Below are 54,422 nucleotides of genomic sequence, written 5' to 3'. Positions count from 1 at the left end.
CCAATCCCGTCTGGCACGCGGACGGCAGTGTTCCGGCCGCCTTCGAAGAGCACCTGCGCACGGCAGGCGCCTAGCCGTCTGCTCGACCCACCGCGTTGTAGCGATCCCGCAGGTCGCGGATTGGCGGGCACGGTCGGCTCTCGCCGCATGAGCGACATACCTGCGGCTCTGTGCCGCCGCGCACGCCGACCGACCCCTTCCGATGCTCGTTGAGGACGTCCTTGTCGTGAGCCAGGCTGACGAGCAACTCGCGCTCGTCGGGGGGCCATGTGTCTAGGTCGTCCCGGTCGCCTTCGCTAGGCAGCCCAACCGCCGCGCTCGCGATAGCTCGCTCAATTTCGTCGTACAGACTCGGGTCGCCCGCCATGGGCGCACCCTAACCCGGGCGCGACGTGTGTCCTCGGTAGGTACTGGACCGCGTTCCCTCTCGCGCACAGGTTGAGCCGCCTGACGCAGCCTCAAACGGCGCTCCTGACCACCACGAGAGAGCTGCCGGCCGGGGCTCCTGAGGCCCGTGAAACGCGGGTCGGCGCGTGGTCGGCCGTGGGTGGTCTCGGACCCGTTCGGCGAGCAGTACCGCGACACGCCGGGCGGGGCTGGCTCATCTCCTCCACCAGTCAGCCCTGCCAGACACCTTCCAGTCACCCATTCAGCGGCTGCGGCAGACACGTCCAGTCGTGGCCGTTTCTGAGTCTCCAGACAACCCGCCAGACACGTCAGCCGCTGTGCCAGACAGTGTGTGCCCCTCTTATAGGGGCACGTGTCTGGCTGCCGTCCCGAGCAACGGAGAGCTACGTGTTTCGCCACAGTGAGCACGCATCTCTCAGGTAGAGTTCTGCTCGTCACAACGACGGGCCCCCGGGCCGCTCGCAAGGTGAGCGGCAACGTATCGGGATAGGCAGTACCCGAGGGTCTAGAGCCTCCGAAGAGCCGCGTCGCGGGATCGCGTTCCCGCCGCATGAGGGCCTTGCCAGCGCCTCACGGAACCGACCGTGAGGTGTCGCCGTGGCTGTCCTTTCCTCCGACGCTGGCCCCATAGAGGAGCCGCTGAAGGAGCACGCCGAGCGCATCGTCAGCGCCTGGCCCGAGCTGTCCCCTCGACAGCTCGACTCGCTCCGATCGCTGCTCGTTGGTGGCTCGTCGTGACCGCCCACCGCTACAACCCGAGCAGCGCCCGCCAGGCGGTGCGGAAGGGCAACGCGGGCATGACTGCCGAGCAGCGAACCGAGCGTGCTCGCAAGGCTGCCGCGGCGCGCTGGCGGGCGGAGAAGGCCGCGAAGGGAGAGGAGTGGACGCCGCCGGCCGAGGACGAGGCGCTGGCCGCGTTCTACCGCGAGGTCGACGAGAAGTACCCCGGCCTCCCGCCCGTGGCTCGGACGGCGGCTGCGCGCGCCCTGCGGACCCGTTACGGGCGTGCCGGATGAGCGGCTACAGCGAGGAGGCGTGGTCCCTCCATCACTCGGGCGTCGGCTCTCCGTTGCCACTCCCGCACGCCGGGAAGACGCCCCCGCCGCGGGGGTTCACCGGGCGCGACGGCGTCGACCCGTCGAGCGCCGAGGTGCAGGCGTGGGTCGACGCGAAGTCGCAGGCGAACATCGCCTGCCGGCTCGCCGAGGGGGTGCTCGGCCTCGACGTGGACGCCTACGAGCCGAAGAACGGCGCCGCGTCGCTTGCGTCCCTGAGCGAGCGTCTCGGCGAGCTTCCGCCGACCGTCGTCGTCACCTCGCGCGACGGCGATTCCGGCATCCGGCTCTACCGCGTCCCGGCAGGGCGGTCGTGGGCCGAGAACGCCGACCACCTCGTCGGCCGCGACTCGCACGTCGACGTGATCCAGCGCGCCCACCGTTACGTGGTCTGGAAGGGCAGCACCCACCCGTCGGGCGCGCTCTACCGACTCGACGACCAGCGAACGGGGGAGGCAGGCATCGAGGGCGTGAAGGCCGAGGAGTTGCCCGACCTCCCCGAGCCGTGGGTCGTAGCCTTGCAGCATCGCGAGGTCGACGAGCTGCACGACCCCGCGCCTGCATCGCCGAACCCCCACGAGGGGCTGATCCCGGTGGGCAGCCGCGACACGGCCCTACGCGACTACGCAGCGTTGCTGCGTCGCAAGGGCCTCACCGAACGCGAGGCCGAGGCTCTCGTGCGGCTGAGATGGGAAGACTGCGAGCAGCCGCCTGGCGACGAGTTCTCGCTCGCGGCGGCGCTCGCGAAGGTCGCCTCGGCCTACCGCAACCTCGACCCCGAGGTCGTCGACGAGGCCGTCCAGTCGGAGCGGCCGACCCGGCTGACCGACGGCGCCTCGTTCCTCCTCGACGAGGCCGAAGCGGTGCCTGTGCTGTGGGGTGACGGCGAGGAGGCCCTGTGGGCGAAGGGCGAGTGCCTGATGATCGTCGGCCCTCCCGGGGCCGGGAAGACGACCATCGCGCAGCAGCTCGTCTTCGCGCGCATGGGTCTGCGCGAGGAGGTCGTCGCTTGGCCGGTCGGGCCCGATCCCGGCCGCGTGCTCTACCTCGCGATGGACCGGCCCTCACAGATCCGCCGGTCGATGGGTCGCCTCGTCGCACCTGAGCACCGCGCCACGCTGGGCGACCGGCTCCGCGTCCACAAGGGTCCGCTACCCGTCGACCTGACCGACCCACGGAACCGCGACTGGCTGGCGGACTACGCCGAGTCCGTCGGCGCGACCACCGTCGTCGTCGACTCGCTGAAGGACGTCGTCGTGCGCCTCTCCGATGACTCCTCGGCCGGCGCCTACAACGCCGCCCGGATGGAGGTGCTCGCACGAGGCATCGAGGTCGTCGAACTCCACCACCAGCGGAAGGCGAACGGCGAGAACCGCAAGCCCCGCGCCCTCGACGACGTGTTCGGCTCCCGCATGCTGACCGCGGGCGCCGGGTCGGTCCTGATGCTGTGGGGCCAGGCAGGCGACCCCGTGGTGGAGGCCTTCCACGTGAAACCGGTCCTCGAACCACTGGCGCCGTTCAAGGTGCACCACGACCACCGCACGGGCGAGTCCCGCATCTACGGGCAGGAAGACCTCGCGGAGCTTCTGACCGGGTCCGGCGAGTTCGGACTGACCCCGGCACAGATCGCCATGCAGCGGCACTCCACGACGACGCCGAGCAAGTCGCAGGTGGAGACCGCCCGCAAGCAGCTCAAGCGGCTCGTCGACCGCGGCGTCGCCGAGGTCGTACCCGCCGTGCCTGACCGCGCCGTCCGCTACCGGATGCCAGACCTCGTCCTCGACCTTCCGAAGGAGCCCGACCTGTGAACACCGAACCCATCGACGTCACGATCATCGCCGCGCGACCCGACGAGGAGCTCTTCGTGCACGTCGTCGCCCTCGACGACTTCGAGCGCGGCCTGTGCGACTACCTCGACCTCGGCCGGCTCGTCGCCTGGCGCTACGAGACCTTCTACGCGCCCGGCCGGACGTTCACGGACCGACACCCCATCGGGGAGCACGGCGACCCCTCTGGGGATTGGGAGCCCGCCGAGGCCCTCCCCGAAGACCTCCACCGACAGCAGCTCGCAGCGTGCGCCCGACAGGTCGCCGACAACACCGAGGAGACAGACCAGTGACCGACTATCCCGTGACCCTGCACCACCGCGACTCCTACGGGTCGGTGCGCATCGTGATCCCCGCCAAGATCGGGGTGCCTGACGTCGACGCGCAGGTCGACCTCCTCGTCGCGGTGCAGCAGAAGCACCGCCTCGCCGTCGAGCGCGCCAACAACGCCCGCGCCTCACTCAACGAGCTGCGCCACACCGCGCAGCGCCGGCTCGTCGAGTCGATGACCGACGACGGCGACCCTGACCTCTCCGGCGACGCGGAGGTGACGCAGGCCGAGATGACCGTCGAAGCCGCCGAGCGGATCACTGCCGCCGCACTCTCGGCCCTGTCGAGCGAGATTCGGCGGCTCCACACCGTCGTGGTGGCGAACCGGGCCGAGGTGCGGTCGGTGCTGTGGAAGCGCGCCGAGAAGGCCCGCGACACCCTCACCGGGGCCGCGTTCGCCGCCGAGCAGGCACACCGCCAGCTTCAGGCCTCGGCCGGGATGGTCGCCGGTCTCGACGCCTACATCAACGGCGACAACATGGCTTCCCGGTTCACCCCGACGAGCCACCGCGGCGCCGTCGAGACAGGCCAGGCGGTGGAGACTGCACGCGAGGCCCTCACGGCGGTGAACGCCTTCCTCGACGAGTCATGGGAGCCCGCGACGAAGGCCGACGACGTCGTCGACGAGGTCGTCGGCTGATGCCCGGCGAGACGGTCGACGCGGCGGCGAAGCGGGTCGACGAGACCCGCACCGCCCTCGTGCTCCGGGCCGAGGGCCTCTCCGTCGTCGAGATTGCGCAGCGCCTCGGGATGCGTCCCTCGACGGTCGAGCGACGCATCGCGGCGGGCCTCGAAGGAGACGGCGAGTACGAGGTCGAGCACCTGCGGATCATGACCGAGTTGCGCCTCCAGTGGCTTCAGCGGCAGTACGCCGAGGTCGAGGCGAACCCCACGCAGAAGGGCGCCTCGGCGCGGGTCGCCGCCCTCAACGGCATGCGTTCCGTTGAGGCCGACCGTCGCAAGATGTGGGGCCTCGACTACGACCCGAGGAACGGTCGTGCCTAGGCCGAAGCGGCACACCCGCGACGAGGTCCGCGTGTGTGTCCTGCACAGTCGCCGCTGTCGGTGGGCCGGGGGAGACCTCAACGAGAGCACCCGTGAGTGCCGGGAGGCGACCCCGACCGACCGGGAGAAGGGCGTCGGCATCTTCGCCCTCCCGGCGCCACCCTTCGCCCTCGATGACGCGGTCGTACGACTCATCGCCGAGGTTGACGGCAACGACCCCGACGACGAGGTCGAGGCCTACCACCGCGAGCTCACGCAGCAGGTCGAGCACGACCTCGCCGAGTGGCGCCGCCGCGACCGGCAGACGTGGGAGGAGTGGCTCGTCGAGGAGCACCAGATGGTGGTGCTCACGGCCGAGCAGATGCAGCAGCTCGTCGCGCGGCTTGCCGGCGAGGTCGAGGAGAGGAGCACCGATGAGTAGCACCACCGAGCGCCAGGCGGCGCAGATGCGAAGCGGCACCCGCACGGTCGCCGAGGCCGAGGCTGGCGTCGAGAAGGCAATCGCCGAGATGGAGCGTCGCCGGCCGCAGGTGGAGACCGGCGACCGCCGCGGCCAGGCGAAGCGGAAGCCCACGACGACGGAGGTGCAGGCCGCTTCGATGCTGGGGCGCACCGCCCCCTGAGACTCTCCCCGCCCGCCGTGGGCCGTTGGTTGCGCGAGACGGCGGGCGGGGAGCTGCAAAACCAGAGGCGAGATATCGGTGGCGACACCTATCCTTGGGGCGTGAGCGCGGGGGAGCTGACCACTTCACAGGTCAAGAAGGCCGGCCGCACCGTGCGCCGCTACATCCGCAACGAGAACATCTCGGAAGCGCAGTTGCAGGCCGCCATCCATACCATCGACCGCTTCCGCGCCGCGCACCAGAAGCCGCTCGTGACGGCGAACAACGGCCTTCGCTCGATGGTCCGGTCCGAGGGCTGCGTCGTCGAGGTCTCGCAACGGCTGAAGCGGTTCCCCACGATCATCGACAAGCTCGTGCGGGAGCCCACCCTGCCGTTGTCGAGCATGCAGGACATCGGGGGATGCCGGGCGATCCTCGCGGATGTCGACGAGGTTCGTCGTGTGGAGGCGCGCCTGAAGAAGCGGCGCCCACCCGTGGGTTACGCGGACTACATCAACACCCCGCGGAGCTCGGGCTACCGAGGCATCCACGTCGTCGTGGACTACGGCGGTCGGCACATCGAGGTGCAGTTGCGGACCAAGGTCATGCACGAGTGGGCCATCGCCGTGGAGCGCCTCTCGGCGCGCGTGGGGGACAACCTGAAGCAGGACGGAGAGCACGCGCTACAGCTCCTGATGAGTGTGATTTCCGACGCGATGGCCATCGAGGAGGCTGGTGGCGTTGTTCCCGAACAAGTACATTCTGAAATAGCCCGGCGTAGACTTGATGCTGCGCCGTATCTGGGAAGGAACACGTGATGGCCGCGTCGAATATCCAGCACTTCCTCCTGGTGTTTGATCACGAGAAGGGCCGACTGGTTGATGAGAAGCACTTCGGGTCTGACAGCCACGCCGCCGTGGAGTGCTACGCGAAGCTCGAAGAGGTCCACCGAGGCAACCGCCTGATGGACATCGTCTTGGTCGGGTCGGACTCGATCGAGACTGTCAAGCTCACCCACGCGAACTACTACGACGGGACCGCCTCAGTAGTGTCGAAGTACCTCATCGGCATCTGAGCCCGACGGCTTGAACGCCGCCCGCTGCCTTTCGGCACGGGCGGCGTTTTGCGTCTCAACCTGTGACCTCTCGACGTGAAACGGCTGAGGTTCCCGCACCCCGACTGGGTGCCGATGCAGACGCGTCAGTCCGGGCTCGAGGGCACGGGCGAGATCACGCTGCGCGACCTCGTGAAGGAGAGCCTGCGGATGCGGCCGAGCCGGCTGATCGTGGGGGAGGTGCGGGCCGAGGAGTGCATGGACCTGCTGCTCGCCCTCAACGCCGGGCTGCCGGGCATGTGCACGATCCACGCCAACTCGGCCCGTGAGGCGCTGGTGAAGATGTGCACGCTGCCGCTGCTCGCGGGCGAGAACATCTCGGCGCGGTTCGTCGTGCCGACGGTCGCCTCGAGCGTCGACCTCGTCGTCCATCTCGGCCTCGACCACCGGGGCGTACGCCGCGTGCAGGAGGTGGTCTCCGTGCCGGGCCGGACCGAGGGCGACGTGATCGAGACCGAGACCGTCTTCGAGCTCGTCGGCGGAGAGCTCAAGCGGGGCAGCGGGATGCCGCCGCGCCGCGACCGCTACGACCGGCTGGGCCTCGACCTCGCTGCACTGCTGGGTGATCGCTGATGGGCGCGCTCGTCGGGCTGGGGGTCGGGGTGGGGCTGCTCCTGGTGTGGTCCGCGTTCACGCTGCCCCGCACGCCGCGCCCGCCCCGCACCGGTGCGCTCACGCTCTCCCTGACCCAGGCGGGCCTGGGACACGTCCGCTCCTCGAGCCTGGTCGCGATGTCCGTGGTGCTCGCTCTCGCCGCGGGCCTCGTCGTCCAGCTGGTCTCGGGCACCCTGCCGGTCGCGGCCTGCTTCGCCGTCATGGCCGGCTGGGCGCCGATCGCGCTCGTCCGCGCCCGCGCCCGGCGGCGGACCCGTGAGCTGGCGCAGGTGTGGCCCGAGGCCGTCGACAACCTCGCGAGCGCCGTCCGCGCCGGCATGTCCCTCCCCGACGCGTTGACCAACCTCGGCGACCGCGGCCCCGAGGCGCTCCGGCCGGCGTTCGCCGCGTTCGGGGCCGACTACCAGCTCTCCGGACGGTTCGGGGAGTCGCTCGACCGGCTCAAGGACCGCCTCGCCGATCCGGTCGGCGACCGGGTCGTCGAGGGGCTGCGTGTCGCCCGTGAGGTCGGCGGCGGCGAGCTGGGGCGGCTGCTGCGCAACCTGTCGGGCTACCTCCGTGACGACGCCCGCACCCGCTCCGAGATGGAGGCGCGCCAGGCCTGGAGCGTCAACGGTGCGCGCCTGGCGGTCGCCGCACCCTGGGTGGTGCTGCTGTTCATGAGCTTCCAGACCGAGGTGATCTCGCGCTACTCCTCGGCCGGTGGCGTGGTGGTGCTGGCCTCGGGCGCCGCCGCCTGCGTCGTCGCCTACCGGCTGATGATGTGGATCGGCCGGCTCCCCACCGAGCGGCGGATCCTGTCTTGACGCTCGCGTGGTGGGGTGCGGTGCTCGGCCTGGTGGCCGGGCTCGGCGTGCTGCTCGTCCGGGCGCGGGTGCTGGCGATCCGCCGACCCCAGCTGTCCGCGCGGGTCCTGCCCTACCTGCGCGACCTGCCCCAGTTCGCCGACGCCCGCGGTGCTGGCGCCACGCCGGTGACCGGGGGCCTGCTCGGACCCCTCCTCGGCACCGGTGCCGGCTGGGTCGAACGGCTGCTCGGCGGTGCCGTGTCCGTGCGCCGTCGGCTCGAGCGCGCCGGGCTCGACCTGACCCTCCACGAGTTCCGCGTCCAGCAGGTGGTGTGGGGACTCGTCGGCTTCGGGGCCACGGCCGCCTACGGCGTCCTCGGCTTCCTCGACGGCGACGGCGACACCGCGTCGTCGCTGGTGCTCTGCGTCGTGGGGCTCGGCCTCGGGGTGATCGCCCGCGACCACCACCTCTCGAGCCAGGTGCGCGACCGCGAACGGCGGATCCTGCTCGAGTTCCCGACGGTTGCCGAGCTGCTCGCCCTCGCCGTCGCTGCGGGGGAGTCGCCCGTCGCTGCGCTCGACCGCGTCGTACGCCGCAGCGGGGGCGACCTGTCGCGAGACCTCTCGCTGGTGCTGGCCGACGTCCGTACCGGCGTCCCCGTCGGTGAGGCCTTCGACCAGTGGGCCGCTCGCTCCGGGCAGCCGATCGTCGCCCGCTTCGCCCAGGGCATCGCGGTCGCCGTCGAGCGCGGCACCCCGGTCGCCGACGTCCTCCACGCCCAGGCCGCCGACGTCCGCGAGGCCGGTCGCCGTGAGCTGATCGAGACGGCCGCCCGCAAGGAAGTCGTGATGATGGTGCCCGTCGTCTTCCTGGTGCTCCCCGTGACCGTCTTCTTCGCCTTCTGGCCCGGCGTCGTCGGGCTCTCCTTCACCACCCCCTGAAAACCTCGACCCACCACCAAGGAGAACGACATGACCGCACTTAACGTGCTGATGATCCGGGCGTGGGTGGCCCTCACGGTCACCCCGCGCCACGACGACCGCGGTGACGTGCCCGGCTGGGTGCTGATCACCGTGATGACGGCCGGCCTGGTCGCGATCATCTACGGCGTCGCCAAGGACGAGCTGCGCGAGATGCTCCGCTCGGCCCTCAACAAGGTCAGCTGAGTGCTCCGGCGACGGAACCATCGCGGGTCGGCGGTCGTCGACTTCGTGCTGGTGCTCGTCGTCCTCGTCCCGCTGTTCCTCGGGATCCTGCAGGTCGGGCTGGTGCTCTTCGTGCGCAACACCCTCGCCAATGCCGCGGCCGAGGGCGCCCGCCACGGCGCGGCCCTCGACCGCGACCTCGCAGCCGGTGAGCAGCGCACCCGCAGCGAGGCGGCCGGCGTCGTCTCCGGTCGGTTCACCCGCGACGTCGACGCCCGTCTGGTCAGCCTCGACGGCCGGCCGACCGTCGAGGTCGTCGTGCGCGCCCGGGTGCCCGCGCTCGGCCTGGGTGGGCCGGGCATCGACGTGGTCGTGGTCGGCCACGCCGTGGAGGAGTCACCGTGAGGCGCCCGCCACACGGGGACGAGGGCAGTGCGCTCGTCGAGCTGGTCTGGCTCGGGGTCCTGCTGCTGGTGCCGGTCCTCTGGATCGTGCTGTCGCTGTTCGAGGTCCAGCGCGGTGCCTTCGCGGTCACCAGCGCCGCGCGGTCGGCGGCCCGCGCCTACGCCCTCGCGGACTCCGACGCCGTCGGGCGCGAGCAGGCGCGCGCGGCGATCCGGCAGGCGCTCGACGACCAGGGCGGGGAGACGCAGTCCTTCACCTTCGACGTCAGCTGTGGCAGGGGTGACTGCCACCAGCCGGGGGCGGTCATCACGGTCGACGTGCGCTCCGGCGTACGGCTGCCGCTGCTGCCCGAGGTCCTCGGCGGCGGCGCACCCACCTTTCGGCTCGACTCGACCCACACCGTGCCCGTCGGCCAGTTCCGGGACGTCGCGTGAGGCGCGACGACTCCGGCCAGACGACCGTGCTCATCGTGGGCCTCGCCGTGGTGCTGCTGATGGCGGTCGGGGTCGTCGTCGACGCCACCGCGGCCTACCTCCACCGCCAGGGCCTGACCAACGTCGCCGACGGCGCCGCGCTCGCCGGCGCCGACGCGGGGTCCCGCAACGAGGCCGTGCTCTACGGCGAGGGGATCGGGGAGGCCGAGCGGCTGGCCCAGGCACGGGCCGTGGCGCAGGCCGCCGTCGCGGAGCACCTGCGCTCCACCGGTGCCCATGCTGACTACCCCGGGCTGCGAGTGTCCGTCGGCTTCGACCCGGCCCGCGACAGCGTCGTCGTCACCGTCCGCGCCCCGCTCGAGCTGCCGCTCACGGTGCCGGGCTCGCCCGAGCGCGCCAGCGTCTCGGCCCGCTCCTCCGCCACCGTCCAGCTCGACTGAGCGTCGTACCCGACCTGAGCGTCGTGAATCCGCCGGATCACGACGCTCAGGTCGGGTGGGACGGACGTCAGGAGACGGAGTTGTAGAGCGCCTGGATGGTGCTGCCGAAGATCGGGCCGTACATCGCGTTCTTCTCGCCCCGGTAGCCGAACGAGTTCACCGAGATCTGCACGTTGCTGACGTCGGAGTTGTCGATCGGGTTGGCCGGGTCGACGGCGGTGGCGTCGAGAAGCCAGGGGCCGCCGGAGGAGCCGCCGGTCATGTTGCACGGCAGCCGGTAGTCGGTCGTGCCGCCCCGGGTGTCGGGACCGGTCGTGCCCCAGCAGGAGATCAGCTTCGTGCCGTCGTACGGCGTGGCCTGCGGGTAGCCGAACGAGTGGGTGTTGACCGCGTAGCTCGGGCTGCTGCCGACGAAGGCGATGTCCGACGGGGTGCCCACGGCCTGGCTCAGGGTCTGACCGGCTGAGTTGGTGCCGACCTTGGCGATGCCGACGTCGAAGTTGTACATGTCCGCGCCCTGGGCGGCCCACTGTGACGTCGTGTGCAGGCTCGCGGCCACGAAGGTGCCCAGCGGCTGGCTCGCGTCGCGCGGCTTGCTGGGGTCGTACTTCGGGATGAACATGAAGTTCGTGGCGTACGCCGAGCCGCCGTCGTTGACGCAGTGGCCCGCCGTGACCACGAGGTTGGGCGTGGCCTTGCCGTCCTGCACGTCGTCGACCGCGTTTCCGGAGCAGACGTAGGTGGAGCTGCCCATCTGGAAGAAGACCTTGCCGACCGTCACCCGGCCGGCGGTCCACTCGCTGCCGAGGGACGACGTGGTGCTGCCGCCGCCCTTGGGGCCGCCGCCACCGCCGGGCCGTGCGTTGGGTCGGATGACGTCGCGCGGCTGGGCGGCCTTCATCCGGGCCTTGGTCCAGAACGCGCGGACGGCGTCCTGCTCCGCGTGGGTGTCGGCGCCGGTGCTGTGGTGGACGCCGGGGCGGTCCGCGGCCGGGCGGGGAGCCGCCTGCGCGGGACCGGTGACGGCCGCGAGGGTGGCGGCGCTGGCCAGCAGGCCGACCAGGCTCAGGGTGGTGGTGCGCTTCACGGGTGCTCCTCCGAGATCAGGGGGTGGACCTCGGCATCAAAGCACCGGCTCGCGGCCACGTCCATGACCCGGACGGGGGAGGGGCCACGGGGTCAGAACGCGAAGCGGGCGTAGCCCCGACGGGGCAACGTGGCCACGCGGCTGAAGTCACCGCCGATGGAGAGGGCCGGGGTGGCGTCCGGGCTGACCGGCGTGCGCGTCAGGCCGATCGCCCACACTCCGAAGGGGCCGTTGGCGCCGGGGTTCCACGCGGTGGGGGTGCCGCTGGCGGGGTCGAAGGAGGCCAGCGCCACCCGGTTGAGCTTGAACTCCGGCATCGTGTTGAAGTGGCCGCCGATGTAGACCTCGGTGTCGGTGGCCAGGATCGCCTGCACGTCGCCGCCGGTCCGGACGCGATACTCCGGTGTGCCGCCGTCGGCCACGTCGTAGGCCCAGGTGCGGTTCGAGGTGGTGCCGAAGAAGAGTCGGCCGCCGCTGGTGACGTCCATCGAGATGACCACGCCGCCGTCGGTGGGCGCGAACGAGGTGGCTGCGCCCGTGGCGGAGGCCAGCTCGGCGGCACCCGGGCGGGGCTTCCCGGCGATGGCCGAGAAGCCGCCACCGACGTAGAGCGAGGTGGCGTCGTCGGAGAGGGCGAGGGTCCGGACGGCACCGTTGGGCTGGGGCACGAAGCCGCTGTCGGCGACGCCCGTCGCCTGGCTGACGACGCCGAGCTTGGGGATCGCCTTGCCGCTGAGCCGGCCGAACGTGCCGCCGACGTAGAGCCGGTCGGCCCCGTCGGTGGCCAGCGCCCGCACGAAGTTGTTGTTGGCGGTGCCCTTCCACGTCGTGATCAGGGCGCCCGTGTCCGGGGTGACGGCGGCGAGCCTGCTCCACGGCGTACCGCCGACGCTGGAGAAGCCGCCGCCGATGAAGACCTTGCTGCCGTCGGAGGCGGCGGCCATGGCGTAGACGACGCCATCGGTGGAGGGGTCCCAGGTCGGGTCGAGGGAGCCGTCTGCCCGGATCGCGGCCACGTTGGAGCGCGGCACCCCGGAGACCGAGGTGAAGCTGCCGCCGATGTAGGTGAGGCTCCCGATCTGGGTCATCGCGTAGACGACACCGAGGACCTCGCACTTCGTGCCGGTCGCGTCGTAGGCCACGCAGTCGACCTTGTCGGTGGGCAGCGGGGTGGCCGAGGGCGACGCGTGGGCCGCCTGTCCGCTCCCGAGCAGCAGGGCCGCGGTCGCGACCACGGTGACCCAGGTACGAGCAAGACGTGACCTCATGACCCAACCTCCGACGTACGACGCGGCGCCGTACATTGCGAACGTAGGAGTCGGCGGACGGCCGGGCATCACCAATCCGAGGGAGGTCTGCCGCGCCTCAGGGACGTCGCTGGACCACCACCACCGTGTCGAGCAGCTCGCCGTGGTGGTGGCCGTCGGGGTTGCTGGCGACCCGGGTGCGGCCCTCGACCACGAGCACCTCGTACGCCGCCTCGAGGCTGTCGAGGTCGAGCGAGGCGACGACCTCGGCCGGAGTGGGGAACTCGACGTGCTGGTGCTCCGACCAGCCGGGCGCGGCCCCGTGCTCCACGAGCACCAGCCGTCCCCCCGGCGCCAGGGCGGCGAGCGACCGGCGCAGCACGCCGGCCTTGTCGAGCTCGAGCGGGCTCTGGAAGAAGGCCGACGTCACCAGGTCGAACGACCCGGTGGGGAAGGTGTGGCCGAGGTCGTGCCGCTCGAAGGTGATCCGGTCGGCCACGCCCGCGTCGGCGGCGGCCAGCGCGGCCCGGGCGAGCGCGGTGGGGGAGACGTCGACGGCGACGACCTCCCACCCGGCGCGCGCGAGGTGGATCGCGTCGCCGCCCTCGCCGCAGCCCAGGTCGAGGGCACGGCCGGGGGCCAGGTCGTCGACCTCGCGGGCGAGCTCGGGGTTGACCCGTCCCGACCAGATCGGGGCGCCCTCGGCGCGCGTGGTGTAGAGGTCTTCCCAGAAGGCTTCCGTCTCGCTCATGGGACCAGTCTTCCGCCGAGCCGCCGGCGGAGCAAAGAATGTTGCCGGATCAGCAAACTCGGTGGAGCGCAGGAATGTCCGCGTGGTCCGATGAGTTCTGACCCCGTGCCCGGTCGAACAGGGCATGACCACCACCACCCACGAGGGAGCCCCCGTGCCCGAGCAGTCGCCCACGCCCGCCGTCGAGCGTGAGCTGCCCACGTCGCCCTACGCCGTGCTCCGCTGGCTCGTCCTGGCGACCTTCGTGGTGATCCTCAACGAGACGATCATGGTCAACGCGATCCCGCGGCTGATGGTCGAGCTCGACGTGACCGCCCGCAGCGCGCAGTGGCTGTCGACCGCCTTCATGCTGACGATGGCCGTGGTCATCCCGGTGACCGGCTGGTTCCTCCAGCGGGTCACCACGCGGCAGGCATTCACCACCGCGATGACCGTCTTCCTCGCCGGCACGCTGCTCTCCGCACTCGCTCCGACCTTCTGGGTGCTGGTCGTGGGCCGCGTCGTCCAGGCCTCCGGCACCGCCGTGATGCTGCCGCTGCTGATGACGACGCTGATGACGATCGTCCCGGTTCACGACCGCGGCCGCGTCATGGGCAACGTCAGCCTCGCGATCTCGGTCGCGCCGGCGCTCGGCCCGGCCGTCTCCGGCGTGGTGCTCCAGTTCGCCAGCTGGCGCTGGCTGTTCGGCCTCGTGCTGCCGATCGCGGCGGTCGTCACCTGGCTCGCCCTGCGCCGCCTCACCGACGTCGGCGAGACCCGCGAGGCGCGCCTCGACGTCCCCAGCGTCATCCTGGCCGCGCTGGGCTTCGGCACCCTCGTCTTCGGCCTCAGCCGGATCGGCTCCGAGGCCTCGTCGGGCCTGCCCGCGCCGGCCCTCGTCGTCGCCGGCCTGGCCGTGGTCGGGCTCTTCGTGTGGCGCCAGCGTGCCCTCCAGCGCCGCGACATGCCCCTCCTCGACCTGCGCGTCCTGGCCCACCGCACCTACGCCGTCGGCGTGGTCGTCCAGTCGGTCTCCTTCCTCGCGATGATGGGCGCGATGATCCTGCTGCCGCTCTACCTGCAGGAGCTGCGTGGCCTCAGCCCGCTCCAGACGGGCCTGCTCGTCGCGCCGGGCGGCATCGCGATGGGCCTCCTCGGCCCCCGCGTGGGCAAGGCGTTCGACCGGATCGGCGCACGGCCGCTCGTGGTCCCCGGCGCGGTCGGCGTCGTCGCCGGCCTCGCCCTGCTCAGCCGGGTCGGCCTCGAGACGCCGTACGCCTACGTGCTCGGCGCCCACGTCCTGCTCATGGTCAGCCTGGCCGCGCTCTTCACGCCCGTCTTCACGCTCAGCCTGGGTGCGCTCCCGGGCCACCTCTACTCCCACGGCTCCTCGCTGCTCGGCACCAGCCAGCAGGTGTCGGCGGCGATCGGCACGGCCGTCTCGGTGACGGTCCTGTCGTGGCGCTCGACGAGCCTGGCCGAGGCCGGTGCCGGTCCGGCGGAGGCGTTCGTCGGGGGCGTCGAGTGGGCGTTCGGCGCGGCCGCGATCATCGGCGTCGCCGTGGTCGGCCTGGTGCTGCTGCTGCCTCCGCGGCTCGAGGGTGAGGGTCCGGAATCCGACCATGACGCCCTCCCCGAGGGCGCCGCAGCGGTCTAGAGCGGTCGGAAAAATCGGGCGGGACCCCTGACGGGGGTTGTTACTTTCGTTACCGTCGGGCCACACTTCTTTACCCGAAGAAGGAGCCCACTCCGTGAACACCCCCCGGTCACGGACCGCCCTCGCGGCCGTCCTCCTCGCCGTCCTCGCCACGCTGCTGCCCGCGCCCGTCCAGGCCCAGGCCGTCGCCCGCTACGAGGACCAGGCGCGCTCGATCACCAACAACAAGCGTGACAACCACGACCTGCGCCAGCTCAAGCGCGGCGCCTGCGTCCAGAAGTGGGCGCGCCGCCAGGCCCAGAAGATGGCCGACAAGAACGAGATGTTCCACCAGGACCTCGGCCGCGTGATGAACCGCTGCCACCTCGACAGCGTCGGCGAGAACGTCGCCGCCGGCTACCCGACGGGTCGCGCGGCGGTGAAGGCGTGGATGAAGTCGCCGGGCCACCGCGCCAACATCCTCCGGCCGGGCTACCGGCTGCTCGGGATGGCCGTGCGCACCTCCGGCAGCGGCACGAAGTACGCCTGCCAGGTCTTCGGCAGCAAGTAGCCCGCGGCCGGCCGGGGTCGCGAGGTCCCGGTCAGAAGGTCCAGGTGAAGGTGCCGAGCACCGCGTCGTGGTCAGAGGCCAGCTCGATCTTCCACTGCGAGTCCGAGGTGACGCCGGCGCCCGGCTGGTAGAGCAGGTAGTCGATCGTCGCGCCACCGTGGTCACCGGTGCCGCCCGGCGGCATCCCCCAGACGTCGTACGTCGGCGCGAGACCGGCGCTGCCCAGGCCCGGGCGCGGGAAGCGGCCCGAGGTGTAGTGGGCGTTGAGGTCGCCGCCGACGAAGACCGGCCCCTGGGCCGACAGCTCCCGGACCAGCGTGGACAGCCCGCCGATGTAGACCGGCAGCAGACCGCGGCTGCTCGGCCCGTCGGGGGAGGGGTGGGCCGAGACCAGCGACAGCGTCTTGTCGGTGCGCCGGTCCTGGAGCACGACCCAGTTGACCGCCCGGGTGCCCCACGTGCCGGGACGGCGGTGGAGGTAGCGGGTGCCGGTCGACACGACGTCGAACCGGTCCTCGCGCCACATCACGGTGGTCTCCATGGTCCAGCGGCTGTCGTAGCCCCGGTAGTGGTCGTAGCCCTCGCGCGCGAGCATCTCGTCGGGGCGGACCGCCTCGTTGAGCGTCACCAGGTCCGGCTGGGTCGCGAGCACCCGCGTCAGGTCGGACGCGAAGGCCGTCGCGCTCTGCTGGCTGGTGATGTTGGCGTGGGCGATGGTGAGCTCGAGCGACGTCGGCAACCGGAGGTTCCGCTTGATCCGCGCGACGGCGTCCCGGTCGATGGCGGGGGTGCGCGGCTCCGGGGCGCGCTTCAGGAACAGCCCCTCGACGACCTCCTGTGGTGCGGGTGGGTCGCCCCAGGGCTCCGCCGCGGCCGGCGAGGCGACCGCGACCATCGTCAGACCCAGCACCAGGCTCGCCCTGGCACCTGCCGGCCACCGACCACCCACCACGAACACGACCTCACTGCACATATCCCGTGCGTCGACCGCACGACCCGATGACGTGTGACACATTCTCACCCATGTCCGGACGGGGGAACAGCGGTTCACCGAAGTCGCCGCTGGCGCCCCTGCTCTTCCTCCTCGCGCTCCTGCTCGGCGGCTGCGGGACCGCGCGCGACCAGCGGCCGCACGAGGGCCCGCAGACGTCGGGCACCACGGTGGTCCTCGACGTCGACCACCGGCCCTTCCGGCTCCAGGTCCCCGCGTCGTACGACGGCGGACGGCCCGTCCCGCTGGTCGTCGGGCTCCACGGCTGGGGCGGCGACGGCGCGCGCATCGGCGGCCAGCTCGGGCTGACGACGTCGACCGACAGCCGCGGCTGGCTGCTGGCGCTGCCCGACGGCACCGTCGACTCCCGCGGCCGCCGCTTCTGGAACGCCAGCGCCGCCTGCTGCAACCTCGACGGCGCCGCCGTCGACGACGTCGCCTACCTCTCGCACGTCGTCGAGGCGGTGGCGGCCGACTACGCCGTCGATCCGGCACGCGTCTACGTCGCCGGCCTGTCCAACGGCGGCTTCATGGCCCACCGGCTCGCGTGCGAGCGTTCCGACCTGGTCAGCGCGGTCGTCGCGGTCGCGGGGACGACGGCGGCCGACCCACCCGCGTGCACGCCGACGGAGGGAGTCAGCGTGCTCCAGGTCCACGGCACCGCCGACGCCGTGATCCGCTACGAGGGCGGGGCGCTGCTGCCCGGCCATCCCTACGCATCGGCCCCCGACACGGTCGCGGCGTGGCGCGAGCGCGAGCACTGCTCGACGGCCGCCCGGCCGGGTCCGCCGCTGGACTCCGACGCGTCCCTGCCCGGTGCGGAGACCAGCCGTACGACGTGGCCCGGCTGCGACGACCGGTCGGCCGTGTCGCTGTGGACGGTCGCCGGTGGCGCCCACTCCCCGCAGGTCACCGCGGCCTTCGCCGACGCTCTGGTCGGCTGGCTCGCCCACCACGATGCCGTGCGCCGCCCGCCCCGGCGGTAACGTTGCCTCTCGTGGCAGGACGCGACTTCGACACCGAGATCAAGCAGCTCCGGGCGACGATGAAGACCGTCGGCCAGGTGCTCGACCTCGACGCCATGCGCGTCGAGATCGCCGACCTCGGCGAGCAGGTGGCCGCCCCCGACCTGTGGGACGACCAGGAGAACGCCACGCGCGTCACCGGTCGGCTCTCGATGCTCCAGGGTGAGTGGGACCGCTACACCGCCCTCGAGGCTCGCGTCGACGACCTCGAGGTGATGGTCGAGCTCGGCACCGAGGAGGGCGACGCCGAGACGATGGCCGACGCCGAGCGCGAGCTGGGCCGGATCAAGAAGTCGGTCGAGTCCCTCGAGATCCGCACGCTGCTGTCCGGTGAGTACGACGAGCGCGAGGCGATCGTGACGATCCGCTCCGGCGCCGGCGGCGTCGACGCCGCCGACTTCGCCGAGATGCTGATGCGGATGTACACGCGCTGGGCCGAGCAGCACAAGTACGGCGTCGAGGTCTACGACGTCTCCTACGCCGAGGAGGCCGGCATCAAGTCGGCCGAGTTCGCGATCCACGCGCCCTACGCCTACGGCACGCTCTCGGTCGAGGCCGGCACCCACCGGCTGGTGCGGATCAGCCCCTTCGACAACCAGGGCCGCCGCCAGACCAGCTTCGCCGCGGTCGAGGTCGTGCCGGTGCTCGAGCAGACCGACGAGATCGAGATCGACGAGAACGAGATCCGCGTCGACGTCTACCGCTCCGGCGGTCCCGGCGGCCAGTCGGTCAACACCACCGACTCCGCGGTGCGGCTGACCCACCTCCCGACCGGCACGGTCGTCTCCTGCCAGAACGAGAAGTCGCAGCTGCAGAACAAGGCCAGCGCGATGGTGGTCCTCAAGGCCAAGCTGCTCGCTCTCAAGAAGGCCGAGGAGGCGGCGCTGAAGAAGGACCTCAAGGGCGACGTCGCCGCGAGCTGGGGTGACCAGATGCGCAACTACGTCCTGAACCCCTACCAGATCGTCAAGGACCTGCGGACCGGCTTCGAGTCCGGCAACCCCAGCGCGGTCTTCGACGGCGACCTCGACGACTTCATGGAGGCCGGCATCCGCTGGCGCCGGGGCGCGGAGAAGGCGACCGTCGAGGCCTGAGCGCCGATCCCAGGAACCGGCCCCGCGACTCCGCGTCCACGCTAGGGTCGTCCCCGACATCGGAGCGATGACGGGGGCGTCACGTGGGATCGGATCTGTACATCGACGGGGAGATGCTGTCGCGGGTGCGCGACAACTTCTCGCGCATCGAGGACCTGCTGGGCGGGCCGGCGAGCCAGATGCGCTCGGTCGACGGACGTGACGCGGGGCCGAGCGCCCTCGTGTCCCGGTTGAACGAGTTCGGCCACGAGTGGCAGTACGGCATCGAGCAGCTCGGCGAGTTCTCCTCCTCGGTCGTCGACGCGCTCGACCAGATCGCGCGGGCCTTCGAGTCCGCGGACGCCGACCTCGCGGCCGCGCTCGAGCAGGCGTCCGACCCGGAGCCCGGGGGTGGGCAGTGAGCGCGACCTCGGCGGCCGACTACCCGACCCTCGGCTTCGACCCCACGCCGGGCGACCACGCCCAGGTGACCTCGCTCGGCAGCACGCTCGGGACGGTCTCGCGGGCCATGAACGAGATCTGCAACGTGCTGCAGGGTGCCGACGACGGCGAGTGGCGGGGCGACGCGGCGCGCGGGTTCCGCAACCTCCTCGACGACGACGTCCGCCCCAAGGTGTCCCAGGCCGCCGACGCGTTCGAGATCGCCCACCGGGCCGTCAGCGACTGGGCGGTGGCCCTCGGCGGCTTCCAGTCGCGTGCCCGGGGTCTGGAGCTCCAGGCCGCGGCGGCCGCTCGCGATGCCGCGGCGGCCCGCACTGCCCTCGACGGACTCCCGGGCCCGGACAGTCCGCCGCCGGCGGCTGACGACACCGCGGCCCAGGCCCAGGCCCGCCAGGACGCCGCCGACCGGGCCCGCCACCAGGGCGAGCTCTCGGCTGCGTCGGGCCTGCTCGCCGACCTGCGTGCCGCTGCCGACCGGCTCCACGGCGAGTACGACGAGCGGGGAGGCGACGCCGCGTCGTCGCTGCGCGACGCCATCTCGATCGCCCCGGAGGAGCCGGGCTGGTTCGAGAGCGCCATCGACGCGGTGGCCCACCTGTTCCACGAGCTGGGCGAGCTGCTCGCCGACGTCGGCGACTGGCTGATGTCGCGCCTGGAGGAGCTCGCCCCCTACCTGGAGATCCTCGGCGACATCTGCGGCATCGTCGCGACCGTCCTGGGCTTCCTGGCGATGATCCCGGGCCTGCAGTTCCTCGCGCCCTTCGCGCTCGGCTTCGCGATCGCGGCGCTCGCCCTCGGCTACCTCGCCGGCGTCGGCGAGTCCGGCAGCCTGCTCGAGCCGCTGACCACCAAGGACTTCTGGATGGACGCCGTCGGCGTGGCCACTGCCGGCTTCGGCGCCTTCGCGGCGCGGGGGCTCACGACCGCCGCCTCGGCCGCCGGCAACACCCGGCTGGTGCCCCAGCTGATCGGCCGGCCGATCGAGGTGCCCTACTCGATGTTCCACATGGCCGGCCGTGGCATGGGCATGAGCAACACGGAGGGCCTGTGGCGGCTGGCCAACCTGCGCGGTGTCTACGCGGGCCTCGGCGCGACCGGTGCCGGCGTCAACGACAGCCTGGCCGACGTCCGCGACATCTTCACCCTCAACTACGACTTCGGAGCGCGCCCGCGCGTGACCCCCGGCGACCTGGCGTGGACCTGATGACGACGACCAGCGACCTGCCGGCCGACTTCCCGGGCAGCATCCGGCTCGCGCTCCCGGGCGAGATCCTCGACCTGCTCGAGAGCCCCGACGACGCCTCGGCGCGCGACCACTTCGCGTCGACCGTGGCCGAGCTCTTCTCCTCCCTCGACACCGACCGCCGCCGGCTCATGGTCGAGGGGCTGATGGGCTGGCGCGCCAACGCCCTGGGCCGCGGCCAGCTGATGCAGGGCTTCGTCGCGCTGCCGGCCGGTGCGAGCCAGGGCGGCGTGACCTTCGACGGCCAGGTGGTCTGGCAGGTGATCGCGGGCGTCGTGCCGGTCCCCGTCACCGGCGAGATCGACGCGGGAGAGATCGTCAGCCGCTACCTCGGCCAGCAGGTCGATCCCGCGACGGCGTACGTCGAGTCGTTCCCGACCCGCATGGGGTGGGGCGCCGGCCTGCTCACCACGGTGCCGTTGCTCTCCGACCCCGACCAGACCCCCGGCCTCGCCGAGCGGGGCTTCCCCGGACGCCTCGGCATCGCGCTGGCGGTGGCGGCACCGGTGGACGCGCCCTATGGTCTGCTCGTCATCGGCCTGTGCCTCGACGGCGAGACGACCGTCGACCTGGGCAGCATGGTGGCCTACATCGCCGGCCAGTCGGAGCTGGCCGACGCACCCGTGGCGGAGGAGACGCAGTGGCGGCACCGTCAGCAGAGCTGACCGCCCACGACTGGAGCACCCGCGCCGACCTGCTCGAGGAGCAGTGCCGGCGGGTCGAGGCGATCGAGGACGAGGCCGTGTCGCTGCGACGTACGGCGGCGTGGGCCGGCTGGGTCGTGCTGCTCGTCCTGTCCGTGCCCGTCGGCCTGACGCTGCGGGAGGAGTCGGCGGGTCTCGACCTCCTGGGGCCGGCCGTGGCCGGCGTGCTGGTGGCGGCGGCCGCGATCGGGCTGCTGCGCCACCACGTCCGCTCCCGACGGGTCCTGGCCGACCTGCGCACCTGGTCGGTCGTCGACCGGGTCCCGCGCTGGCGCGGCCTGCCGCCCGGGCAGATCGACCCCGCCCTGCTCACCGCCCACGACGCGCGCGACGACTCCCGGCTGCCCGAGGTGGCGCGCGACGCCAGGCGCCGCGCACAGGAGCGGATCTACCAGGGCCGGGTCTTCGCGGTCGCCGCCGTCCTCGGCCTGGTGTCGCCGCTGGGGCTGCTCCCGCTGGGCAGCTTCGGCGCTGCGGACGGGGACCCCGTGGTGATCGGCCTGGCCGTGGCGTCCTCGGCCGTCGGGCTCGGCGCGGTGGCCAGCGGCTGGAGCACGCTGTGGCAGGTGATGCGCGCCCGGCAACGTGAGCTCAACCGGGCCTCTCTCGAGGAGGAGGTCTACCTCGCCCGCTTCCGCGTGCTCCACGGTGGCGAGCGCCCCGACGACCTGGGGTCGGTGCCCCTGGCGGCCAGGGTCGTCGCCCCGACTGCCGTGGTCGCGTTGCTGGGAGTGCTGGCATGGCGCGTGGGCGACGCCTCGTCCCTCGCGCTCGCGGTGTCAGGCGTGGTCGTGGCGCTCGTCGTCCTGGTGCTCGTCCTCGCGGTGCTGCGTCAGCGCCGCCCCCACGTCGTCTCGCTGCTCGCCCCCGGTGGCGGCCTGCTGGAGCGGCCCGACAAGCCGGTCACCGTCGGCCGGGAGGAGGGCGACGTCGTCCTCCGTGGCGGCGGCGAGACGGTGCGCCTGGCGGGCCACGAGGTGGTCTCGGTCGAGCGGGTCCGCCTCGCCTTCGCCCTGGCACCGCCGGCGGTGCTGGTCGTCACCTCCGGCGACCCGGTGGTCGTGGCCGGACGGGGCGTGGACGGGCTCCTCGAGGCCCGAGCACGGACGACGTAGGGTCGCGAGGGTCCCGATCGCTCTCGGAAGGACCCGCATGGAACCCATCGACCCGGTCTACGGGACCGCGACCCTCCTGCTGATCGCTGCGGGTGCCGTGGCGCTGCTCCTCGGGCTGATCATCGGCCTCAAGCTCCATGCCTTCGTCTCGCTCGTCCTGGTGAGCGTGGTGACCGCGCTCGCCGTCGGGTTCGACCCCGCGGAGATCCCTGACGTCCTGCTCTACGGCTTCGCCGACACGCTGGGCGGCGTGGCCCTGCTCGTCGCCTTCGGCGTGATGCTCGGGCGTCTGCTCGAGGCGACCGGCGGCGCCCAGGTCCTGGCCGACACGCTCATCGCCCGGTTCGGCGAGCAACGGGCACCGCTGGCGCTCGGGGTCGCCGCGCTGATCTTCGGCTTCCCGATCTTCTTCGACGCAGGCCTGGTGGTCTTCCTTCCGATCATCCTCACGGTCGCGCGCAGGTTCGGGGGTTCCCTGCTGTTCTACGCGCTGCCGGCTGCGGGCGCCTTCGCCGCGATGCACGCGATCGTCCCGCCCCACCCCGGTCCGGTCGCCGCCGCCCAGCAGCTCGACGCGAGCATCGGGCTCACCTTGCTGGTCGGCATCCCGGTGGTCCTCGTCTCGTGGTACGTCGGGGTCTACCTCGTGTCGCGCTGGCTCGGCCGCCGGGTCGACGTCTCCGTCTCCGACGTCGTCTTCGGCAAGGTGCAGAACGGGTCCGACGGCGACCAGGAGCTGGGTCAGCAGCCCCCGTCCTTCGGGGCCGTGCTCGGCCTGCTGCTCCTGCCCCTGGTGCTGATCTCCTTCGACACGGTGCTCGACACGCTCGTGGCTGCCGGCACTCTCGACGAGGCGACGTGGATCGACGTGCTCGGGCTGTTCGGCCAGGTGCCGGTGGCTCTGCTCCTGACCGTGCTCGTCGCGATCGCGGTCCTGGGTCGTCCTCACGCCTCCATGGCTCGGATCTCGACGATGTTCGACGAGGCCCTCGGCCCGATCTGCGCCATCATCCTCATCACCGGCGCGGGCGGGATGTTCGGCGGCGTCCTCGAGCTGAGCGGCATCGGAGCTGCCCTCAGCGACTCGCTCTCGGGCCTCGGCTTCTCGCTGATCGTCCAGGCCTTCCTGATCGCCACCCTGTTGCGCGTGGCCCAGGGCTCGGCGACCGTCGCGCTCACGACGACCGGTGGGCTGATTGCCGGTCCCGCGGCGGCCGCCGACCTCGGCGACCTCCACCTGTCGCTGCTGGTCTTCGCGATCGCTGCCGGTGCCACCGTCCTGTCCCACGTGAACGACTCGGGCTTCTGGCTGGTCAGCCGCTTCTTCGGCATGGACGAGAAGACCACCCTCAAGACGTGGACGGTGATGGAGACGACCCTCGGCGTCTCGGTGTTCGCCGTGGCCGGTGCGCTGTGGCTGGCGCTGTGACTCACCACGTCGTGTTCATGGGCGTCTCCGGCTCGGGGAAGTCCACGGTCGCCCGGGAGGTGCAGCGCCTCACCGGGTGGGACTTCGCCGAGGGTGACGACTTCCACCCGCGCGCCAACGTCGAGAAGATGTCGGCCGGCCACCCGCTGACCGACCAGGACCGGTTCCCCTGGCTGGGCTCGCTGGCGCGCTGGATCCGGGAGCACGACGAGGCGGGGGAGTCGTCGCTGATGAGCTGCTCCGCGCTGCGCCGCACCTACCGCGACGTCCTGCGCAGCGGCGCCGACGACGTCGCCTTCGTCCACCTCGTCGGTGACAAGGGAGTGCTGCTCGAGCGCATGGGGGAGCGCGACCACTTCATGCCGCCCGAGCTGCTGGAGTCCCAGCTCGCCACCCTCGAACCCCTCCACGACGACGAGGCCGGGCTCGAGCTCGACGTCGCCCTCCCGCCGGCCGAGCTCGCCGAGCGGGTCGTCGAGGAGCTCGGCCTGCGCTGAGCGGGATCAGGCGCGGGCGGCCTCGACCACGGCCACGCACCACTCGCTGGTGCGGGTGTCGGCCTCGGTGTCCCGACCACCCGCCGCGGTGAGCGTGCAGGTGAGCCACGCGTCGCCCAGCCGCCCGGCGTACCGCTCCTGGGTGCCGCCCTCGGTCGGGCAGGCCCACGTCACCGACGGTCCGCCGAAGCGGTCGCCCTCGATGCGCGTGCAGTCGGCCGCCGGCTCCTCCCGGGCCAGGGCGCGGGCGGCGCGGGGGTCGACCGGTGGCACGAACACCCACGCCGACGCGGTCGTCCCGTCGGCCGCCGTCCACCGGCAGCCGTACTCCTGCACCCGGTCACGGCTCCCGTCCGGCAGCCGCACCCGGTCGCCGTTGTCCCACGTCTCGTTGCTGGCCGGCGGCCCGCCGAGCGCGTGCTCGATGCCGGTGGGGGACACCCGCTCGCAGAAGGGGGCGCGGGCCACCTCCACCCCCGCCACGTCGTACGACGCCAGCGTGGTCGGCTCGGCGGCGGGCCCGTCCGCCCCACCCGTGGGGGCGGACGGCTGGTCCGGGGCGCCCGGTCCGCCGGTGCGGAAGGCCACCGCGCCGCCGACCACGAGACCGGTGGCGGCCACGGCCGCGACCAGAGCCGTCCGTCCGCGCATGGCGCCACTCTTCCACGCGCGGCGCCACGCCCCGCGACGAGCCGATTCGAGGGGTCAGACCCCCTCGACTACCCTCGATAGACGTGATCCGCTTCGAGAAGGTCGTCAAGGCCTACCCCGGACAGGGCGCACCCGCCCTCGACTCCGTCTCCGTCGACATCGAGAAGGGCGAGTTCGTCTTCCTCGTCGGCGCCTCCGGCTCGGGCAAGTCCACCTTCCTGCGGCTGGTGCTGCGGGAGGCGCGTCCCACCTCCGGCCGGGTCTACGTGGCCGGCAAGGAGATCAACCGGCTGGCGGGCTGGAAGGTGCCGCGGCTGCGGCGCCAGATCGGCACCGTCTTCCAGGACTTCCGCCTGCTCCCGAACAAGAACGTCTCCGAGAACGTCGCCTTCGCCCTCCAGGTGATCGGCAAGGGCTCCTCGGAGATCAAGCAGCTCGTTCCCGAGACCCTCGAGATGGTCGGGCTCGAGGGCAAGGGCGACCGGATGCCCGACGAGCTCTCCGGTGGCGAGCAGCAGCGCGTCGCCGTGGCCCGCGCCTTCGTCAACCGTCCGATGATCCTCATCGCCGACGAGCCGACCGGAAACCTCGACCCGGCCACGTCGGTCGGCATCATGAAGCTGCTCGACCGCATCAACCGCACCGGCACGACGGTCCTCATGGCGACCCACGACTCCGGCATCGTCGACCAGATGCGGAAGCGCGTCATCGAGCTCGAGGGCGGTCGCGTCGTGCGCGACCAGGCCCAGGGCGTCTACGGCTTCCAGCACTGACCCGACCGCACCCGACTCCCCGCAACAGGAGCACACACCCCCACCATGCAGCTGCGCTACGTCTTCTCCGAGCTCGGCCAGGGCCTGCGACGCAACCTGTCGATGCACCTCGCGGTGATCCTGACCCTCTTCGTGTCCCTGACCCTCGTCGGACTCGGCGTCCTGCTCAACCAGCAGGCCGAGCGGATGGCCGACCAGTGGGGCAACGAGCTCCAGGTCACCGTCTTCCTCTGCCGCGACGGCGACGAGAACCCCGCCTGCCCGACCGAGGTCACCCCGGCGCAGCAGGAGGCCATCGAGAAGACCGTCGGGGACAACCCCGACGTCGCGAGCTACTACGTCGAGTCGAAGGAGGTGGCGTTCGAGAAGGTCAAGGAGCTCTTCGGTGAGGAGCGGTTCGTCGGTCCCAACGCCGCCGCGTCGGCCGACGACATGGCGAAGTCGATCTGGATCACGCTCGACAATCCCGACCAGTACGAGGGCATCATCAGCGCGGTGCAGGGCCTCGACGGCGTCGGCTCCGTGCGTGACCAACGGGCCACGGTCGGCCCGATCCTCAACGGCATGGAGATGCTCCAGGTCGGCTCGTTCATCACGGCGGTCTTCCTGGTGGTCGCAGCCCTGCTGCTGGTCGCCAACACGATCCGGCTGGCAGCGCTCGCGCGCCGCAAGGAGATCGGGATCATGCGGCTGGTGGGCGCCTCGACGCTCTACATCGCGCTGCCGTTCCTCCTCGAGGCCCTGGTGACCGCGCTGCTCGGCGTCGCGCTGGCCGCGGGCTCCATGGCGGCGTTCATGTACTTCGGTGTCGAGCAGCGGCTGACCGACTTCGCACGGTTCATCCCGTGGGTCGGCTGGGACGAGTACCTCATGGCCCTCGTGGTGGTCGCGGCCCTCGGCCCGGTCCTCACGCTGCTCCCGACACTCGTGCTGACACGCAAATACCTCAAAGTCTGATCACGCTGGTCTACGGTCGTCTCGCCCGACATCCCCGAAGACGAAGGCTGACCGGTGCGTTCCTTCCCCCGTACCGCACGCCGTCGCCTGGCCGCAGCAGGTCTTGCTGCCGCGCTGGCGATCGGCGCGGTGAGCGTCCCCCTCGCACACGCTGACGACATCCACGACCGCCAGAAGCGGGTCGAGAAGAAGGTCGAGAGCGCCGACCACGCGCTGGAGGAGTCCAGCCGCCGCTACCAGCGGGCCTACGGCGCGCTGCAGGCGGCCCAGCAGCGGCTCGACGTCGCCCGGGGCGAGCTGGCGAGCGCGAAGACCAAGCTCGGTGCGGCGCAGGTCCGTGACCAGGAGATGCAGGAGGCGCTGGAGCTCGCGCAGGCGCGGCTCGACCAGGCCGAGGCCGACCTCGTCCAGGGACAGGCCGACGTCGAGGACCAGCGGCAGGCCGTCACCGACATGATCGCGGAGATTTACCAGGAGGGTGACCCGCGGCTCGAGGCGTTCTCCTCGATGATCCAGGCGAAGGACCCCGCCGACCTGACCTGGACCCAGGAGGGCGAGAGCGTGATGGTGGGCCGGCAGACCTCGGCCTACGACGAGCTGCGTGCGGCCGAGGTCCTGCTCCAGGTCCGCACGGACCAGCGCGAGGAGGCGGAGGCCGCGGTCGCGAAGCGACGCCAGGAGGCGGCCGACCACCTGATCGTGATGCGCGACCTCACCGTCCAGGCCCGCGACGCGCGGGCGGCGGTCCGCTCGGTCGTGACGGAGCGGCGCGACGCCAAGGCCGCCGCCGCAGCGGTCAAGGCCCGCGACATGAAGGCGCTCCAGCGGCTCAAGTCGCGCGAGCAGGACATCAAGGACCGGATCGCCCGGATGGCCGCTCGCTCCTCCGGCGGCTACCGCGGCGCAGCCGGCGGCTTCCTCGGCTCGCCGGTCCAGGGCGGCTACGTCACCTCGCCGTTCGGGATGCGCGTCCACCCGATCTACGGCTACTACGGACTCCACAACGGCACCGACTTCGGCGGCGGTTGCGGGCTGACGATGCTGGCGGCCGCATCCGGCAGGGTCGTGGCGAAGTACTACGACTCCGTCTACGGCAACCGGCTCTTCGTCTACGTCGGCAAGGTCAACGGCGCCAACCTCACGATCGTCTACAACCACGCGTCGTCCTACGGCGTCTCGATCGGTCAGCAGGTCTCGCGCGGACAGGCCATCGGCAAGGTCGGCGACACCGGCTGGTCCACGGCCTGCCACCTCCACTTCACGGTGCTCGCCAACGGCAAGCCCGTGAACCCGATGAACTACATGTAGCCGCCCCCGCACACCGGATTGCCCCGCTCTGGGAGAATGGCCGGATGGCCAGGGAGCAGGGGCACAAGATCGTCGCGCAGAACAAGAAGGCGCGGCACGACTACCACATCGACGACACCTTCGAGGCCGGGCTGGTCCTGGTCGGCACCGAGGTGAAGTCGCTGCGGCAGGGTCGCGCGTCCCTCGTCGACGGCTTCGCCGAGGTCGACCGTGGCGAGGCGTGGCTGCTGGGGGTCCACATCCCCGAGTACTCCCAGGGGACGTGGACCAACCACTCCGCCCGGCGCAAGCGCAAGCTGCTGCTCCACCGCTCGGAGATCGACAAGATCGAGCGCAAGACCTCGGAGAAGGGCTACACGCTCGTCCCGCTCTCCCTCTACTTCAAGGACGGCCGGGCCAAGGTCGAGATCGCGCTCGCGCGAGGCAAGAAGGCCTACGACAAGCGCCAGACGATCGCGACCCGCACCGCCGAGCGCGAGAAGCAGCAGGCGCTGGGGCGTCACCTGAAGGGCATGAGTGACTGAGCGTCGGCTGTTCGACCTCCACACCCACTTCCTCCCTCCGCGGGTGATGGCGAAGGTCCGGGCCCAGTTCGACTCCGCCGGCCCCCTGATCGGCCGGCCGTGGCCGCTGCACTACCGCGACCCCGACGAGGCCCTGGTCGGCGTCCTGCGCGGGCTGGGGGTCCGCCACTTCACCGCGCTGGCCTACGCCCACAAGCCCGGGATGGCGGAGTTCCTCAACGACTGGACGGCCGACTTCGCGGACCGGGTCCCCGAGGCGCTGCGCTGCGCGACCTTCTACCCGGAGCCCGACGCGGCGGCGTACATCGGGAGGCGGATCGCCGCCGGCACGCAGGTCTGGAAGGTGCACGTCCAGGTCGGGGCGTTCGACGTCCGCGACCCGCTGCTCGACGAGGCGTGGGGCCTGCTGGCGGACGACGGAGCGCCCGTGGTCATCCACGCCGGCTCCGGTCCCGTCGGCACCGAGCACACCGGCCCCGGTCCGGTGGCCGACCTTCTCTCCCGCCACCCCCGGCTGCGGCTGGTCATCGCCCACGCCGGTGCGCCGGAGTACGCCGAGTTCCTCGCCCTCGCCGAGCAGCACGAGCGGGTCGGGCTCGACACGACCATGGCCTTCACGGACTTCTTCGCCGACATGGGAGCGCCCTACCCCGACCTACTGCTGCCGCGGCTGCGGGACCTCGGGCTCGCCGGCCGGGTGTTCCTCGGCAGCGACTTCCCGAACATCCCCTACCCCTACGCCACGCAGCTCGAGGCGCTCGAGCGGCTCGACCTGGGGCAGGACTGGCTCGACGCCGTCACGTGGGACAACGCCGCCTCCCTGCTGCTCTGAAGCGGCCCGGGAGTCGATCGTCGGGCACTTGGCCGATTGCCGCCCCGCCGCGCGGGGCACCGTCTAGGGTGGGCGTCCACAACGGGGTCCACGGGGGAGCGGGTGCAGTGACGACGTATCTCGTCATCGGGGTCGTCGGGCTCGTGCTGCTCGCGGTCTCCCTCCTCTTCGCCGACCTCCTCGACGGTGCCTTCGACGCGCTGAGCGCCGACTGGATCTCCACGGCGGTGCTCGGCGGCTTCGTCTCCGCGTTCGGGTTCGGCGGCGCGCTGGCCATCGGGGTCGGCGCTCCCCACCTGGTCGCGCTGCCCGTGGGCGCGGTCACCGGGGTCCTCGCGGGCTGGTTCGCTGCGTGGCTGACCCGCGCCGTCCGCGGCGGCGGCAGCGGTGAGTCGCTCGGGGCCGACGACCTGGTGGGCCACGACGCCGTCGTGATCACCGACATCCCCGCGGTCGGCTTCGGTGTCGTCCGCGTCCGCGTGGGCGAGCACGTGCTCCGGCTCAACGCGAGCTCCGACGTCGCCATCCCCTCCGGAACCCCTGCCCACGTGACGGGCGTGCTGTCCCCGACCGCGGTCACCGTCGCTCCCCTCTCGACAGAGCAGATCTGAAAGGCACCCTCCTCGTGGACCTCAACCTCGGCGTGCTCGTCCCTGTCCTCGGCTTCCTCCTCCTCTTCGTGCTCCTGGTGCTGCTGGTCACCAGCCGCTACAAGGTCGCCGGCCCCAACCAGGCGTTCATCGTGACCGGGCGCAAGGGCAAGGCCGTGCTCAACCCGGAGACCGGGGCCCTGACGACGGACCTGTCGGGCCAGAAGGTCATCCTCGGCGGCGGCACGTTCGTCATCCCGTTCGTCCAGAAGCTCGCCACCATGGACCTCTCGAGCCGCCGGATCTCGGTGCAGATCCGGGGTGCCGTCTCGGGCCAGGGCATCAAGCTCAACGTCGAGGGCGTCGCCATCGTCAAGGTCGGCGGCAACGCCGACCAGATCCGGCTCGCCGCACAGCGGTTCCTCAGCCAGCAGCAGGACGTCGAGCCGTTCACCCAGGAGGTGCTCGCCGGTGCGCTGCGCTCCATCGTGGGCGGCCTGACGGTCGAGCAGATCATCCGGGACCGCGCGGCCTTCGCCCAGCGCGTCGCCGACGAGTCGGAGAACTCCCTCACCGGTCAGGGGCTGATCCTCGACACCTTCCAGATCCAGGACGTCACCGACGACGGCAGCTATCTCGCCGACCTCGGTCGCCCGGAGGCCGCCCGCGTCAGCCAGGCGGCGAGGATCGCCGAGGCCAACGCGCGGCAGGCCGCCGAGCAGGCCCAGATCGCGGCCGAGCAGGAGATCGCCGTCAGCCAGCGGACGCTCGCGCTGAAGCAGGCCGAGATCAAGGCCGAGACCGACGCGGCCGCCGCCCAGGCCGCCGCGTCCGGCCCGCTCGCCCAGGCCGACCGCGACCAGGCGATCCTCACCGAGCAGGAGAAGGTCGCCGTACGCCGTGCCTCGCTGACCGAGCGCAACCTCGAGACCGAGGTCCGCAAGCCGGCCGACGCGGCGCGCTACAAGGTGGAGCAGGAGGCCGAGGCGAACCGGTCCGCCGAGATCGCTGCGGCCGAGGCGCGCAAGGCGTCGACGATCGCGAGCGCGCAGGCGAAGGCCGAGGAGGCCCGTCTCACCGGTGAGGCCGAGAAGGCCCGGCGCTCGGCGCTCGCCGAGGCGGAGGCCATCGAGGGTGCCAAGCGCGGTGAGGCCGAGAAGGCCCGCCGTACCGCCGAGGCCGACGCGACCCGTGCCGAGGGTGAGGCGCAGGCCGCCGCGACCCTGGCGGTGGGCCAGGCCGAGGCGGAGGCCATGGACAAGCGGGCCGCGGCCTTTGCCCAGTACAACGAGGCCGCGGTGCTCCAGATGCTGATCGAGGTGCTGCCGAAGATCGCCCATGAGGTCGCGGCGCCGATCAGCGCGATCGACGAGCTCACCATCGTCTCGGCGGACGGCGCGGGGGCGTTGCCGAAGCAGGTCACCGACAACGTCGTGCAGACCCTGTCGATGCTCAAGACCACCACCGGCCTCGACCTCGAGGCGGTCATCAAGCGCGCCGTGGACGGGAAGGCCCTCGAGGCAGCGACCTCCTCGGACGCCTCCTAGGGCCAGCCGGAGGGGAATCGAGTGGGGCCCGTCGGCGTTGACCCGTAGACTGACCTGACGCCCGGTCCGCCGGGCTGCTTGACAACACCAGAGGGGCTGATCGGTTTCGACTTGGGACGCTAGTTCCAGGGGAAGCGGGTCGAGAAGCCAGCGCCATCTCGTAAAAGTCGCTGGAAACCAACAACTGCCAACTCCAAGCGCAGTTCCTTCGCTCTCGCCGCCTGAGCGGTGATCGAAGCGTCAGACCGGGTATCCGTCTCCGGCCCGGACCCTGGCGTCGACTAGGAGACTTGCTGCTCAACTCCTGTCAGGAGGGTTGAGCGGGACTTTTTCCTGACTGAGCCTGTCGTGGACGTGTCAGTGCGAGCCACGGGGCCGAGAAAAGCGACATCACTGACTGCACCCGGAGAAGACCTGGTTCGGCGCTCGAGGACCGGGGTTCGATTCCCCGCAGCTCCACTGACTGACTGACGCCCCGGATCTTGCTTGACGTCAAGCAAGATCCGGGGCGTCGTCATGTCCGGACACTCTCCAGCCCGTCGAGCACGACAGCGAGGGCGATCCTCAGTCGAGCCTGTCCGCAGCCAGCCAGTGGACCTCGACCGTGACAGCGTGCCCGACGGCGTCGGAGACCGCCGCCTCCAGGCTCGCCGTCGCGGGCGGGCGGTCCACCGAGGCGATGAGCACGGCCACCGTGTCGCCCTCGACCCGGAGGTCCAGCACGTCGACGGGCTCGTCCGAGTCGAGCCAGTCAACGAGCTCGAGCCGGACGGCGCTCTCCACGGTCTCGCGCTCCAGGGTCTCGACGCCCGACAGTCCGAGCGGGACCGCGGTGACGACCATCGCCAGGGCGAACCCGAGGCCCCACGTGACCAAGGGGCGTCCATCGCCGGGCTCGGGTGACCCGAACCCGCCGAGCACCAGCACGACACTCGTCGAGACGACGATGGCGACGAAGTTCACCGCGAAGAGCAGGAACGCGCCAGCCGAGAGCCGGACGTCCCCGCCCGCGAGGAGGGCACCCGAGACGCAGAGCGGCGGCACCAGCGAAACGGCGATCGCGACACCGGGCAACGAGTCGGCGACGTCGTCGCGCAGCAGGGCGAATCCGCCGGCGACGCCGGCGGCGACCGCCACCGCCAGGTCCGTCAGCGCGGGGTTGGTGCGTCCGCTGACCTGGTCGTTCAGCAGCGCGACCTCGAGGTCGCGGAAGGTCGACGCCAGGAACGTCGAGAGCACGACGACGAGCAGGACACCCAGGCCCAGCACGAGCGCCGAGATCCGGGCCTGGCGGGTCGAGCCCGCCACGATCGCGACGGCGAGTGCCTGGATCGGCATCATCAGCGGCGCCACGATCATCGCGCCGATCACGGCGGCGACCGATCCCCCCAGCACGCCGTACGTCGCGATGACGGTCGCGACCGTGAGCAGGACCGTGAACCGCACCAGGCGGCTCCGTGCGTCAGCGGCCTCGAAGTAGACGCCGTCGGCCAGGGCGCCGCGCCGGGGGAGCGGCATCGTCGCGACGCCCGGCACGGGCGCCGTCGTGAGCCGTCCGGAGGACGGGTGGGCCGGGAGGAGCAGCGAGGCCGGCGCGCCGGCCAGCCAGGCGACGCCCAGCACCACCACCGCGGCCTGGCCGAAGGTGTCCGTCAGGACGAGTCCGGCCGCGCCGACACCCGCTCCGGCGAGCCCGAGCCCGGTCAGCCAGCCGGTCGAACCGCACTGGCGACCGACGAGGCGCGCAGCGAGCAGGTCGGCGAGGCCACGCACGACGAGCACCGCGCCGGCCGCGACCGGGAGCCGGGCAACGTCGTCGAGCTCACCCACCAGGAGCACCGCCGCACCAGCCGCCGGTGCCGCCGCCCGGAGCAACGCCGCCGGGCGGCCCGCGGGCGCGAGGCGTGATGCCGTGAACGCCTCGGCGGCGGCGAGGGCGACCAGGGCTACCCCGAAGGCGGTCAGGACCTGGGCCCGCACGTCGGGCAGCAGCACCCACGACGCGAGCAGGGCGAGTGCGGCCACGGTCCGGAACCCGACCAGGGACCGCACCACGAGCCAGCCCCGACGCCACGGACCGGGGCCGGCTGCGACAGCACCGCTGCCCGACTCCGGCATGTGAGGGAGGGTAGTCCCGAGAACGGTCGCAGCGTGCTGCGCGCTGGAAGCCCCTGACGGCGGCGTACCCAGTTCGGGGGAAGGGTCCCCGAGCGCCATGGCCCGTTCCGGCCACGCGGGAGTAGCCGCCTCGGGGGATCTTCGACCCGTGGGAGCAAAGAACGCGCCGATGGCCTGTCGCGGCTCCCCACGCGGCCCGACGATGGGTTCCATGACGGACCTGGGTGGGGAGCCGACCATGGCGTCGCGCCTGGTGGTCGTCGGGCTCGCGGTGCTGGTGGTCGTCGTCGGCAGCTTCTGGCTGTGGACGGTGCTCCACGGCGTGCTCGTGGCAGGCGTCCCGTCCTGGGTCGTCGGGCTGCTCCTCGTCGGGCTCGTCGTCGCGCTCGCCGCGTCGATCGACCGCGTGCACCACCAGGGGAAGTGAGCAAGGCACAATCGCGGGCATGGTCCTCGGGAGACTGTCCGCGTTCGTCCTCATGCTCGTCGCGACCCTCGTGGTCAGCGGCCTGCCGGCCCACGCCGCCGATCCGCTCGCGACGACGCTGACCGTCGACAGCCCTGCTGCTTTCGCAGACCAGGAGGTGCCGGTCTCGGTCGAGCTCGTCGCCGAGGACGCGACGCCGGTCGTCGGGGCCGCGGTCCACCTCGAGCGCCGGGTCGACGGGACGTGGTCCGAGGTCGCGCTGCTGGTCACCGACGACGCGGGCCGCGCCGAGGTCCTCCAGCCACTCGCACGCGACGCGGCCGACAACGCCTTCCGGGCGCGCTTCGAGGGCGACGCGACGTACGCCGCCGCGCGGTCCGGCCGCCACGACGCACCGATGGAGCGGCGCAACGGTGTCGTCACCGTCGGTGGTCCGGGGAAGGTCGTCGACGAGCAGACCGTCGAGCTCCGGCTGCGGTGGCGGACCGGCAACGGCACCCCGGTCAGCGGCCGGGTGCTGCTCCAGCGCCGGCTGCCGGGCGGCGACTGGAAGAAGTACCGCCGGCTCCGTACGGACGACGAGGGGTCCGCGGTCCTCGAGATCAGGCCCCGGACCGACACGCGGTGGCGGGTCAAGGCGCCCCGGCTCGACTGGGTGAGGGCCGACCGGAGCCGCGTCCACCGGGTCGACAACCTGCCCCCCGGTACGCCGGTGACGCTGCCGCGGGCCGCCCCACGGCCGGCGATCAGCCTGCCCGACCAGCCCCACGCGAAGGGGGAGGGGGCCAACCCGACGGTCTCGACGATCCCGAACGCGATGTGGCGCCAGATGACCGGACGCTCCTGGCACCGGGGCTGCCCGGTCGGCCGCAGCGGGCTGCGCCTGCTGCGCATCAACTACTGGTCCTACGACGGCTACCGCCACCGGGGCGAGGTCGTCGCTCGCACCGACGCGATCGACAACATCCGCGGCGCCCTCACCGCGATGTATCGCCGCGAGCTGCCGCTGCGCTCGCTCTACCGCGTCGACCGGTTCGGCTGGTCGAGCCGGCTCGACGGTGCCGACGACTACAAGTCGATGCGCTCGGGCAACACCTCGGCCTTCAACTGCCGTAGCGTCGTCGGGCGACCCGGCGTCCGCTCGCCCCACGCCTACGGCCGCGCGTTCGACGTCAACACGTGGGAGAACCCCTATCACTCCTCGCACGGCTGGACCCCGAACGGCTGGTGGCCCAGCCGCAGCCACGCGCGGGTCGCCTGGCGCTCACGCCAGCACGTCGTCGTCCGGATCATGCTCAACCACGGCTTCCGCTGGACCTACGGCACCGAGGACTCCCAGCACTTCGACGTCCCGGCCCCGTCGGGTCGCGTGGCCCGGGTCCCGGCCGCCGCCTGCGGTGACGAGGTCTGCGACTAGATGGCCGCGGGCTGCGTCTTCTGCCGGATCGTCGCCGGCGACCTCGAGGCCGACCGGGTGCTGGAGGACGACGACTTCGTCGGATTCCTCGACACCCGGCCGGTCTTCAAGGGACACGTCCTCCTCGTGCCGCGCGACCACGTCGAGACGCTGCCCGACCTCCCGGCCGCGCTCCGCGACCCGTTCCTGGCCCACGCCCAGCGGCTCGCGGTCGCCGTCAAGGTCGCCCTCGGCGCCCAGGGCAGCTTCGTGGCGATGAACAACACGGTCAGCCAGTCGGTGCCCCACCTCCACCTCCACGTGGTGCCGCGGACGAAGGGCGACGGGCTGCGCGGCTTCTTCTGGCCGCGCACGACCTACGCCGCCGGCGAGGCTGCCGACCACGCAGCCCGGCTCCGGGCCGCATTGGGCGACGCATGAGCAGGTCGCCTACCGTGTGCGGCATGACTCGGACCTCCCGCATCCTCACCGCCGCCCTCGCCTCTGCCGCGCTGGCCCTGACCGGCTGCTCCGGCTCGGACGGCTCCGGGAGCTCCGACGGCGGCAACGGTGACCGAGGCGGCTCGGCCAACGAGTTCACCGCCGCCGGCGTCAGCTTCGAGGCGCCCGACGGCTGGGAGGCCCTCGACGCGAAGGACGCCGACGTCTCCGGCGAGAACACCGCCGACGTCGCCGAGGGACTCGGCCTCACGGCCGAAGAGCTCCAGCGGACCATCGCTGCGGTCGACCTCTTCGTCGTCGACGGCGACGGGCCGCAGGACGGCTTCCTCTCCAACATCAACGTCCTCCAGCAGGACGGCCAGCTGCCCGACGACAAGGTCATCGAGCAGCAGTTCTCCCAGATGGGCGCGACCGTCAACGACGTGAGCCACCCCGACGCCGGCATCGACGACGTCACGGCCGTGGACTACTCGCTCCAGGTCGAGCCCAACCTCGTCGAGGGCATCTCCTACCTCGTGCCGCTCGGCGACCAGGTCGTCACCATCACCGTGAGCACCCCCGACCGGGCAGAGAGCGCCGACATCGGCGAGGCGGTCCTGGCCTCGCTCACCGAGGCGGGCTGAGCCACCCCGGTCCCCCCGCGACCGGTCGCCGTCCTAGAGTGACCGGTCGGACGCACCCCGAGCACGACAGGAGTCATCAGCATGGGTCGGTACGACGGACGGATCGCCCTCGTCACCGGAGCCGCACGCGGCATCGGCTACGCCATCGCCCAGCGCTTCGCGCAGGAGGGTGCCCGGGTCGCGGTCGTCGACCTCGACCCCGAGGCCGCGAAGAAGGCCGCCGCGGCGCTGCCCGGCGCCGACCACCCGCGCACCAGCCACCTCGGCATCGGCTGCGACGTCAGCGACTCGGCCGCGGTCGAGGCGGCCGTGGAGAAGGTGGTCTCCGACCTCGGCGGGATCCACGTGCTGGTCAACAACGCCGGCATCACCCGCGACAACCTGCTGTTCAAGATGACCGACGAGGACTGGGACCTCGTGATGAACGTCCACCTCAAGGGCGCCTTCCTCATGACCCGGGCGGCCCAGAAGCACTTCGTCGCCCAGAAGTTCGGCAAGATCCTCAACCTCTCGAGCGTCTCCGCGCTCGGCAACCGCGGCCAGGCCAACTACTCGGCCGCGAAGATGGGCATCCAGGGCTTCACCCGCACCCTCGGGATCGAGCTCGGTCCCTTCGGCGTCAACGCCAACGCGATCGCGCCCGGCTTCATCGCCACCGACATGACCGACGCGACCGCCGCGCGGCTCGGCCTGCCCGTCGAGGAGTTCCGCAAGCTGAGCGGCGAGTCGAACCCGGTCCGCCGCGTCGGCTACCCCGAGGACATCGCGGCCACCGCCGCCTTCCTCTGCAGCGACGAGGCGTCCTACATCACCGGCCAGACGCTCTACGTCGACGGCGGCGCGACCCTCGACTGACCCGGGTCGGCCCGCAAAGTCGACCGATCTACTCTAGATAGCCGCCCTCGTCCGGGCGCGCCTGCCCGCGCGCCGCGCGGCGACCACGCACACTGAACCCGCACCACCCCCGAACGAACGGAGCACGTCCCGTGCGACGACTGCGCCCCCACGCCACCCTGCTCGCCACCGGCCTTCTCGCTGCCAGCCTGGTGCTGGCCGGCTGTGGGGGCGACGAGGAGCCCGCCCCCGAGACCGGCCCCGAGGGCCAGGAGATCGCCGGCGGCTCGCAGTTCGACCAGACGTGGCCGCTGACCGGCCTCGACGTCGAGGGTGACGACTCCTCCGCGCAGACGCACCCGGTGATGGTGACCAAGATCGACAACACCTCGAGCAGCGCCCCGCAGCTCGGGCTGGGCTCGGCCGACATGGTCGTCGAGGAGCTGGTCGAGGGCGGCACCACCCGCCTGGCGGCCTTCTTCTACTCCGAGATCCCCGGGACCGTCGGTCCGGTCCGTTCGATGCGCGCCAGCGACATCGGCATCGTGTCGCCCGTCGACGCGCAGGTCGTGACCAGTGGTGCTGCCCCCGTGACGATCAAGCGGATCCAGGGCGCGGGCATCAAGTTCTTCGGCGAGGGCGCGGCCGGGTTCTCCCGCGCCGGCGACCGCTCGGCGCCCTACAACCTAATGGCCAACCTCACCGACCTGCTGGACGCGCAGAAGCCGGGGGAGGAGGCGCGTCCCGACGACTACCTGCCGTGGGGCGACGAGGCCGACCTGCCGAAGGGCAAGAAGGCGACCTCGGTCGACGCCAGCTTCGGCAACCACGTGACCTCGTGGGCCTACCGCGACGGCGGCTACGTCAACGACAACTCGTTCGCCGCCCCCGACGACCAGTTCCCGACCGACACCGTGCTGGTGCTCCGGGTCGAGGTCGGCGACGCCGGCTACACCGACCCGGCCGGCAACCCCGTCCCCGAGACGAAGTTCGACGGCACGGGTGAGGCGCTGATCTTCCACGGCGGCAAGGTCGTGAAGGGGAGCTGGGAGAAGAACGGCCTGGAGGACACCATCAGCCTGTCCACGAAGAAGGGCAAGCTCACCGTCCCGGCCGGCCACACCTGGATCGAGCTGGTCCCGCGCGCGGCCGGCAACGTCACCTGGAGGTGACCCTCCGCCCCACGCCGCGTCAGGACGTGGGGCCGTCGTCGCCCTGCTCGGCGAGGGCCTGGAAGCCGGCGAGGATGAAGGTGATGGCGGCCTCGACCCGGGCGGCGGCGGTCTCGGGGTCGTCGGCGGTCGACACGGCCTCGCCGGCCGACGACATGGCGCCGAAGAAGATCCGGGCGAAGGTCTCGACCATCGGCTCGTCGAGCTCCCACGAACCGGCCTCGAGGACCGAGTCGACGATGTCGTAGACGTGGGTGTAGGCCGAGCGCTCCTCCTGCTCGCGGTAGCGCGCGTAGCCGAGGACCGCCGGCCCCTCCAGGATCACGATCCGGCGGTAGGCCGGCTGCTGGACGACGACGAGGAACTGGCGCAGGCCGGCGATCGCCTTGTCCCACGGGTCCTGGTGTCCCTTGAGGGACTCCTGGATCGTCCGCGACGCCTCGCCCTCGACCTTCTCGAAGACCGCCTCGAAGAGGGCCTGCTTGCCGCTGAAGTGGTGGTAGAGCGCGCCCTTGGTGACCTCCGCGCCCGCGACGATCTGGTCGAGGGAGGCGGCGGAGTAGCCGTGCTCGGTGAAGAGCTCCTCGCCCATCTCGATGAGGGCTCGTCGTGTCGCCTGGGAGTACTGCTGCCGCCGCGAGGGCACGCGGGGCACCAGCTTGGACACGCTCGCCTTGGTCATCCGGCTGAGTGTAGGGCGTCACAGGTGATCGGGAACACGCTCGCGACTCTTTGCATACTCAGAGTATGTCTCCGTACTCTGAGTACGTACCGACGGTATGTTGCTGTTGGAACCACCTGAGGAGCAGACCATGACTCAGCACATGACCTCGACCGCCCCGACGTCCCCCATTTCCCGCTCGCGGGGAGAGATCCTCCGCGACGTGTCCGACGCCGCCGACCGGCGCCGCGACGGCGCCCTCCCGCTGGACGTCGACGGCGTGGCCGCCGCGTTCCGCGACGAGCTCGACCTGCTCGGTGCCCTCCAGCTGCGCTGGCACACCCGCCTCGCCGGTCGCATCGACCGCGAGCTCGCCCACCAGCCGCTCGACCTCGAGGCAGCCGTCGTGTCCGCGTGGCACGCGACCGCCGACGAGCTGCCCGGCATCCGTGCGGTCGTCGACCGCCACCGGGACCACCCCCTCGACGACGCCATGGCCCGCGCCATGGCGACCGCCACCCGCAAGGAGCGGACGTGGCTGGCCGTGATGGCCGGCCAGTCCGGGCTCGCCGACCCCCGCGCCCACGTCGTGGGGGAGGCCATCGAGGAGAAGGCGCGGGCCACCCACCGTCCGCGTCCCACCTCCCACCGGGACGAGCCGAAGAGCCTCGTCTCCCGGATCCGGGCGGCCCTCGCCGCCTGATCCACCCGACACCGCCCAGACCAGGCAGCCCCGCCCGACGCACCTCCCTGCACCGGCCACCTCCCTCCCGGCCGGTGCGCATCCCACCCGCGTCGGGCGGGGCTGTCGCATGATGGACCCGTGACCAGCGACGCGAGACCCCGGGCCGGGATGCTGCTCGTCGCCACGCGTGCGCTGATCGATCCCAACTTCGCCGAGACCGTCGTGCTGCTGCTCGACGTCGACGACGACGGCGCCCTCGGGGTCGTGCTCAACCGGCCGACGCCGGTCGCCGTGAGCGAGGTGCTCGAGGCGTGGCGCGACGTGGTCGCCGAGCCCGAGGTCCTCTTCCAGGGCGGCCCGGTCTCGACCGAGGGGGCGCTCGCGGTCGGCTGGCTGCGTGACGCCGACGACGTCCCGGTCGGCTTCCGCGGCGTCGCCGACCTGCTCGGGGTCGTCGACCTCGACACGCCGGTCGAGCTCGTCGAGGGTTCGTTGTCGGGCATGCGGATCTTCGCCGGCTACGCCGGGTGGGGCGCCGAGCAGCTGGCGGGCGAGATCGAGGAGGGCAGCTGGTACGTCGTCCCGGGCTCGCCGACCGACGTCTTCCGCGACGACTCCACCGGCCTGTGGCGCGACGTCCTGCGCCGCCAGCCCGGCGACCTCGCCTGGCACTCCACGCGACCCGCCGACCCCGAGCTCAACTGAGCTCAACCGACAGTGCCGATGTCTCCGATCGGAGTGGAGGGGGCTTCGGGCCGGTCGCCGGTGACGTAGGCTGGTCCCACCATGAGCACCCTCGGATTCGGCACCGGAACGGACACGATCGAGGACCGTCGTACGGTCCCGACCGACAGTCCAACCGATCCAGGCGACCACGAACGTTTTTCCCACTACGTCGACAAGGACAAGCTCACCGAGGCGATGGTGATGGGCACGCCCGTCATCGCCCTGTGCGGCAAGGTCTGGGTGCCCAGCCGGGCGCCGGAGAAGTTCCCGGTCTGCCCCTCCTGCAAGGAGATCTGGGAGAAGTTCAAGGGCGACGACGGCGACGGGGACGCTGACGAGTGAGTGACCGGCTCGAGCCGGTCCCCCTCTCACCCGCGTGGCCCGACCGCGCTGCGTGGGGGACGGCGCCCTCCCTGCGTGCCTGGCAGACCGCTGCCATGCGCGACTACTTCGAACGCGCTCCCCGCGACTACCTCGCCGTCGCAACCCCGGGGGCCGGCAAGACGACCTTCGCGCTCTCGGTCGCCAGCGAGCTGATCGGGCGGCGCATCGTCGACCGGATCGTCGTCGTCGCGCCGACCGAGCACCTCAAGAACCAGTGGGCCGAGGCCGCCGCCCGGGCCGGCATCCCGATCGACCCGACCTACTCCGCCGGCAAGGGCCGGACCTCCTCCGACTTCGTCGGCGTCGCGGTCACCTACGCCGGGGTCGGGGTCAATCCGCTCGCCATGCGGATCCGCACCGAGCGGTTCAAGACGCTGGTCATCCTCGACGAGGTCCACCACGCCGGCGACGCACTGTCGTGGGGCGAGGGCGTCCGCGAGGCCTTCGAGCCCGCGACCCGCCGACTGGCGCTGACCGGCACGCCGTTCCGCTCCGACGTCAACCCGATCCCGTTCGTGACCTACGCGCCCGACCCCGAGAAGGGAGCCGGCGTCCTCGTCAGCGTCCCCGACTACACCTACGGCTACGCCCACGCGCTGTCCGACCACGTCGTGCGGCCGGTCCTCTTCCTCGCCTACTCCGGCGACATGACCTGGCGCACGCGTGCCGGCGACGAGGTCGCGGCCCGCCTGGGGGAGCCGCTGACCAAGGACCTCACCGCCCAGGCGCTGCGGACGGCACTCGACCCACAGGGGTCGTGGATGCCGTCGGTGCTCGCCGCCGCCGACAAGCGGCTCTCGGAGGTACGCCGCCACGTCCCCGACGCGGGCGGGCTGGTCATCGCCTCCGACCAGGAGTCGGCGCGCGCCTACGCCAAGCTGCTGGCCGACATCTCCGGTGAGAAGCCGGCCGTCGTGCTGTCGGACGAGAAGGCCGCGTCGAAGCGGATCTCCGAGTTCAGCGACAACGACCAGCGGTGGATGGTCGCGGTCCGGATGGTGTCCGAGGGCGTCGACGTCCCCCGGCTCGCCGTCGGGGTGTGGGCGACCACGACCGCGACGCCGCTCTTCTTCGCCCAGGCCGTCGGCCGCTTCGTCCGGGCCCGGGCGAAGGGGGAGACCGCCTCGGTGTTCCTGCCGTCGGTCCCGACGCTGCTCGGCTACGCCTCCGAGCTCGAGGCCCAGCGCGACCACGTCCTCGGCCGCAAGGTCACCGACGAGGACGACATCTTCGCCGCCGAGAACGACCTGCTCGCCCAGGCCAACGCCGGTGACGCCGCCTCCGAGGAGCTCGCGCTGCCCGGCTACCAGGCGCTCGGGTCGGAGGCCCGTTTCGACCACGTCCTCTACGACGGCGCCCAGTTCGGCCACGCCGGCGAGGTCCACGTCGGGTCCGAGGAGGAGATGGACTTCCTCGGCATCCCCGGCCTGCTCGAGCCCGACCAGGTGCGCGAGCTGCTCCACAGCCGCCAGCAGTCGCGGCGTACGGCCCGGGAGCAGCAGTCGGCGGCGTCGGACCCGGTGACCGAGGAGGTCACGACCCACGAGCAGCTCGCGGTGCTGCGCCGCGAGCTCAACGGCCTCGTCGCCGCCTGGCACCACCGGACCGGGCAGCCCCACGGCGCGACCCACTCCCAGCTGCGCAAGGACTGCGGCGGCCCGGCGGCCGCCATCGCCAACGCCGACCAGCTGCGGCTGCGGATCGACCGGCTGCGTGAGTGGGCCGCTCGCCGTACGAGCTGACCACGCGTCGGCCCGGAGATCGCTAGAGTTCGAGGATGGCTGCCGAGACGAGCCAGACCCTCGACCGGGGCATCCGGGTGCTGATGGTGCTGGCCGCCGCGCCGCAGGGGCTGACCGTGACCGCGCTGTCGGAGACGCTCGGCATCAACCGCACGGTCGTCTACCGACTCGTCTCGACGCTCGAGCAGCACTCGCTCGTCCGTCGTGACGGGCAGGGCCGGCTCCACGTCGGCCTCGGCGTCCTCCACCTCGCCACCGCCGTCCAGCCGGTGCTGCGCGACGTCGCGATCCCGGTCCTGCGCCAGCTCGCCGAGCGGGTGGGCTGCACCGCCCACCTCACCGTCGCCGAGGGCGACGAGGCGCTCGCGCTCGCGGTCATCGAGCCGTCGTGGACCGACTTCCACGTCAGCTATCGCGTCGGGGCACGCCACCCGCTGACGAGGGGTGCGGCGGGCAAGGCGATCCTCGTGCTGCGCGAGCCCGACGGGCCGCCCTACGTCGCGACCTCGGGTGAGCTCGAGCCGGGCGCCCGGGGGCTCGCGGCTCCCGTCCGGGGTGTCGGCGGGCTCGAGGCGAGCGTCGGCGTGGTGACCCTGGTCGACATGGACGTCGAGAAGATCGGCCCGCTCGTGGCCGAGGCGGCCGACCGGCTCGCCGACCGGCTCCGCTGACCGCGGACGTCCTCAGGCGGGCCGGATCCCGGGGCCCGGCCGGGCCGCGATCTCGCGCGGCTCTGCGATGTGGTGGCCGTCGTCGCAACGGACCTCGACGTGGACGGGGGAGTCGCAGCCGCGGTGGACGAACTCCACGGGCGGCCCGTCGTCGTCGGCGTACCAGCGATCACCCCACGCGGCGACGGCGACCATGACCGGGAAGAGGCCGAAGCCCTTCTCGGTCAGCCGGTACTCGTGGCGCTCGCGCTGTCCGTCCTCCCGGTAGGGGACACGCCGCAGGATGTCGTGGTCGACGAGCACCGCGAGCCGGTCGGTGAGTACCTGGCGGGGCATCCCGGTGTGGCGGCGCATGTCGTCGAAGCGACGGATGCCGTTGGCGACCTCGCGGATCACCACGAAGGTCCACCGCTCACCGAGGACGCCCATCGCGCGACCGATGGTGCAGTTGTCGGTCGAGAAGGCGAGGGCGGGCGGTGTGGCCATCCGCACATGCTAGGTCTGGTTGACAGACTCAGGCAAGGACGCGATGCTCGATCCATGACGCAGACCCAGCCCTTCCGCACCGAGTCGCGCACCCACGAGTGGGCCGTGCCCGGGCAGGGGGACCTCGCCTCGCTGGCCGGGTCCGACGGGCTCGCGCAGCTCCACGCCATCCGTGAGGGCACGCTCCCGCCGCCGCCGATCATGGCGACGCTCGGCGTCACCGACCTGCGTGCCGAGCGCGGTCGGGTGGTCGTGGAGATGCCGGCCGCGGAGTTCCACTACAACCCGCTCGGCGGCGTCCACGGCGGCGTGATCTCCACGCTGCTCGACACGGCGGCCGCCTGCGCCGTCCACTCGACGCTGGCCGTGGGGGAGGCCTACACCTCGCTCGACCTCACCGTGAAGTTCCTGCGCCCGGTCACCGTCGACTCGGGGCTGCTCACCTGCGAGGGAACCCTCCTCCAGCGCGGCCGGCGTACGGCGCTGGCCCAGGCCCAGCTCACCGACGAGCGCGGCAAGCTCGTCGCCCACGCCACCTCCTCCTGCATGATCTTCCCGCCAGCCTCGGCTCCCTAGCTCAGGGCGAGGGGGAGGACCCGGTAGGGGACCTGGGTGGCGAGGGCGATGACGGTGGAGGAGCGGACGATCGCCTCGTCGGCGAGCACCCGGTCGATGACGCGCTGGAGGTCGGCGTTGGAGCGGGCGACGACCCGCGCCCACATGTCGCCGCTGCCGGTGATGGTGAAGACCTCGAGCACCTCGGGGATCCGTTCGAGGTGTCGTGCGACGGTGTCGTGACCGGCGCCCTGTCGGATCTCCAGCGTCAGGAACGCGGTCACCGGATAGCCGAGTGCCTCGGTCGAGAGCTCCGGACCGAAGCCGGTGATGACGCCGGTCGCGAGCAGCTTGTCGAGGCGGGCCTGCACGGTGCCGCGCGCGACGCCGAGCTGTCGTGACGCCTCCAGCACGCCGATGCGGGGCTCGTGTGCGAAGAGCTCGAGCAATCTGCCGTCCAGGTCATCCATGGTGTCTCCGAGAGTGTGCAAGTTGTGCAGCGTTTCGTCGTACTGTTGCACAGAATGACGTATCTCGACAGGCTGCAGGCATGACTGACTCGACGTTGACCGTGCTCACCCACGAAGAGGAGCAGGCGGGGCTGACCCTCGACCAGCTCAAGCAGCTCGTCGGCCTCGTCGAGTACGACGCCACCAACGACCCCTTCCCGGTCGTCGCCCAGGACGCCGTCTGCTTCGTCGTCGGCAACGCCACCCAGACCGCGACCTTCTACCAGCTCGCCCTGGGCATGGAGCTCGAGGCCTACCGCGGCCCCGAGAACGGCCACCGCGACTCCAAGTCCTACGTCCTGCGCTCGGGCTCGGCGCGCTTCGTCTTCACCGGCGGCGTGACGCCGGACAGCCCGGTCCTCGACCACCACCGCAAGCACGGCGACGGCGTGGTCGACCTCGCGATCGAGGTCGCCGACGTCGACCAGTGCATCGAGCACGCCCGCGCCCAGGGAGCGACCGTCCTGGTCGAGCCCCACGACGAGTCCGACGAGCACGGCACGGTGCGGACCGCCGCGATCGCGACCTACGGCGAGACCCGCCACACCCTGGTCGACCGGTCGAACTACGACGGCCCCTACCTCCCGGGCTACGTCGTGGCCCAGACCCGGGTGACCCGGCCCGAGGGCCACCCGAAGCGGCTCTTCCAGGCCGTCGACCACTGCGTTGGCAACGTCGAGCTCGGCCGGATGGACGAGTGGGTGTCGTTCTACAACCGCGTCCTCGGCTTCACCAACATGGCCGAGTTCATCGGCGACGACATCGCGACCGACTACTCCGCGCTGATGTCGAAGGTCGTCGCCTCCGGCAACCACCGCGTGAAGTTCCCGCTCAACGAGCCGGCCGTGGCGAAGAAGAAGTCCCAGATCGACGAGTACCTCGAGTTCTACGACGGTGCCGGCTGCCAGCACATCGCGCTCGCGACCAACGACATCCTCACGACCGTCGACGTCCTGCGCGGCAACGGCATCGAGTTCCTCGAGACCCCCGACTCCTACTACGACGACCCGGCGCTGCGCGCCCGGATCGGTGACGTCCGGGTGCCGATCGAGGAGCTGAAGAAGCGCAAGATCCTCGTCGACCGCGACGAGGACGGCTACCTCCTCCAGATCTTCACCAAGCCGATGGGCGACCGGCCGACGGTGTTCTACGAGTTCATCGAGCGCCACGGCTCCCTGGGCTTCGGCAAGGGCAACTTCAAGGCGCTCTTCGAGGCGATCGAGCGCGAGCAGGACCGCCGCGGCAACCTCTGATCCCTCCGCTCCTCCTGCACACCCCCGGTCGGTCACCGACCGGGGGTGTGCCGTATCCGAGACTCCGCCTTGTTGGTCTGGACCGGCTGTGGGTCCATGGAGACAGCGCAGGATCTTCCTGACGAGGCAACGGGGGTTGCAGTGGGCATGTGGGCACGAGTTCTCGGGTACGCCGCGGGCGTGCTCGGTGCCGCGTGCCTCTGGCTGCTCCTCGGCAGCTCCCCGGCCGCTGCCGACGAGGCTCCCGTTCCCGCGGACCGCGACGCGGTCGGCCAGCTCGCCGGCACCCTCGCCGACACCACCCGCACGGCCGTCGACACCGTCGCCCGGCCCGTGCGCAACGCTGCTCCCGAGGCCGTGAAGCCCGTCGTCGACGCGGCCACCGACACGGCGACCACCACCGTCGACCGGGCCGCCACCACCGTCGGGCAGGTCGTCGACCAGCCCGTCGCCCGGACCGTCCGCGACACCGTCGAGGCCGTCGCCGGCCACACCGATGCTCCCGCCGACCCGGCGCCGGAGCCGGCCCCCCACCAGGCCCAGCCCCCCACGCAGCAGGTCGAGCACCAGCTCCCTGCCAGGGCCGTGGAACGGGTGCGGCACCGACCGCGGACCGACCACCGGACGGCTCCGGCCGTCACGGTCGGGTCCGCCGTCGGACCCACCGTGGGGCTGGCGACGGCGCCGTCGGCGAGCGGCTCCGGGTCGCTCACGTCCGAGTCGGCCGCCCGGGCGCCGGCGCTCCACCTCGACGACGTGGCCCCGTCCGACACCGCCAGCCCCTCGGGCAGCGGCGGTGCGGGTGCCGCCGCCGACGCGGTCGACCGCGTCGTACTCACGGCGCCGGTGGGCGTCGCCGTCCCGGCTGCGGCACGCAGTCGAGTTGTGCTGTCACCGGCCTCGTCGCCGGGATTCTCACCTGACTGAGCTGGTCGTCGTCGATCCCCAGCGACCGTCCGGTCGCTGACGACCCCAGACCCTTCAGGAGAGAACCATGAACGCGGCACTGCGCCGTGGCGTGGTGAGCGGGCTCTTCGCCGGAGGATTCGTCCTCCTCGGCGTCGCCACCGCCACCTCTGCCTCGGCAGACACGGGAGACCAGGGCCTCGCAGTCCTCGGCTCCACCGACGGAGCCGGAGGAATCGGCTCCGGCAACCAGACGGACCTGGACCTCGAGGCGCCCGTACGGGCGGTCGGCAACCAGGTCACCGCACTGGGCAGGCACAACCAGAACCACTCCACGACCGCCGGTGCGCCGGCGGCCCCAGCACCCCGTCCCGCAGCAGCACCGGACGACACCTCCGGTGAGGACGGCGTGCTGTCCGGCAACCAGACGACCGTGTCGGCCTGCGCGCCGGTCACCGCGGACGGCAACCAGGTCACCCTCGTCGGTGACGGCAACCAGGGCTCGTCGGGCGGCTCCCGTGATGCCTGTGAGTCCGTCACCGTCGGGGACGCCGGCGCGACGTCAGGCGAGGACGGCGTCGGTTCCGGCAACCAGACGTCGATCGACATCTGCGTGCCGGTCACCGTCTCCGGCAACCAGGTGACCGGCGTCGGCGACGACAACCGCGCCTCGTCCGGAGGATCAGGAGCGACGTGCGGCGCGAAGGAGCGTGCGCCCGGCGAGACCTCCGGTGAGGACGGCCTCGTCTCGGGGAACCAGACCTCGCTCGACGTCTGCGTGCCCGTCACCGCGACGGGCAACCAGCTCACGGTCGTCGGCGACGACAACCAGTCGTCGTCGTCCGGGAGCGGGTCGTCGTGCGGCGAGGACGCGGCCGACGGCGGTACGCCGGGCGACACGTCCGGTGAGGGTGGTGTCGGGTCGGGCAACCAGACCGTGCTCGACCCGATGGTCCCGGTCGACGCGACGGGCAACCAGGTGACCGTGATCGGTGACGGCAACGCCAACGACTCGTCTTCGGGGGGCGAGGGCGATGGGACCGGCGGATCGGGGACCGGTGACACGTCCGGTGAGGGTGGTGTCGGGTCGGGCAACCAGACCGTGCTCGACCCGACGGTGCCGGTCGATGTCATCGGCAACCAGGTGACCGTGATCGGTGACGGCAACACCAACGACTCGACGTCCTCGGGCGGCGAAGGTGACGGGACCGGCGGATCGGGGACCGGTGACACGTCCGGCGAGGACGGTGTCGGGTCGGGAAACCAGACCGTGGTCGACCCGACGGTGCCGGTCGACGTCATCGGCGACCAGATCACCGTGATCGGTGACGGCAACGCCAACGACTCGACCGACGAAGGTCCGGGTCAGGACCCGGGGGACGGCGACGACGGTGACGACGGTGACGGCGACGGCCCGGGTGATGGCCCGGGCGGACAGGACGGCGGTGACGACTCTCCGGGCGACACCGACGTCCTGCCGGGCCAGGTGCGAGCCGGGGCCCTCGTGGCCGCGCCCCGCGCACCGACGGCGGTGTCCGCCGGCCTCCGGGCCGCGAGCCCGGCGGCGCCCGCGTCGTGGCCCGCGGGTCCGCTGCTGATGCTGCTGCTGGGTGCGCTCTGCGTGGCCCTGGCGGGGAGGAGGTCCTGGGTCACCCGCACCTGAGCGCTGACCACTGCTTCCCGCGGCTCCCGCTGCCCCCCAGCACCGCGCGCCGCGCCCGCTCCCCCCTGGGCGTGGCGCTGCGGGGGCCGAGGGTTGGTCGCCGGTCCGGTCCGCCGCAGCCGCGTCGGCCGGGCCGGACCGGCCCTGCCCCGTGACGTGCCCGGCTCCCTCCGGGGCACGTCGCGGGGTCAGGAGCGGTAGGGCGCCCCGACGGAGGCGTCGTCGCGCACCACGACGGTGCCGGCGGCACGGTCGTGGATCGTCTGGCGACGCACGCCCAGCGCGCACAGCGGGTCGGCGAGGCTGAACACCAATACCGCCAGCCACGCCACCACCGCGACCGCCAGCGACCCGCCGACGAAGACCGCGACCTGCAGCAGCTGGACGAGCAGGAACTGCACGGCGAGCCGTCGGGCGATGACCGACCAGCCGAGTCGCCCGTCCTCGGTCCGCGGCCGTACCCGCAGCCCGAGCGCCATCTTGCCGGGCGTCCGGCCACGCCAGCGGAGGAAGAGGGCGTGGTAGACCAGCACGACCACGGCCGGGGCGACGATGAGCAGCACCCAGTGGTCGGCATAGCCGGTCGTCCACAACGCGAAGAAGTCGCCCGGCGACACGGTCTCGCCGGCCTCGATCCGGCGCATCAGGTCCTCCTGCTGCGCCAGCATCTCCCGCTGGACGGAGATCTGCGCAGGCAGCGTGAACGGCAGCGCGGCGATCACGCCCACGATGCTGTCGAGCACGAACGCGGCCACGCGCCGCCACCATCCGGCCAGCTCCTGGCCGTCCGGTGTCGCCGGACCGACCCGGCCCGCGGCGTACGGAGCCGGCGCGCCGCCGGCGACGTGGTCGGTCCACGCGGAGCCGTCCCACCAGCGCACGACCCCGGACCCGGGCGATGCGCCGGGGTCGGCGTACCACCCGGCCGCCGGACCCCCGCCCGCGTCACTCACCGAGCGGCGCGCCGTCGCAGCAGTTGGCCTTCATGTGGCAGTGCGGACACAGCCACCGGGTGGAGATCGGGTCGAACTCCCGACCGCAGTAGTCGCACGGCATGGCCGGAACCGTACGCCGTCCGGTGGCCCCGCCCGCAGAGGCGCGACGACGTCGGGCGGACCGACCGCCGGCTCAGGTCAGGTCGCCGACGAGCTCGTCCTCGGCCTGCTCGGTCGCGGACGGGGCCGCTGCGGGTCGGAGGTGACGAGCGCCCAGCGCGAGCACCAGCACCGCCACCGCCACGCAGCCGGCGCCCATCCAGAAGGGGACGTGTGCGGAGTACTCCTCGCCGAGCCGGCCGGCGGCCCAGGGGGCGACCGCCCCGCCGGAGAACCGGACGAAGGAGTAGGCCGCCGACGCGACCGGCCGCTCGACCGGGGCCGCACCCATGACGGCCTCGGTGATGACGGTGTTGACCACGCCGAGGAACGCGCCCGCGACGACGACGCCGACGACGAGCGCGGCCCGGTGGTCGGTCAGCAGAGCCATCATCACGAGGTCGAGGGTGAAGAGCGTGAGGGCGCCGAGCAGGGTCGGCACCGCGCCGAAGCGACGCTGGAGGAGCGGCGCCGCCCAGACCGACGTGAACGCCAGGAGCAGGCCCCAGCCGAAGAACACCAGCCCGACCTGATGGGCGCTCATGTCCAGCGGGAAGGGGGTGAAGGCGAGCAAGGTGAAGAAGCCCATGTTGTAGAACAGCGCGGTCACGGCGAGCACGAGCAGTCCCCGGTGGCGCAGCGCGCGGAAGGGGTCGGCGAGGCTGGTCCGCCGCGGCGCCGGGGGCGTGGCCGGCAGCAGGACGGCGGTCGCGACCAGGGCGACGGCCATCAGCACGGACACGCCGAGGAACGGTGCCCGCCACGAGACCGAGCCGAGCGCGCCACCGAGCAACGGCCCGGTCGCGATGCCGAGTCCCAGGGCCGCCTCGAAGAGGATGATCGCGCGGGCCGTGCCGCCGCGGGCGGCCATCACGATGGTCGACAGCGCAGTGGCGATGAAGAGGGCGTTGCCGAGGCCCCACCCGGCGCGGAAGCCGACGATCGCGCCGATCGAGTCGGAGAGCCCCGCCAGCGCCGAGAAGACGATGATCAGGGCCAGCCCCGCCATCAGCGTGCGCTTGGCGCCCAGCCGGCTCGACACGACGCCGGTGACCAGCATCGCCACGCCCATCACCGCCATGTAGCTGGTGAACAGCAGGGACACCTGGCTGGGCGACGCGCCGAGCTGGTCGGCGATCGGCTTGAGGATCGGGTCGACCAGGCCGATGCCCATGAAGGCGATGACGCAGGCGAACGCCACAGCCCACACGGCGCGTGGTTGGTCGAGGAAGCGGCGGAGCGAGCTGGTCGGGGCGGACGTGGAGGTCAACGGGGTCCTTCCTGGGGTGGGTCGAGGACGTCGCGCAGGACGGCCACGGCGGCGGCGACATCGGCGGGGGAGCGGTCGTGGGCGGCCAGCCGGTCGGCGACGGCCCGGCCGTGCGTGCGGCGTACGGCGGCGAGGTGGGCGCGGCCCGCGTCGGTGAGGCCGACCCGGAGCACGCGCGCGTCGCGCGGGTCCTGGGTCTTGGTCACCCAGCCGAGGTCGACGAGCGTGGTGACGGTGCCCGACATCGTCGGCTGGGAGCAGCTGTCGGCGGCGGCGAGCTCGGAGACGCCGCGCGGGCCGTGCTGGTCGAGCAACGAGAGCACGCGGACGCCAGCGGGTTGGTCGAGGTCGCGGCGTACGGCGCGGACCAGCCGTGCGGCCAGCACCACCAGCTCGCTGCCCAGCTCCTCGAGGTCGTCGTCGCTCACGTCCTCCCACGTTACATAGGGACCCTATGGAAATCCAGTCGCGTCGCTCCCGTCGACCGGTGGCCGGTCGGGCAGGATGAGCCCATGCCGACCTATGTCGCGTTCCTGCGCGCGATCAACCTGGGGGCGACCCGGAAGTTCCCGAAGGACGCGATCGTGGCCGCGACCGAGAGGGCCGGAGGGACCGATGTGGCCACCCACATCAACACCGGCAACGTGCTGCTGACCAGCACCCGTCGCTCACGCGCCAAGGTCGAGGCGGACCTCGAGGCCGCCTACGAGGCCGACCGCGGGTTCGCCGTCCCGACGATCGTTCTGACGCCGTCCGAGCTGGTGCAGGTCGCCGACGACGCCGACGAGCTCGGCGCCGACCTCGCCGAGGGCGGCCGCCACTACGTCTCGCTGCTCAAGCAGGAGCCGAGCGCCGCCGGCCGCAGGGTCATCGAGGCCGGCGGTGGTGAGGGTGAGCGCGCCGTCGTGCGCGGGCGCGCCGTCCACCTGCTCGTCGACGGCGACTACCACACCGCGGGACTCACGAACGCCGAGGTCGAGAAGGCGCTCGGCGTCGCGACCAACCGCAACGCGACCGTCATCCGGGCCGTCGCCGCGAAGTGGTGCGGCCGGTGAACGGCCAGGTCCCCGAGGGCTGGTACGCCGACCCGCAGGACCAGACGCCCGGTGCCGAGCGCTGGTGGAACGGCTACTCGTGGACGGCCCATACGCGCCAGCGGCCCGCCGACCCGGCACCGCCTCCTGTGGAGGAGCCGGTGTGGGGCGCCGCGCCCGCGTCGTACGCCGCCGAGCCGACCGCCCCGACGGCGCCGGCCACGACCACCCCGACCGCGCTCCCCGACGGCACGCCGCTGGCGCCGCTCGGCCAGCGCCTCGGCGCCTACGCCATCGACGTCGTGCTGGTCTGGTTCGTCGCGTCGGTCCTGCTGGGCTTCCTGGCCGGTGCCCGGCTGCTCGTCGAGGAGCTCGCCGGCCTCGACGCCTTCGGCCTGTTCAGCTTCCCGCTCCGGCCGCTCGTCATCGGCGGCCTCTGGCTCGGCTACCAGTGGCTGGTGCTCACCCGCCCGATGCCGAGCCTCGGCAAGCGCATGCTCGGCCTGGGGGTACGCCGCCTCGAGCCGTCCCCCGGGGCGCCGGCCGGCCTCGACTCCTCGACCGCGTTCCGGCGGGCGCTCGCCGGGGGCGGCGGCGTCCTCTTCGTGATGTTCCCGGGTTCGCAGCTGTTCGGGGCTGCGCTCCTCGGGCTCGACGCCTACCGGATGCAGCAGGACCACCTGCGCCGACCGTGGCACGACCAGGTCGCCGGCACCGTGGTGGTCCGGCCGACGGTCACCTGACCGGAGCCGGGTCCTCGGCCGGGGCGCGCTCGAGCGTGCGCACGGCACGCGACCCGAGCGTCGCGAGGCAGATCAGCGCGTAGGCCGCCGCGGCGCCGACGAGGACGGGGCGCAGGCCCAGCCAGGCAGCCAGCGGTCCGACGACGACCTGGCCGACGGGCACGGCGACGAGCGAGCCGAGGGCGTCGTAGGAGAAGGCGCGCGAGAGCTTGTCCTCGGCGATGTTCTCCTGCATCGCGAGGCTCCACCCGACCCCGAAGAGCTCCATCCCGACCCCGGCGACGAAGGCGCCGGTCATCAGCAGCGGCAGGACGGGCTCGAGGCCGAGCATCAGCAGGGGAGCGGCGAACAACGACACCCCCAGCATCCCGGCCCGCAGTGGACGTCGGATGCGCACGCGCATCATGACGAGACCGCCGGCGACCAGCCCGACGGCGAACGCCGAGAGGACGTAGCCCCATCCCACGGCACCGATGGTGTCGAGGGCTCGCGGCGGTCCCAGCGTGTGCCAGGCGCCGGCGATGATCGCGTTGAGGAGCGCGAACGCCAAGACCACCTGCCAGAGCCAGGCCGTGCCCCGGAACAGGCTCCACCCCTCGCGCAGGTCGTGGAGCACGCTGGTGGCGGCCTCGCGGACCGGTGGTGGGATGCGCACCGGCAGGAGCAGCAGCAGGGCGACGAACCACGTGAGGGCGTCGACGGCGAGCGCCCAGCCGGGCCCGACGGTCACCACGAGCGCCGCGGCCGTGGTCGGGCCGACGGCGAGCAGGGCACCGCGGGTCGTGGCGAGCAGGGCGTTGGCGGCCTGGAGCTGGGACCGCGGGACCAGCTGGGGCACCATCCCCTGGGTCGCCGGGAAGTTCGCGGCGTCGGCGGTGCCGTTGACCGCGGCGATCACGGCGAGGTGCCACAGCTCGGCGTGGCCGGTGATCACCAGCGCAGCGGCCGTCCCCTGGGAGATGGCCGACACCCCGTTGGACACCTGGATGACCAGCCGTCGCCCGACCCGGTCGGCGATCACGCCGCCCGCGAGCAGCAGGAGCACCGTCGGGATGCTGCGGGCGGCCAGCACCTGGCCGAGGGCCGTCGCGCTGTCGTCGATCGCCAGCACGGCGAAGGCCAGCGCGACGGGGGCCATCGTCGTCCCCCACAGGTCGACGGCCTGCGAGGCGAAGAACCAGCGGAACCTGCGGTCGCGCAACGGCGCCAGAGCGCCGTCGCGCCAACTCACGAGGGGTCCATCTCGAAGATCGCCGAGGTCATCGCGACCTTGACGGTTCCCTCGGAGCGCGGCGGCCGGGCAGCGCCGTGCAGTCGGTTGGAGCACTGCTTGAGCAGCGCCTTCACCTCCTCGAACACCTCAGGGCTGACCCAGAGCTCGGCGTCGGTGAAGTTGCCGGGCGTCCCGGCGGCGGCCGACGTGCGCCGGACGAGCTCGGCGGCCATGGCCCTCACCCAGGCCTGACGCTCCTCAGGATTGCGGGCGGTGCGGTGCTCCTGGTCCCACGGGTGGCGGTAGCGCTTGGCCACCCCGCCCCGGATCACCTCCTCCGAGGCCACGACGAGCTGGCCCGCCTCGAGCAGCTGGCGGAGGTGATAGCTGGCGTTGGCGTGGGTGAGGTCGAGCTCGCGCGCGACCTCGGCGGCACTCATCTCGGTGCCGGTCAACAGGCTGAGGATCTGCAGCCGCACCGGGTGGGCGGTGGCGCGCAGGGCCTGGGTCGCGTCGTCAGTCATGTCAACCCTCCAAGAACTCTTGGGGAGTATGGCCCGCGCACTGCTCGACTGTCAAAGGGTTGTTGGAGGGTTGCTGGCTAACGTCGGATCCGATGCGCTTCCCACGGGCTAG

The 54,422-nt window shown here is 72.1% G+C and carries 65 protein-coding genes and 1 other RNA gene (1 of these 66 only partly in view); 52 read left to right on the top strand and 14 right to left on the bottom strand.

Translation table 11 applies throughout. The annotated features are described in order from the left end of the window. The 17 genes from ABD091_RS04295 to ABD091_RS04215 all read left to right on the top strand — a co-directional run. Nucleotides 1-74, top strand: the final stretch of a protein-coding gene (locus tag ABD091_RS04295; protein WP_343915909.1) for a hypothetical protein. The gene continues 91 nt to the left of window position 1, outside the view; only the last 74 of its 165 coding nucleotides appear in the window; its start codon lies off the left edge, out of view; the stop codon is at nt 72-74. A gap of 1,068 nt (nt 75-1,142) precedes the next feature. Beyond that, the gene (locus tag ABD091_RS04290; RefSeq protein ID WP_343915908.1) at nt 1,143-1,424 is read left to right on the top strand and encodes a hypothetical protein; all 282 of its coding nucleotides are present in this window, start codon (nt 1,143-1,145) and stop codon (nt 1,422-1,424) included. Continuing rightward, a complete protein-coding gene (locus tag ABD091_RS04285) occupies nt 1,421-3,271 on the top strand; it encodes a bifunctional DNA primase/polymerase (RefSeq protein WP_343915907.1) in 1,851 nt (616 codons plus the stop codon). Before ABD091_RS04290 ends, ABD091_RS04285 begins: the two co-directional genes overlap by 4 nt. Then, the gene (locus ABD091_RS04280) at nt 3,268-3,582 is read left to right on the top strand and encodes a hypothetical protein (protein WP_343915906.1); all 315 of its coding nucleotides are present in this window, start codon (nt 3,268-3,270) and stop codon (nt 3,580-3,582) included. Before ABD091_RS04285 ends, ABD091_RS04280 begins: the two co-directional genes overlap by 4 nt. Beyond that, nucleotides 3,579-4,259, top strand: coding sequence for a hypothetical protein (locus tag ABD091_RS04275; RefSeq protein WP_343915905.1), 681 nt, complete (start codon nt 3,579-3,581; stop codon nt 4,257-4,259). Before ABD091_RS04280 ends, ABD091_RS04275 begins: the two co-directional genes overlap by 4 nt. Further along, on the top strand, nt 4,259-4,624 hold the full coding sequence (locus ABD091_RS04270; protein ID WP_343915904.1) for a sigma factor-like helix-turn-helix DNA-binding protein: 366 nt from the start codon (nt 4,259-4,261) through the stop codon (nt 4,622-4,624). Before ABD091_RS04275 ends, ABD091_RS04270 begins: the two co-directional genes overlap by 1 nt. Before the next feature lie 31 nt (nt 4,625-4,655). Continuing rightward, the gene (locus tag ABD091_RS04265) at nt 4,656-5,045 is read left to right on the top strand and encodes a hypothetical protein (protein ID WP_343915903.1); all 390 of its coding nucleotides are present in this window, start codon (nt 4,656-4,658) and stop codon (nt 5,043-5,045) included. Beyond that, nucleotides 5,038-5,247, top strand: coding sequence for a hypothetical protein (locus tag ABD091_RS04260; protein ID WP_343915902.1), 210 nt, complete (start codon nt 5,038-5,040; stop codon nt 5,245-5,247). The genes ABD091_RS04265 and ABD091_RS04260 overlap by 8 nt, the downstream gene beginning before the upstream one ends. Before the next feature lie 101 nt (nt 5,248-5,348). Next, nucleotides 5,349-6,044, top strand: coding sequence for a RelA/SpoT domain-containing protein (locus tag ABD091_RS04255; protein ID WP_343915901.1), 696 nt, complete (start codon nt 5,349-5,351; stop codon nt 6,042-6,044). After that, complete coding sequence (locus tag ABD091_RS04250; protein ID WP_343915900.1) at nt 6,044-6,301, top strand: hypothetical protein; 258 nt, start codon at nt 6,044-6,046, stop codon at nt 6,299-6,301. The genes ABD091_RS04255 and ABD091_RS04250 overlap by 1 nt, the downstream gene beginning before the upstream one ends. Before the next feature lie 75 nt (nt 6,302-6,376). After that, nucleotides 6,377-6,913 carry an ATPase, T2SS/T4P/T4SS family gene (locus ABD091_RS04245; RefSeq protein WP_343915899.1) on the top strand — a complete coding sequence of 179 codons (537 nt, stop codon included), beginning with the start codon at nt 6,377-6,379 and terminating at the stop codon, nt 6,911-6,913. Further along, on the top strand, nt 6,913-7,761 hold the full coding sequence (locus tag ABD091_RS04240) for a type II secretion system F family protein (protein ID WP_343915898.1): 849 nt from the start codon (nt 6,913-6,915) through the stop codon (nt 7,759-7,761). The genes ABD091_RS04245 and ABD091_RS04240 overlap by 1 nt, the downstream gene beginning before the upstream one ends. Continuing rightward, a complete protein-coding gene (locus tag ABD091_RS04235) occupies nt 7,758-8,684 on the top strand; it encodes a type II secretion system F family protein (protein WP_343915897.1) in 927 nt (308 codons plus the stop codon). Before ABD091_RS04240 ends, ABD091_RS04235 begins: the two co-directional genes overlap by 4 nt. Nucleotides 8,685-8,714: 30 nt before the next feature. Then, the gene (locus ABD091_RS04230; protein ID WP_343920972.1) at nt 8,715-8,909 is read left to right on the top strand and encodes a hypothetical protein; all 195 of its coding nucleotides are present in this window, start codon (nt 8,715-8,717) and stop codon (nt 8,907-8,909) included. Then, entirely contained in the window at nt 8,910-9,293 is a 384-nt protein-coding gene (locus ABD091_RS04225; protein WP_343915896.1) for a TadE family protein, read from the top strand. Continuing rightward, the gene (locus ABD091_RS04220) at nt 9,290-9,727 is read left to right on the top strand and encodes a hypothetical protein (RefSeq protein WP_343915895.1); all 438 of its coding nucleotides are present in this window, start codon (nt 9,290-9,292) and stop codon (nt 9,725-9,727) included. The genes ABD091_RS04225 and ABD091_RS04220 overlap by 4 nt, the downstream gene beginning before the upstream one ends. Further along, nucleotides 9,724-10,167: a pilus assembly protein TadG-related protein gene (locus ABD091_RS04215; RefSeq protein WP_343915894.1), complete on the top strand. Its 444-nt coding sequence runs from the start codon at nt 9,724-9,726 to the stop codon at nt 10,165-10,167. The genes ABD091_RS04220 and ABD091_RS04215 overlap by 4 nt, the downstream gene beginning before the upstream one ends. 67 nt (nt 10,168-10,234) lie before the next feature. Here the strand turns inward: ABD091_RS04215 and ABD091_RS04210 are convergent, their stop codons facing one another. From ABD091_RS04210 to ABD091_RS04200, 3 genes are all read right to left on the bottom strand, one after another. Beyond that, complete coding sequence (locus ABD091_RS04210) at nt 10,235-11,254, bottom strand: trypsin-like serine peptidase (protein ID WP_343915893.1); 1,020 nt, start codon at nt 11,252-11,254, stop codon at nt 10,235-10,237. Nucleotides 11,255-11,346: 92 nt separating this feature from the next. Then, nucleotides 11,347-12,522, bottom strand: coding sequence for a delta-60 repeat domain-containing protein (locus ABD091_RS04205; protein ID WP_343915892.1), 1,176 nt, complete (start codon nt 12,520-12,522; stop codon nt 11,347-11,349). A gap of 97 nt (nt 12,523-12,619) precedes the next feature. Beyond that, entirely contained in the window at nt 12,620-13,252 is a 633-nt protein-coding gene (locus ABD091_RS04200; RefSeq protein WP_343915891.1) for a class I SAM-dependent methyltransferase, read from the bottom strand. A 124-nt stretch (nt 13,253-13,376) separates the two neighbouring features. Between ABD091_RS04200 and ABD091_RS04195 the strand changes: the two genes are divergently transcribed. After that, nucleotides 13,377-14,888 carry an MDR family MFS transporter gene (locus ABD091_RS04195; protein WP_343915890.1) on the top strand — a complete coding sequence of 504 codons (1,512 nt, stop codon included), beginning with the start codon at nt 13,377-13,379 and terminating at the stop codon, nt 14,886-14,888. A gap of 94 nt (nt 14,889-14,982) precedes the next feature. Beyond that, a complete protein-coding gene (locus ABD091_RS04190; protein WP_343915889.1) occupies nt 14,983-15,438 on the top strand; it encodes a CAP domain-containing protein in 456 nt (151 codons plus the stop codon). Nucleotides 15,439-15,469: 31 nt separating this feature from the next. On the opposite strand, the gene ABD091_RS04185 is transcribed toward ABD091_RS04190, so the two are convergent. Next, nucleotides 15,470-16,348: an endonuclease/exonuclease/phosphatase family protein gene (locus tag ABD091_RS04185; protein WP_343915888.1), complete on the bottom strand. Its 879-nt coding sequence runs from the start codon at nt 16,346-16,348 to the stop codon at nt 15,470-15,472. A gap of 113 nt (nt 16,349-16,461) precedes the next feature. Here ABD091_RS04185 and ABD091_RS04180 point away from each other — a divergent pair, with 113 nt between their 5' ends. The 8 genes from ABD091_RS04180 to ABD091_RS04145 all read left to right on the top strand — a co-directional run bounded on the left by ABD091_RS04180 (nt 16,462) and on the right by ABD091_RS04145 (nt 23,977). Next, nucleotides 16,462-17,415, top strand: a complete 954-nt coding sequence (locus ABD091_RS04180; RefSeq protein WP_343915887.1) for a CE1 family esterase — start codon at nt 16,462-16,464, stop codon at nt 17,413-17,415. 11 nt (nt 17,416-17,426) lie between these two features. Next, nucleotides 17,427-18,548 carry a peptide chain release factor 2 gene (prfB, locus tag ABD091_RS04175; RefSeq protein ID WP_343915886.1) on the top strand — a complete coding sequence of 374 codons (1,122 nt, stop codon included), beginning with the start codon at nt 17,427-17,429 and terminating at the stop codon, nt 18,546-18,548. 83 nt (nt 18,549-18,631) lie between these two features. After that, nucleotides 18,632-18,949 carry a hypothetical protein gene (locus ABD091_RS04170; RefSeq protein WP_343915885.1) on the top strand — a complete coding sequence of 106 codons (318 nt, stop codon included), beginning with the start codon at nt 18,632-18,634 and terminating at the stop codon, nt 18,947-18,949. Continuing rightward, entirely contained in the window at nt 18,946-20,193 is a 1,248-nt protein-coding gene (locus ABD091_RS04165) for a putative T7SS-secreted protein (protein ID WP_343915884.1), read from the top strand. The genes ABD091_RS04170 and ABD091_RS04165 overlap by 4 nt, the downstream gene beginning before the upstream one ends. Continuing rightward, nucleotides 20,193-20,897 (top strand): hypothetical protein, encoded by a 705-nt coding sequence (locus ABD091_RS04160; RefSeq protein WP_343915883.1) that lies wholly within the window; start codon nt 20,193-20,195, stop codon nt 20,895-20,897. The genes ABD091_RS04165 and ABD091_RS04160 overlap by 1 nt, the downstream gene beginning before the upstream one ends. Further along, nucleotides 20,873-22,051: a hypothetical protein gene (locus ABD091_RS04155; RefSeq protein ID WP_343915882.1), complete on the top strand. Its 1,179-nt coding sequence runs from the start codon at nt 20,873-20,875 to the stop codon at nt 22,049-22,051. The genes ABD091_RS04160 and ABD091_RS04155 overlap by 25 nt, the downstream gene beginning before the upstream one ends. Nucleotides 22,052-22,088: 37 nt before the next feature. Then, on the top strand, nt 22,089-23,480 hold the full coding sequence (locus ABD091_RS04150; RefSeq protein WP_343915881.1) for a GntP family permease: 1,392 nt from the start codon (nt 22,089-22,091) through the stop codon (nt 23,478-23,480). After that, nucleotides 23,477-23,977: a gluconokinase gene (locus tag ABD091_RS04145; RefSeq protein WP_343915880.1), complete on the top strand. Its 501-nt coding sequence runs from the start codon at nt 23,477-23,479 to the stop codon at nt 23,975-23,977. The genes ABD091_RS04150 and ABD091_RS04145 overlap by 4 nt, the downstream gene beginning before the upstream one ends. Nucleotides 23,978-23,983: 6 nt before the next feature. Here ABD091_RS04145 and ABD091_RS04140 read toward each other — a convergent pair whose 3' ends face one another. Further along, entirely contained in the window at nt 23,984-24,628 is a 645-nt protein-coding gene (locus ABD091_RS04140) for a hypothetical protein (RefSeq protein ID WP_343915879.1), read from the bottom strand. Nucleotides 24,629-24,711: 83 nt separating this feature from the next. Between ABD091_RS04140 and ftsE the strand changes: the two genes are divergently transcribed. The 8 genes from ftsE (at nt 24,712) to ssrA (ending at nt 31,621) form a co-directional block, all read left to right on the top strand. Further along, nucleotides 24,712-25,401, top strand: coding sequence for a cell division ATP-binding protein FtsE (gene ftsE, locus ABD091_RS04135; protein WP_343915878.1), 690 nt, complete (start codon nt 24,712-24,714; stop codon nt 25,399-25,401). A 45-nt stretch (nt 25,402-25,446) separates the two neighbouring features. Next, entirely contained in the window at nt 25,447-26,358 is a 912-nt protein-coding gene (gene ftsX, locus ABD091_RS04130) for a permease-like cell division protein FtsX (RefSeq protein WP_343915877.1), read from the top strand. Between the two features lie 54 nt (nt 26,359-26,412). Beyond that, nucleotides 26,413-27,666 (top strand): peptidoglycan DD-metalloendopeptidase family protein, encoded by a 1,254-nt coding sequence (locus tag ABD091_RS04125; protein WP_343915876.1) that lies wholly within the window; start codon nt 26,413-26,415, stop codon nt 27,664-27,666. Between the two features lie 44 nt (nt 27,667-27,710). Continuing rightward, nucleotides 27,711-28,190, top strand: a complete 480-nt coding sequence (gene smpB, locus ABD091_RS04120) for an SsrA-binding protein SmpB (protein ID WP_343915875.1) — start codon at nt 27,711-27,713, stop codon at nt 28,188-28,190. Continuing rightward, nucleotides 28,183-29,022 carry an amidohydrolase family protein gene (locus ABD091_RS04115; protein WP_343915874.1) on the top strand — a complete coding sequence of 280 codons (840 nt, stop codon included), beginning with the start codon at nt 28,183-28,185 and terminating at the stop codon, nt 29,020-29,022. The genes smpB and ABD091_RS04115 overlap by 8 nt, the downstream gene beginning before the upstream one ends. Nucleotides 29,023-29,129: 107 nt before the next feature. Beyond that, the gene (locus tag ABD091_RS04110; protein WP_343915873.1) at nt 29,130-29,633 is read left to right on the top strand and encodes a hypothetical protein; all 504 of its coding nucleotides are present in this window, start codon (nt 29,130-29,132) and stop codon (nt 29,631-29,633) included. A gap of 14 nt (nt 29,634-29,647) precedes the next feature. After that, entirely contained in the window at nt 29,648-31,159 is a 1,512-nt protein-coding gene (locus ABD091_RS04105; protein WP_343915872.1) for a flotillin family protein, read from the top strand. A 92-nt stretch (nt 31,160-31,251) separates the two neighbouring features. Beyond that, nucleotides 31,252-31,621, top strand: a transfer-messenger RNA (tmRNA) gene (ssrA, locus tag ABD091_RS04100). 102 nt (nt 31,622-31,723) lie between these two features. Here the strand turns inward: ssrA and ABD091_RS04095 are convergent. After that, nucleotides 31,724-33,277, bottom strand: a complete 1,554-nt coding sequence (locus tag ABD091_RS04095) for a DUF389 domain-containing protein (RefSeq protein WP_343915871.1) — start codon at nt 33,275-33,277, stop codon at nt 31,724-31,726. 211 nt (nt 33,278-33,488) lie between these two features. Here ABD091_RS04095 and ABD091_RS04090 point away from each other — a divergent pair, with 211 nt between their 5' ends. The 6 genes from ABD091_RS04090 (at nt 33,489) to ABD091_RS04065 (ending at nt 38,191) form a co-directional block, all read left to right on the top strand. Beyond that, on the top strand, nt 33,489-33,704 hold the full coding sequence (locus ABD091_RS04090) for a hypothetical protein (RefSeq protein WP_343915870.1): 216 nt from the start codon (nt 33,489-33,491) through the stop codon (nt 33,702-33,704). Nucleotides 33,705-33,723: 19 nt separating this feature from the next. Beyond that, the gene (locus ABD091_RS04085) at nt 33,724-35,121 is read left to right on the top strand and encodes a M15 family metallopeptidase (protein ID WP_343915869.1); all 1,398 of its coding nucleotides are present in this window, start codon (nt 33,724-33,726) and stop codon (nt 35,119-35,121) included. Beyond that, nucleotides 35,122-35,541 carry an HIT family protein gene (locus ABD091_RS04080; RefSeq protein ID WP_343915868.1) on the top strand — a complete coding sequence of 140 codons (420 nt, stop codon included), beginning with the start codon at nt 35,122-35,124 and terminating at the stop codon, nt 35,539-35,541. It abuts the gene before it with no gap. Between the two features lie 23 nt (nt 35,542-35,564). After that, nucleotides 35,565-36,185, top strand: a complete 621-nt coding sequence (locus ABD091_RS04075) for a hypothetical protein (protein WP_343915867.1) — start codon at nt 35,565-35,567, stop codon at nt 36,183-36,185. A gap of 81 nt (nt 36,186-36,266) precedes the next feature. Further along, nucleotides 36,267-37,040: a 3-oxoacyl-ACP reductase FabG gene (gene fabG, locus ABD091_RS04070; protein ID WP_343915866.1), complete on the top strand. Its 774-nt coding sequence runs from the start codon at nt 36,267-36,269 to the stop codon at nt 37,038-37,040. Nucleotides 37,041-37,171: 131 nt separating this feature from the next. Next, on the top strand, nt 37,172-38,191 hold the full coding sequence (locus ABD091_RS04065; protein WP_343915865.1) for a DUF3048 domain-containing protein: 1,020 nt from the start codon (nt 37,172-37,174) through the stop codon (nt 38,189-38,191). Between the two features lie 19 nt (nt 38,192-38,210). On the opposite strand, the gene ABD091_RS04060 is transcribed toward ABD091_RS04065, so the two are convergent. Then, complete coding sequence (locus tag ABD091_RS04060; RefSeq protein WP_343915864.1) at nt 38,211-38,873, bottom strand: TetR/AcrR family transcriptional regulator; 663 nt, start codon at nt 38,871-38,873, stop codon at nt 38,211-38,213. A gap of 130 nt (nt 38,874-39,003) precedes the next feature. Between ABD091_RS04060 and ABD091_RS04055 the strand changes: the two genes are divergently transcribed. The 5 genes from ABD091_RS04055 to ABD091_RS04035 all read left to right on the top strand — a co-directional run bounded on the left by ABD091_RS04055 (nt 39,004) and on the right by ABD091_RS04035 (nt 43,060). After that, nucleotides 39,004-39,555, top strand: a complete 552-nt coding sequence (locus ABD091_RS04055) for a hypothetical protein (protein ID WP_343915863.1) — start codon at nt 39,004-39,006, stop codon at nt 39,553-39,555. A 120-nt stretch (nt 39,556-39,675) separates the two neighbouring features. Beyond that, nucleotides 39,676-40,242 (top strand): YqgE/AlgH family protein, encoded by a 567-nt coding sequence (locus ABD091_RS04050; protein ID WP_343915862.1) that lies wholly within the window; start codon nt 39,676-39,678, stop codon nt 40,240-40,242. 81 nt (nt 40,243-40,323) lie between these two features. Then, complete coding sequence (locus ABD091_RS04045; RefSeq protein ID WP_343915861.1) at nt 40,324-40,605, top strand: DUF3039 domain-containing protein; 282 nt, start codon at nt 40,324-40,326, stop codon at nt 40,603-40,605. 95 nt (nt 40,606-40,700) lie between these two features. Continuing rightward, a complete protein-coding gene (locus ABD091_RS04040; protein WP_379189194.1) occupies nt 40,701-42,389 on the top strand; it encodes a DEAD/DEAH box helicase in 1,689 nt (562 codons plus the stop codon). 35 nt (nt 42,390-42,424) lie between these two features. Continuing rightward, complete coding sequence (locus ABD091_RS04035; protein ID WP_343915860.1) at nt 42,425-43,060, top strand: IclR family transcriptional regulator; 636 nt, start codon at nt 42,425-42,427, stop codon at nt 43,058-43,060. A 12-nt stretch (nt 43,061-43,072) separates the two neighbouring features. Here the strand turns inward: ABD091_RS04035 and ABD091_RS04030 are convergent, their stop codons facing one another. Then, nucleotides 43,073-43,546, bottom strand: coding sequence for a winged helix-turn-helix transcriptional regulator (locus ABD091_RS04030; protein WP_343915859.1), 474 nt, complete (start codon nt 43,544-43,546; stop codon nt 43,073-43,075). 54 nt (nt 43,547-43,600) lie between these two features. Between ABD091_RS04030 and ABD091_RS04025 the strand changes: the two genes are divergently transcribed. Then, nucleotides 43,601-44,122: a PaaI family thioesterase gene (locus ABD091_RS04025; protein ID WP_343915858.1), complete on the top strand. Its 522-nt coding sequence runs from the start codon at nt 43,601-43,603 to the stop codon at nt 44,120-44,122. Here ABD091_RS04025 and ABD091_RS04020 read toward each other — a convergent pair. Next, the gene (locus ABD091_RS04020) at nt 44,119-44,571 is read right to left on the bottom strand and encodes an Lrp/AsnC family transcriptional regulator (protein ID WP_343915857.1); all 453 of its coding nucleotides are present in this window, start codon (nt 44,569-44,571) and stop codon (nt 44,119-44,121) included. The two genes, ABD091_RS04025 and ABD091_RS04020, sit on opposite strands and share 4 nt — an antisense overlap. A gap of 80 nt (nt 44,572-44,651) precedes the next feature. On the opposite strand from ABD091_RS04020, the gene hppD reads away from it, so the two are divergent. From hppD to ABD091_RS04005, 3 genes are all read left to right on the top strand, one after another. Beyond that, on the top strand, nt 44,652-45,863 hold the full coding sequence (gene hppD / locus ABD091_RS04015) for a 4-hydroxyphenylpyruvate dioxygenase (protein WP_343915856.1): 1,212 nt from the start codon (nt 44,652-44,654) through the stop codon (nt 45,861-45,863). Nucleotides 45,864-46,010: 147 nt separating this feature from the next. Beyond that, a complete protein-coding gene (locus ABD091_RS04010; RefSeq protein WP_343915855.1) occupies nt 46,011-46,790 on the top strand; it encodes a hypothetical protein in 780 nt (259 codons plus the stop codon). A gap of 67 nt (nt 46,791-46,857) precedes the next feature. Next, nucleotides 46,858-48,432, top strand: coding sequence for a chaplin family protein (locus ABD091_RS04005; RefSeq protein WP_343915854.1), 1,575 nt, complete (start codon nt 46,858-46,860; stop codon nt 48,430-48,432). 188 nt (nt 48,433-48,620) lie between these two features. Here the strand turns inward: ABD091_RS04005 and ABD091_RS04000 are convergent, their stop codons facing one another. The 3 genes from ABD091_RS04000 to ABD091_RS03990 form a co-directional block, all read right to left on the bottom strand. Beyond that, nucleotides 48,621-49,385, bottom strand: a complete 765-nt coding sequence (locus ABD091_RS04000; protein ID WP_343915853.1) for an RDD family protein — start codon at nt 49,383-49,385, stop codon at nt 48,621-48,623. A gap of 175 nt (nt 49,386-49,560) precedes the next feature. Beyond that, complete coding sequence (locus ABD091_RS03995; protein WP_343915852.1) at nt 49,561-50,796, bottom strand: MFS transporter; 1,236 nt, start codon at nt 50,794-50,796, stop codon at nt 49,561-49,563. After that, nucleotides 50,793-51,224, bottom strand: a complete 432-nt coding sequence (locus ABD091_RS03990) for a MarR family winged helix-turn-helix transcriptional regulator (RefSeq protein ID WP_343915851.1) — start codon at nt 51,222-51,224, stop codon at nt 50,793-50,795. Before ABD091_RS03990 ends, ABD091_RS03995 begins: the two co-directional genes overlap by 4 nt. Nucleotides 51,225-51,308: 84 nt before the next feature. Between ABD091_RS03990 and ABD091_RS03985 the strand changes: the two genes are divergently transcribed. Together ABD091_RS03985 and ABD091_RS03980 are read left to right on the top strand one after the other, a co-directional pair. Beyond that, nucleotides 51,309-51,851, top strand: coding sequence for a DUF1697 domain-containing protein (locus ABD091_RS03985; protein WP_343915850.1), 543 nt, complete (start codon nt 51,309-51,311; stop codon nt 51,849-51,851). Further along, nucleotides 51,848-52,573 (top strand): RDD family protein, encoded by a 726-nt coding sequence (locus tag ABD091_RS03980; protein ID WP_343915849.1) that lies wholly within the window; start codon nt 51,848-51,850, stop codon nt 52,571-52,573. Before ABD091_RS03985 ends, ABD091_RS03980 begins: the two co-directional genes overlap by 4 nt. Here the strand turns inward: ABD091_RS03980 and ABD091_RS03975 are convergent. Both ABD091_RS03975 and ABD091_RS03970 read right to left on the bottom strand, forming a co-directional pair. Then, nucleotides 52,566-53,804 carry an MFS transporter gene (locus ABD091_RS03975; RefSeq protein WP_343915848.1) on the bottom strand — a complete coding sequence of 413 codons (1,239 nt, stop codon included), beginning with the start codon at nt 53,802-53,804 and terminating at the stop codon, nt 52,566-52,568. The two genes, ABD091_RS03980 and ABD091_RS03975, sit on opposite strands and share 8 nt — an antisense overlap. Further along, complete coding sequence (locus tag ABD091_RS03970) at nt 53,801-54,310, bottom strand: ArsR/SmtB family transcription factor (protein WP_343915847.1); 510 nt, start codon at nt 54,308-54,310, stop codon at nt 53,801-53,803. The genes ABD091_RS03975 and ABD091_RS03970 overlap by 4 nt, the downstream gene beginning before the upstream one ends. Nucleotides 54,311-54,422 lie beyond the last annotated feature (112 nt).

Source organism: Nocardioides aestuarii, from assembly GCF_039527245.1.
Taxonomy (GTDB): domain Bacteria; phylum Actinomycetota; class Actinomycetes; order Propionibacteriales; family Nocardioidaceae; genus Nocardioides; species Nocardioides aestuarii.
The sequence above is the reverse complement of the archived record's forward strand: the minus strand, read 5'-3'. Positions and strand labels throughout refer to the sequence as shown.

Excerpts from the sequence above, each read along its gene's own strand:
- ABD091_RS04285 (WP_343915907.1), top strand. The coding sequence starts at position 1,421 with ATGAGCGGCTACAGCGAGGAGGCGTGGTCCCTCCATCACTCGGGCGTC.
- ABD091_RS04270 (WP_343915904.1), top strand. The coding sequence starts at position 4,259 with ATGCCCGGCGAGACGGTCGACGCGGCGGCGAAGCGGGTCGACGAGACC.
- ABD091_RS04260 (WP_343915902.1), top strand. The coding sequence starts at position 5,038 with ATGAGTAGCACCACCGAGCGCCAGGCGGCGCAGATGCGAAGCGGCACC.
- ABD091_RS04250 (WP_343915900.1), top strand. The coding sequence starts at position 6,044 with ATGGCCGCGTCGAATATCCAGCACTTCCTCCTGGTGTTTGATCACGAG.
- ABD091_RS04240 (WP_343915898.1), top strand. The coding sequence starts at position 6,913 with ATGGGCGCGCTCGTCGGGCTGGGGGTCGGGGTGGGGCTGCTCCTGGTG.
- ABD091_RS04230 (WP_343920972.1), top strand. The coding sequence starts at position 8,715 with ATGACCGCACTTAACGTGCTGATGATCCGGGCGTGGGTGGCCCTCACG.
- ABD091_RS04205 (WP_343915892.1), bottom strand. The coding sequence starts at position 12,522 with ATGAGGTCACGTCTTGCTCGTACCTGGGTCACCGTGGTCGCGACCGCG.
- ABD091_RS04200 (WP_343915891.1), bottom strand. The coding sequence starts at position 13,252 with ATGAGCGAGACGGAAGCCTTCTGGGAAGACCTCTACACCACGCGCGCC.
- ABD091_RS04195 (WP_343915890.1), top strand. The coding sequence starts at position 13,377 with ATGACCACCACCACCCACGAGGGAGCCCCCGTGCCCGAGCAGTCGCCC.
- ABD091_RS04180 (WP_343915887.1), top strand. The coding sequence starts at position 16,462 with ATGTCCGGACGGGGGAACAGCGGTTCACCGAAGTCGCCGCTGGCGCCC.
- ABD091_RS04160 (WP_343915883.1), top strand. The coding sequence starts at position 20,193 with ATGACGACGACCAGCGACCTGCCGGCCGACTTCCCGGGCAGCATCCGG.
- ABD091_RS04150 (WP_343915881.1), top strand. The coding sequence starts at position 22,089 with ATGGAACCCATCGACCCGGTCTACGGGACCGCGACCCTCCTGCTGATC.
- ABD091_RS04140 (WP_343915879.1), bottom strand. The coding sequence starts at position 24,628 with ATGCGCGGACGGACGGCTCTGGTCGCGGCCGTGGCCGCCACCGGTCTC.
- ftsX (WP_343915877.1), top strand. The coding sequence starts at position 25,447 with ATGCAGCTGCGCTACGTCTTCTCCGAGCTCGGCCAGGGCCTGCGACGC.
- smpB (WP_343915875.1), top strand. The coding sequence starts at position 27,711 with ATGGCCAGGGAGCAGGGGCACAAGATCGTCGCGCAGAACAAGAAGGCG.
- ABD091_RS04095 (WP_343915871.1), bottom strand. The coding sequence starts at position 33,277 with ATGCCGGAGTCGGGCAGCGGTGCTGTCGCAGCCGGCCCCGGTCCGTGG.
- ABD091_RS04090 (WP_343915870.1), top strand. The coding sequence starts at position 33,489 with ATGACGGACCTGGGTGGGGAGCCGACCATGGCGTCGCGCCTGGTGGTC.
- ABD091_RS04085 (WP_343915869.1), top strand. The coding sequence starts at position 33,724 with ATGGTCCTCGGGAGACTGTCCGCGTTCGTCCTCATGCTCGTCGCGACC.
- ABD091_RS04080 (WP_343915868.1), top strand. The coding sequence starts at position 35,122 with ATGGCCGCGGGCTGCGTCTTCTGCCGGATCGTCGCCGGCGACCTCGAG.
- ABD091_RS04075 (WP_343915867.1), top strand. The coding sequence starts at position 35,565 with ATGACTCGGACCTCCCGCATCCTCACCGCCGCCCTCGCCTCTGCCGCG.
- fabG (WP_343915866.1), top strand. The coding sequence starts at position 36,267 with ATGGGTCGGTACGACGGACGGATCGCCCTCGTCACCGGAGCCGCACGC.
- ABD091_RS04060 (WP_343915864.1), bottom strand. The coding sequence starts at position 38,873 with ATGACCAAGGCGAGCGTGTCCAAGCTGGTGCCCCGCGTGCCCTCGCGG.
- ABD091_RS04055 (WP_343915863.1), top strand. The coding sequence starts at position 39,004 with ATGACTCAGCACATGACCTCGACCGCCCCGACGTCCCCCATTTCCCGC.
- ABD091_RS04045 (WP_343915861.1), top strand. The coding sequence starts at position 40,324 with ATGAGCACCCTCGGATTCGGCACCGGAACGGACACGATCGAGGACCGT.
- ABD091_RS04040 (WP_379189194.1), top strand. The coding sequence starts at position 40,701 with ATGCGCGACTACTTCGAACGCGCTCCCCGCGACTACCTCGCCGTCGCA.
- ABD091_RS04035 (WP_343915860.1), top strand. The coding sequence starts at position 42,425 with ATGGCTGCCGAGACGAGCCAGACCCTCGACCGGGGCATCCGGGTGCTG.
- ABD091_RS04030 (WP_343915859.1), bottom strand. The coding sequence starts at position 43,546 with ATGGCCACACCGCCCGCCCTCGCCTTCTCGACCGACAACTGCACCATC.
- ABD091_RS04025 (WP_343915858.1), top strand. The coding sequence starts at position 43,601 with ATGACGCAGACCCAGCCCTTCCGCACCGAGTCGCGCACCCACGAGTGG.
- ABD091_RS04020 (WP_343915857.1), bottom strand. The coding sequence starts at position 44,571 with ATGGATGACCTGGACGGCAGATTGCTCGAGCTCTTCGCACACGAGCCC.
- hppD (WP_343915856.1), top strand. The coding sequence starts at position 44,652 with ATGACTGACTCGACGTTGACCGTGCTCACCCACGAAGAGGAGCAGGCG.
- ABD091_RS04010 (WP_343915855.1), top strand. The coding sequence starts at position 46,011 with ATGTGGGCACGAGTTCTCGGGTACGCCGCGGGCGTGCTCGGTGCCGCG.
- ABD091_RS04005 (WP_343915854.1), top strand. The coding sequence starts at position 46,858 with ATGAACGCGGCACTGCGCCGTGGCGTGGTGAGCGGGCTCTTCGCCGGA.
- ABD091_RS03985 (WP_343915850.1), top strand. The coding sequence starts at position 51,309 with ATGCCGACCTATGTCGCGTTCCTGCGCGCGATCAACCTGGGGGCGACC.
- ABD091_RS03970 (WP_343915847.1), bottom strand. The coding sequence starts at position 54,310 with ATGACTGACGACGCGACCCAGGCCCTGCGCGCCACCGCCCACCCGGTG.